The organism is Cupriavidus sp. D39, assembly GCF_026627925.1.
GTDB lineage: Bacteria > Pseudomonadota > Gammaproteobacteria > Burkholderiales > Burkholderiaceae > Cupriavidus > Cupriavidus ulmosensis.
Map to the genome: position 1 here is coordinate 3,314,165 of NZ_JAPNLE010000009.1, position 57,671 is coordinate 3,371,835.

The following is a 57,671-nucleotide window of genomic DNA, read 5'->3' on the forward strand; positions in this document are numbered from 1 at the left end:
GACCGCGATGCGATCCACAAGCGCTTTACCTTTGCCGACTTCAACGCCGCCTTCGCCTTCATGACGCGCGTGGCGCTGGCCGCGGAAAAGGCCGACCACCATCCGGAGTGGTTCAACGTCTACAACCGGGTCGACGTCACCCTGTCCACCCATGACGCCAACGGCCTGACCCGGCGCGATATCGACCTGGCCGCCTTCATGGAGCGCGCCGCCGCGTCGCTGTCCAAGGCCTGAGCGCGCGCCTGCGCCTACCCGGGAGACTGTAGGCAAACCGAAAGGACGCAAGCGGCCCTGCGCTGTACAATCGGTGGTTGACCGCTTGTTGCATTCGTCACTTTCCCGACCCCTTTCGAGCCTCCCAGCCTGCCACCATGCGTATCCTTCTGATCGAGGACGACCGTCAGATCGCCAGTGGCGTCGAAGCCGGCTTGTCCCAAGCCGGCCATCAGGTGCGTGTGGTGCATGACGGCGTCTACGCCACCGAGCACCTGCTGCGCGAACAACACGACCTGGTGATCCTCGACCTGGGCCTGCCCGGCATCGACGGCATGACCCTGCTGGCGCGCTACCGCGCCCGCAACCGCACCACGCCGGTCATCATCCTGACCGCGCGCGACGAGCTCGAAGACAAGCTCTCCGGCCTGAACGCCGGCGCCGACGACTACCTGGTCAAGCCCTTCGCCCTGCCCGAGCTGGAGGCGCGCGTGCGCGTCTTGCTGCGCCGCAGCCAGCACGGCGAGGCCGCGCCCGAGCGCGACGTGCGGCTCGGACGACTGCGCCTGTCGGGCAACGACCGCCGCATGTTCATCGACGGCAAGCCGCTGGAACTCTCGCCGCGCGAATTCGCCGTGCTGGAGCTGCTGCTGCAGCGCCAGGGCCGCGTGGTCAGCAAGGCACAGCTGCAGGACCATCTCGCCACTTTCGCGCATCCCGCGGGCGAAGGCGGGGACACGGTTGGCGATACCGCCATCGAAGTCTACGTGCACCGCGTACGCAAGAAGCTCGAAGAATGCGACGTGGAGATCGTGACCGTGCGCGGTTTCGGCTACCTGCTGCAGATCCGCGCCGGCACCTGACGCCGCGCCCAGGGAGAAGCCCGCCATGTGGCTGCGCCCACGTCCTCCCCAGCCTCCCAAGGCCCTGACCGACGCCGCCAGCGGTGCATCCGGCAAGGCCGTCGCAACCGCCGCGGCAACGCCATCCGCGCGCTCGGCCTCCACGCAAAGCCTGCGCGTGCACTTGCTGCGCGCGCTGGCCACGCCGCTGTTCGCGCTGGTGCTGACCAGCGGCTCGCTCTCCTACTGGCTGGCGGCGCACTACACCACACAGGTATTCGACCGCGCCCTGTACGGCGTGGCCAACAATATCGCGCAGCAGATCCGCATTGCGGGCCCCCGGCTGGAGCAAGACATCCCGATGATCGCGCAGACGCTGGTCGAGGCCGAAGGCACCGACCGCATCTACTGGCGCATCCACGGCCCCGACGGGCTGATCGGCGGCATGGACACCTGGCTGGGCTACGGCACCGGGCAGACTTCGCTGCACGATGCGCGGCTTTTCTATGCCTGGTTCAGCGGGCGCCAGGTGCGCGCCGTGCGCCTGCCGGTCAACCTGCCCAGCCCGGCCTCGGATGAACTGGCCACCAGCGAGGCCGGACGCGCCCCGCGCGGGCCCATCGTGGTGGAAGTGGCCGAGCTGCTGGACCGGCGCGAGACCGCCGCCAACGAGATCCTGCTGTCGGTCTCGGTGCCGCTGATCCTGCTGCTGGTGGTGGGCAGCCTGATCCTCTCGCACGTGCTCAAGGAAGAGCTGGTGCCGCTGCAGATCCTCACCGACAAGCTCAATCGCCAGACCGCGCGCTCGCTGGCGCCGCTCGATGAAACCCAGGTACCGGCCGAAGTGGAGCCGCTGATCCGCGCGCTCAACGCACTGCTGGCCAGGCTGCGCGATGCGCTCGACGCGCAGCGCAAGTTCATCGCCGACGCCGCGCACCAACTGCGCACGCCGCTCACTGCCGTCAAGCTGCATGCCGACCGTGCGGTGCAGTCGGTGGATCCCGCGGTGACGGACCACGCGCTGCGCGAGCTGCAATCGGCAGCCGACCGCGCGGTGCGCCTGTCCAACCAGTTGCTGTCGCTGGCCCGCGCGGAGCCCGGGCTATCGCTGGAGCGTCTGGGCCCGATCGAGCATTTCGACCTGGCCACGCTGGCCTTCGAGACCGGCGCCGAGTGGGTGCCGCAGGCGCTCGCGCGCCAAATCGACCTGGGCTTCGAGACCTTGCCCGGTCCCACCTTTACGGGCGCGGCGCCCTCCACGGTGCGCGGCAACCGCCTGCTGATACGCGAAGCGCTCAGCAACCTGATCGACAATGCCGTGAAATACGTGCCGCCCGGCGGGCGCATCACCGTGCGCGCTGGCGGCGAGGCGCTCGGCCATCGCGGCATGGCGGTGGTGATGGTGGAAGACAACGGGCCGGGCATTGCGCTGGCGCGCCGCGAGGAAGTCTTCAAGCGCTTCTTCCGCGGCGACCATACGCCGGGGCCCAATGCGCCGGCGCAACCGCCCGGCGGCGCCGGCCTCGGCCTCGCCATCGTGCATGAAATCATCGGCCTGCATCACGGCACCATCCGCATCGAAGATGTGCCCGCCTCCGGGGAGGAGGCCGAGGCGCGCGGCATGCGCTTTGTGATCCGCATCCCGTGCGAGGCCGCCGGGATCGTCTGAGGTGAGGCGGGACAAGCCGTGCAACTCGTCCCCTTGCAAGACGCCTACTTGGCTTTCTTGTCCTTCGGCGCCAGCATGGTGCCGCGGCACTTCGGGTTGCCGCAACGGCACTCGAACTCCTTCTTGAGCTTCTTGGTGTAGCGCGCGTCGATCACCAGCCCATAATCGTAGAACAGTTCCTCGCCGCCCGCGATGTCGCGCAGCGCGTGGATGAACACGCGCCCCTTCTTCTCGCGTGCCTCGCAATTGGGCGCGCAGGCGTGGTTGATCCAGCGCGCGCGGTTGCCGCCGAACTTGGCGTCGATCACGTTGCCGTCTTCCAGGCTGAAGTAGAAGGTGTGGTTGGGATCCGCCGGATCGTGCGGATGGCGCTTGAGCGCTTCCTTCCACGAAATATGCTCGCCCTTGTATTCGATGATGCGCTCGCCCTCGGCAATCGGCGCGTTCGCATAGACGCCCTTGCCATGCACGCCCGAGCGGCGCACTTCGACGCGGTCGGACGCGGTCTTGCGCTTGCCCTGCCTGGGGCTCTTGACGCGCTCGGCGTCTTTCGCGTCAGTCCCTTCCTGGTTCAATTCCTCTTGCTTTGCCTGTTCCGCCATGTGCCATCCCGTATTGGTCCGCCTTCCTGCCACCCTGCGCGGCTGCGCGCCGCCCGGGCGCGATGGCGATGATACCTGCCCATATTGGCTGCGGCATCCCCTTGCCGGCAAATAGGCGTATACTGGGCGGCCCACCTGAACCTGTAGTACGTCGATCCAGATATACAGCGCACCGGTTAACGGGAAGACCCATCATCGAAACAGCCTCAAGAAGCTCTTCTGTGGCTACCTGTGGCTACGTATACGACCACGAACCCGCCGACAGTTTGTGGATAACCCGGCAAAAATCTGGGGATAAAGACATGCAATTCATGTGGGCTGCCTGGGGTTGGCATGGGGACGCATCAGGCATAAGTCGGAGGGTTGCACCCGACCCCTCATCCAAAAGGCTAAGTCATCCACGTCCGCCAACACCGGGTCCCACCACTTCTGCTTCTTGCAACATCCTGATTTGAAAAGCGTTTACCGGGTTATCCACAGAAAAGGCAGCCGTTTACCTACTACTACTATCTGTATACATTAAAGAAAGAAGTAAACAGAAAGGACTACGTCCTGTTATCGGCGAGCAAAGAGAACCACGCAAAAAATAAAGGGCTGAAAAGCCGCTTCAGGCGTGGCTTCTTTTTTGAGCAAGAGGAATTTGCTGGTCGCTGCACGGTTTACCCCCGTACATCCAAGGATTTTTGACGAGGAAGAGCGCGTATGCAACCGCGTACTACGCGTGGTCTTCCTGCTGGGTCGCCGAGGTATACGCGCCGTTTCGCGGCGGTCGGCGGTATACGTCCGCACTGCCCGGTGACCGGGCTTGGCCGTAAACGCGCACCGTTAACGGCCAAGGCCGCGCATGCATGCCGCGAATAACCTCGAGATTTCGGCCGCGCTTGCTCAATGGGCGCCATGCACAATAGTTCATATCCCTCCCAGGCAGCCTCTCGGCCCTCGCTGCTGCGCTGCAATGGGTACGCGGTCCACGGACCCGGCTCCAGCGAAAGAAACGCCCACAGCGCCTGCAAGGCCCCTTGGCGGGCAGGGATAGTGCTGCGCGGCGGCCAGTTGCCTTTGGCATCTGCCGGAGGCCCCGGCATTTGAGGGATTTCGCCCTGCCCGCGCCGGGCTTCGCTATTGCAATGCAATGCCCCTGGAAGGGCCCACAAGGCCTCTGGAGCCGTTTTGCAGGTGTGGATGCCCTCTGGGACACCTGGGTGCGTTAACTCGCCTGAGGCCCATCCTGACGCTCGCGAAGGCTCGGCTTGCACCCCCGAATCCCCACAAAGCCCCAGCCAGCGCGGCCTGGAGCGGGATGCCCTGTAACAATCTGTTCCCAGTTGGCGTGGCCCGACACGGTATGATGTGGCCCGCGGCGCCTTTGCCGACGCCGGCGCGAAGTGCGCCGGCCCAGCCAGGCGTCCTTGTTTTATCAACTCGACACGGAGTGAAGCATGACGAAAACCGAACTGATCGACGCCATCGCGGCCGGCGTGGACGGCCTGACCAAGGCCAAGGCAGAACAAGCGCTGAACGTGACGCTTGGCGCCATCATGGAAGCCGTGGCCAAGGGCGACACCCTGAGCCTGATCGGCTTTGGCACCTTCAGCCAGGGCGAGCGCGGCGAACGCATGGCGCGCAACCCGCGCACCGGCGAAGAAATCAAGGTCGAAGCCGCCAAGACCGTCAAGTTCAAGGCTGGCCAGAAGTTCAAGGACGCAGTGAACCAGTGAGTCCCGCGGGCGGTCTCGTGCCAGCCCCGTTGGATCAACCCCGCCGTGCCGCCACCGGTTGCCTGATGGCATGGGTGAGCGCCAGGCGGGGCGCGTTATCCACAGTGTTTGACCCGCGGTTATCCTGCCGCTTCGCGGTATACGCCGCACCCTCCGCCAGCCCGGTAAGATAGTGCCCTATCGGCGCCTTCCCTCAGTAAATACAAGGGTCTAGGGTGTCCTGCTCAGTAGGCCTCTCATGCACCTTCCTTCGCCGCGCGGCAGATTTCCACAGCTTTATTCACAACGTTTCCCACAAAATTTTCCACAGGCACGGCGGCTTGGCCTGAGCCTGCTGATGACGCTCGCGCTGGTCTCGGGTTGCACCACGCCTACCCCACCCGCCCGGCCTCAGGCGACCCCCTGCCCGATACGGAAAGACCCGTGACAACGCCCGGCGCCACGCAGCGTCAGCGCATCGTTGAGATCGCCTGGCAGGAATGGCAGCGCTGGGGGGCCAGACCGTGCGCCTGGGGCGCGACGACACCGCGTGCGTGGCCGACAGCCCGCTGCCGGCGCCCGTATTGCCCGGCATGCCGGTGGCCGGACCCGAAGCGGATGGGACGGATGCCGCGGACCGGTCCGCCGACCGTGAGGACGAGGAGAGCAGCGAGGCGGCCTGCCTGCACTTTCCCGACGGCACCGGCATGGAGGCCACGCCCCAGGGCTGCAAACTCGCCCAGCGCTATTGGGCCATCGTGGGCAAGGCCGTCACGTGCCGCCAGGTCACCCAGGGCAACTGGGCCTGGTCTGCCGTGTTCATTTCCTGGGTAATGCGCAAGGCCGGCCTGGACGACCGCCAGTTCCTGACCGGCGATTCGCATTCGATGTACGTGGTGGACGCGCGCGACGGCATTCTGCCCGCGCCGGCGTTCCGCATCGAGCCGTTGCCCGCCATGCCCCGCCCGGGCGATGTGATCTGCGCCGCGCGCGGGCGCGACAGGTACCTCGACAGCGCCGCCGAGATCGGCTTTGGCACCACGCCCATGCATTGCGACATCGTGGTCGAGGTCGACCCGGCGGCACGCCTGGTCAAGGCCATTGGCGGCAATGTCCAGCAATCGGTGTCGATGGAGCTGATCGAGCTGGGTGACTCCGGCATGATCGACGGCGTCACCAACACGCACATGCCGTGGCTGCTGATCATGCGCAACACGCTGCCCTGAGCCTGAACCTGAGGCGTTGCTGGTTGCCCTGTGCCAAGCCGCCGAACGCGGGTAGCCCCCGCTTGACCCGCCTCGCAAAATCATTAACATGGTAATTAATCGGGCGTCGGCATGAGGTTTCTCCGTGTCGGCATCATGGTCCGACCCCACCTGAACCGCACACTGAAAGCGCCCGTACCGACGCGGCGAGCAACCCGAGAGGAGACCCTGCATGGCCATTGCCAACTGTCACCCGGCGGAATGGGAGGCGCGCGTCAAGCTCGCCGCCTGCTACCGCATCTTCGACCGGCTGAGCTGGACCGAGCTGATCTACAACCACATCACGCTGCGCCTGCCGCCCGAGGCGGGTGGCGATGGCGGTAGTCCTCACTTCCTGATCAATCCCTTCGGCCTGCGCTACGCGGAGGTGACCGCCTCCAACCTGGTGAAGATCGACCTGGCGGGGCAGGTCATCGGCGAGAGCCGCTGGCCGGTCAACCCGGCCGGCTTCACCGTGCACGCCGCCATCCACGCCGGTATCCCGGGCGCGCACTGCGTCATGCATACGCACACCACGGCCGGCATGGCGGTCGCCTGTTCGGCGCAGGGCCTGTCGATGAGCAATTTCTACGCGGCGCAATTGTTCGGCAAGGTGGCCTACCATCCGTTTGAAGGCATCACCGTGCACGACGACGAAGGGCCGCGCCTGGTGCGCAATATCGGCGACAAGCCCGCCGTGATCCTGCGCAACCATGGCTTGCTGGCCTGGGGCGACAGCATTGCGCGTACCTTTTCCACGCTCTGGCTGCTCAACCGCGCGTGCGAGATCCAGCTGGCCACGCTGGCCATGGGGGCGGCGCTGCCGGTGCCCGAGGAGATCCAGCGCAAGTGCACGCGCGACTCGTTGCAGTTCAATCCCAAGTTCGGCGCGGGCGAAGATGTGTTCGCGGCACTGACCCGGGAAATTGACGGTATCGATGAATCGTATCGTGAATAGCCAACATTGATTCATAGCGAGAATAAACGAGCAGGAGCAGGCAGTCATGACATCCCTATGCATCGTCGGCGCAGGTGCCGTCGGCGGCTTTATCGGCGCGCGGCTGGCCCGTTCCGGCCAGGCGCTGAACGTACTGGCGCGCGGCCAGACGCTGGAGGCGCTGCGCTCGCAAGGCCTGACCCTGATCGAGGGCGAGCGCAGCGAGACGTTCGCGGTTCACGCGCAGAGCGATCCCGCAGCGCTAGGTACGCAAGATGTGGTGATCCTGGCGGTGAAAGCGCCGGCGCTGCCGCAATTGGCGCAGACCATCGGACCGCTGATCGGCCCCGATACGGTGGTGGTGACGGCGATGAACGGCGTGCCCTGGTGGTTCTTCGAGCGGCCCGGCCCGCATGCCGGCTTGTCGCTGCGCGCCGTGGATCCGCAAGGCGCCATTGCGCGCGCCATCCCGGCGGCACACGTAATCGGCTGCGTGGTGCACCTGACCGCCTCCACGCCGGCTCCGGCCACGGTGCGCCACGGCTTCGGCGCGCGCCTGATCCTGGGCGCGGCGGGCGGCGCTACGGCCATGGCAGCCGGCAAGCTCGAGGCCGTGGCCAGCCTGCTCGCCAGCGGCGGCCTGGAGATCGAGCGCAGCGCCGCGATCCAGCAGGACATCTGGTTCAAGCTGTGGGGCAATATGACGATGAACCCGGTCTCCGTGCTGACAGGCGCCACCTGCGACCGCATCCTCGACGATCCGCTGGTCAATCGTTTCTGCCTGGCGGTGATGGAAGAGGCCAGCAAGATCGGCGCGGTCATCGGTTGCCCGATCGCGCAAAGCGGCGAGGAGCGCAGCCAGGTCACGCGCAAGCTGGGCGCCTTCAAGACTTCGATGCTGCAGGATGCCGAGGCCGGGCGGCCGGTGGAGATCGATGCACTGGTGGCATCGGTGCGGGAAATTGGCGAGCACGTCGGGATCGCGACCCCCAACATCGATGCGCTGCTGGGGTTGGTACGGCTACATGCCCAGGTACGCGGGCTTTACTGACCGGGTTTGGCGGGGTGAATCGGTTTTATTATTCTCCATATAAATCAACTAATCTTGTTGGTTTGTCTGTTGATAAATGGTAAGAATGATTTTGCCGCGCACCGCCAAGCATTGAGGCATTGCTCGCTTGGGTGGATGGCAGCAAAGAGGCAAAATTAATTCGCATGAAGAATGTTCATTTGCAATCAACAATACATTTCATTATTGGTGTAAATATCAAGGGGCCTCCATGAGGCCCCTCTTCATCCTTGCGTCGCCAGCTTCGCCCGCTGGCGCCCCGCCCATATCCCCTCGATCGCATAGACAGCCAGCGATATCCAGATCATCGCAAAGCCGACCTGCTTGCTGGCCGGGAACGGCTCGTTCCAGAGCCACACGCCGAGCAGCAGCTGCAGCGTCGGGCCGGTGTACTGCAGCAGCCCCAGCAAGGACAGCGGGATACGCCGCGCGCCGGCCGCGAACAGCAGCAAGGGGACGGCGGTGACCGGCCCGGCGAGCAGCGCCAGCAACTGCACCCCGCCGCCGACCTCGGGGAAGTCGGCTTGGCCCGTCGCGAACAGGTAAGCCAGCGCGCTTGCCGCCAGCGGGAACAGCAGCATGGTCTCCAGCGAGAGGCCTTCCAGCGCGCCCAGCGTGGCGGTCTTGCGCAGCAGCCCGTAGCCGCCGAAAGTGGCGGCCAGCGCCAGCGCAATCCAGGGCAGCTGGCCCGCGGCCACGGTCAGCCAGACCACGCCTGCCGCAGCCAGGGCAATGGAGGCCCACTGGCCGGGACGCAGCCGCTCATGCAGGAACAGCACGCCCAGCAGCACGTTGAACAGCGGATTGATGAAGTAGCCCAGGCTGGCGTCCACCACCCGACCGTTCGATACCGACCAGATGTAGAGAAACCAGTTGCCGCTCAGCAGCAGCGCACTGGCAACGAAGCCGGCCAGCAGGCGCGGATTGGTCCAGACTCCTCGCAGCCAGCCCCAGTGACGGCGCCAGGTGAGCACCAGCCCCAGGAACACCAGCGACCACACCATGCGGTGCAGCAGGATCTCCATTGGCGCGATGCCGTGGAGGGATTTGATATAGAGCGGCAGCAAGCCCCAGACGATGTAGGCGAGCAGCGCGTAGATGATGCCGGTTTGCATGAAGAGTCCCAAGGAATCGGGGGATTCTACCGGCGTAAAAAAGCCCGTGCTGGGCACGGGCTTATGGCTGGCTTGCGCCACCTCGCGGGAGGCGGCAATGCACTTACAGCTTGCGCGCGAAGCTGAACTGCGAAAATGCTTGCTCGGCCACGTTGAACCACGCTGCTTCGTTGTTGCGGAAGACGCGCCAGTCGTCGTAGATCTTCTTGAACGACGGGTTCTTGGCGGTTTCCTCTGCGTAGGCGTCCTGGGTGGCCTTGAAGCAGGCCTCCATGATTTCCTTGGAGAACGGACGCAGCTTCACGCCGTTTTCCAGCAGGCGGGCCAGCGCTTGCGGGTTGACCGCGTCGTACTTGGCCATCATGTTGGTGTGGACTTCGATGGTGGCCGTTTCCAGCGCGCGCTTGTACAGCGCGGGCAGCTTCTCGTACTCGGTTGCCGAGGAGTAGAAGGACAGCTGCGCGCTGCCTTCCCACCAGCCCGGGTAGTAGTAGTACGGGGCAACCTTGTAGAAGCCGAGCTTCTCGTCATCGTACGGGCCGACCCATTCCGCCGCATCGATGGTGCCTTTTTCCAGCGCGGGATAGATGTCGCCACCAGCGATCTGCTGCGGCACCACGCCCAGGCGCGACAGCACCACGCCGGCGAAACCGGCAATGCGGTACTTCAGGCCCTGCAGGTCGGCAACCGTCTTGATTTCCTTGCGGAACCAGCCACCCATCTGCGCGTTGGTGTTGCCGCCCAGGAAGTTGACGACGTTGTATTCCTTGAAGAACTCGCGCATCAGCTTCATGCCGTTGCCCTGCATCATCCATGCATTTTGCTGGCGCGAGGTCAGGCCGAACGGGACGGTGGTGTCGAAGCACAGCGTCGGGTTCTTGCCGAAGTAGTAGTAGCCGGCGGTGTGGCCGATCTGCACGGTATTGTTCTGCACCGCGTCCAGCACCTGCAGGCCCGGCACGAGTTCGCCGGCGGCGAAGACCTTGATGTTGAATTTGCCGTCGGTGAGTTCCTTGACCCGTTGCGACAGCAGCTCGGCGCCACCGTAGATGGTGTCGAGAGACTTGGGGAAGCTCGAAGCCAGGCGCCATTCCACGGCCGGATTGCTGCCGATCACGGCCGGTGCGCTGGCACCGGCGGCGGCCGGCGCAGCAGCCTTTTCTTCCTTGCCGCACGCGGCCAGCGCACCCGTGGCGGCCACGGCCGATGCCTTCAACAGAAAGGAACGACGTTCCATGACTTCTCCTCTTTTATAGATTTCTAGTGCGGCAGCAGGGGTGGGCACGCCCGCGTCATGCGTGGGCATCCCGCTCTGTACCGTGACGCGCAGGCAGCCGGGGTACGGCGGCCGCGCAACAATGAGCCTGTTACGGAGACATAGCAGGAACGTGGCGTATCCTGGCATGCCTTCGTAACAGGCTCGAGGGCCGATCCGTACCCGTTGGACAGGCCAGGTGATTATAGCGGTGGCCCTTTCGCCACGGGGGCCGTGCAAGTCCGGGTTTTCGCTAGGAAAGTGCAGATTCAGAGGGTGCTGCACATCGTCCTGTCATCCCGCTGCGCTCCCATTGGTACGGCTGCGCCGTGACGTGCCAGGTGACGCAAGCGATGTATTCCATATGGTGAGAACGACGCCCCCGCTGCGGATTTTGTAACCCCGCTTGCTGTCCAATTGGTCGACTGTTAAAAAATCACGCCTTACTGGTCTTGTCCTATGTTGTTTGCCGCCTCGCCCGCCTCCGGCCGCCTGCCGGCGTTCCGCTCGCGTTGCCTCGCCGTTGCCGTGCTGGCCGTCTGGGGACTGAACGCGTGCGCGCAGACCGGGACGGGGCCAAACCTGGCGGCAGCCGATGCGCAGGCCGCGCCCGCGGCGATGCAGAGTCCGGCAACCCCGCCCGAAGCAGACCCGCTGGCAGCCCTGATCGCGGGTGAACAAGCCGCCCCGGCCCCGGTGGCCCCCGACGCCCCTGCCGCGGCTGCCGCACAGGAAGCGCCCGAAGCGCCTGGAGCGCCTGGAGCCGCCGCTGCCGAGGGAGCTTCGCCCACGCCCGCCTCCGCCCTGCCGGAGCCGCCCGCGCCTGCCACCTGGGCCAATGCCGGCCTGGATGACGACGGCATGGAGCTCGCCGGCCCGCCCGATCCACCCCTGCCCCCGGAGCCGGTTGTCGCGCCTGCCCCGCCCGTAGTGTTCTTTCCCAAGCGCCTTGGCGAGTTCGTGGCGGACGCCCCGCCGAATGTCGCCAAGCCCGCCGAGGGCGAGGCTGCCGACACGCCGGCAGCGGCCGGTGAAAGCTATGCGCTGGTTTCCCAGTTGCCCGCCCACGATCCTGCCGGCGAGCAGGTCTGGCGGCTTGGCTACAGCGGGCGCGCCGCGTATGACGATCGCACCACCGCCACCCGTGCCTGCGCTGGCGGTGGCACCTTGTCCACCGGCATCGGCGGCGGGCTCGCGTGCCGCAGCACCGGAGAGGTCAAGGTCAAGGAGTCCCTGTTCTCGCTCGACGGCGGCGCGCAGGTGCAACTGGTGGCGCAGGCCAAGGGGACCGATGCCACTTCGATCAATGGCCGCCCGGCCGCGGTCGATCCCTATGCCCTGCTGCCGCAGATCTATACCTCGGTCAGTGGCCTGTCGGTGCTGGACGGCGCCACCATGTGGGCCGGCCGGCGCGAGAACTCGTCGTTCCTGATGTCGTCTGGGCTGCTGCCGCCCACGTCGCCGGCGATGCGTTTCGGGGTGGACAATGCACGCTTTGGCGACATCGCGCTCAACTACCAGTACACCGCGCGCAATGACCTGAATGGCGCCAACCTGCCAAGCTATCATTCGCTGCGCACCGCGCCCATCGCCACCAACGAGAAAGGCTCGGTGCAACTGGGCTATACGCGTGTGGAAGCGCAGCCGCTGATCCAGCAGACCGGCAGCGCGTGGTGGGTGTCGGCCATGCACGAGCAGCAAGGCGTGCTCGCCGGCACCAACCGCTTCGGCATGCAGTTTGGCGAGGGCAGCCGTAACGCGTTGACGGGCTACACCGGCATGGGGCCCGCCTTGTCGCGCGTACGCGTGGCCGAATCAATGGAGTGGAAGCAGCGCTCGGGGCTGGGCATGGCGGGCTCGGTCGAGTCCAGCATGCAGTTCGACCGCTCGCCGGTTGGCACGCTGCAATGGATGGCCACGCGCGTGCGCCCCGCCTATATCGCCAGTGACCAGTTCAAGCTGACCTTCGAGGTGGCGCACGACCAGATCTCTTCGGGCTTCGGCGCCAGCGGACAGCGCACGGCGGTGACCGTGGCGCCTACCTTCACGCTTGGCAAGGCGGCCGGCAATGCCAACCTGCGCGCCTTCTACACCTACAGCAAGGCCAACGACGTGGACGGCATCGCCTTTGCCTCGCCCACCGATACCTGGGCTTCGCAGACCTCAGGCTCTATCTTCGGCGTGCAGCTCAATCGCCGCTGGTAGGCGCTATAGCCGCTGTGGCCGCTGCTCGCCATGGCGTCTTTCGCGTAATCGGCGCACGGCCCGGCAGCACAGCCGGGGCTCGCAGCAGCCAGTGGAAGACCAGCGTGGCGCTCAGCCCGCCCGCTATCTGCGCCAGCACGAAGCCCGGCACATCGATGGCGCGAATGCCGGTGAAGGTTGCCGTCAGCGCGCACGCAAGGGTCAGCGCCGGGTTGGCGAATGACGTCGATGCCGTGAACCAGTACCCCGCCGTGATATAGCCCGCCACCGCGAACGGCACGAGAGCGGGCCGGCTGCGCCCGGTGCCGATCGCCACGCTGATGAGGCCAAAGGTGGCGACGAACTCGCTCCACCACATCGATGGTCCGGTCCGGCTTTGCGCCGACCAGGCCAGCATCGGCTCGCCAAACATCACATGCGCGCAGGCGACCCCTGCAATGGCGCCGCCCATCTGTACCAGCCCGTAGCGCCAGGCATCGCGCGCCGGCAGCGCGCCGCGCACCATCGCCGAGAGCGTGACGACCGGGTTGAAGTGCCCCCCGAGACCGGCCCCAGCGCGAGCAACAACGCAATCAGCCCGCCTCCCGTGGCCAGCGAGTTCGCCAGCAAGGCCAGCGCGACATTGCCGCCGGCCAACTGCTGCGCGCGAATGCCCGAGCCTACCACCACTGCCACCAGAAGCGCCGTGCCGAGTCCTTCCGCAACCAGGCGCTGACAGAGCGTGCTCGCAGGCGCAGGTACGCTTGCGCGGTGCTGTTCGGCAGCGTGGACGGGTTCGGCCATGGCATCGGGGGAAGGCGCGTGCATCGGGTTTGCAGTGATAGGCAGGACCGCGCAGTGTTTCGTTTTTCGCCTTTCAGCGTCAATGCATGTGCGGCTTGTTTTGAATGAACCGGGAGTATCGAATGCGCAGCGTGTTTTGCTGAATCGCTATCGGGATGGCATGGATGGTGACATGACATCGCGAAAATCGGAGGTCAGGACCAAATGCGAAAGGCGGATTTTCGGGGTAATTGGCGCAATGCCGATAATCGCGGGCGCGATGGCATTGGATGAAGAAATTCGTGCCTGAACATTAGGCGGTGGCAGGCGATATTGCAAGGTCCGGCCTGCGTGAGGCGTGCCCCTGCAAAGGAGGCGATAGACGCGTCCTGGCCGTGTTCTGAGCGGCTACATGCGTGTGGGATGAGGAAGTTGTTGCGCGCGCCAGGCTTCGTCTCTTGGACGCGCCTGAAAGGCCTGAAGGGCAGCGATGAAACCATGGGCACAATGAAAAAAGCCCAAGACCTTTTCAGATCTCGGGCTTTTTTCGTAATGCTGGTGGCCTGGGACGGAATCGAACCGCCGACACAAGGATTTTCAATCCTCTGCTCTACCGACTGAGCTACCGGGCCAAAGAAGCGAAATCATAGCAGCGCTTTTCGACCCGGTCAAGCGCTGCGTGCATCACCGCATCATTGTTCCGCAGGTTCCGGCTTGTTGCGGCCGAGTTCCACGCCAAGCTGCTTGAGCTTGCGATACAGGTGGGTGCGTTCGAGGCCGGTTTTTTCGGCGACGCGGGTCATGCTGCCGTGCTCGCGCAGCAAGTGGTATTCGAAGTAGGCGCGCTCGAACAGGTCGCGTGCTTCGCGCAATGGCATGTCGAAGGAGAAATGCATCTCGGCTTCGGGCAAGCGCTGCGGGCTGCCGTTGGCGGTCTCGGCGGCGCTTTCCGCCGCAATCGCCGCAGTGCCCTCGCCATTGCCGCTCGCGGGCAGCGCCGCGCCTGCGGCCACGCCCGAGCGCGGACGCTCGATGCCACGCGCCAGGCCCTGCTCGACCGCCGACAGCAGCTTTTGCAAGGCAATTGGCTTCTCGAGGAAATTGAGCGCGCCAATCTTGGTTGCTTCCACCGCGGTATCGATGGTTGCGTGCCCCGACATCATGATGACGGGCATGGAGAGCAAGCCTTGGGCCGACCACTCCTTGAGCAGCGTGACGCCGTCGGTATCGGGCATCCAGATGTCAAGCAGCACCAGGTCAGGCGTATTGCCGGCACGGTACTCGCGCGCTTTCTGCGCGTTTTCTGCCACTTCGACCACATGGCCTTCGTCGCTGAGGATTTCCGAGAGCAACTCCCGGATACCCATTTCGTCGTCGACTACGAGGATGGTTGCCATACTTCCCCTCTTGACCCCACCGCGGCTTGCCGGGTTCGGGGCCGCACATTGACTATGCCAGTTTAACGAACAGGATGGAGATCTGCGCCCCGATGATTTCGGAGCCCTCCATGCGATTGCGCAACTCGATGCGTGCGCCGTGTTCGTCAATGATCTTCTTCACCATCGCAAGACCCAGGCCTGTTCCTTTGGCCTTGGTGGTCACATACGGCTCGAACGCGCGACTAAGGATGCGCGGAGCGAAGCCGGGACCATTATCCGCAATGGTGAGCTTGACGGCCTGCCGGTCTTCGCCGGCAGAATCTTTGTATTCTACAGTCTCGGTGTGCAGAGCGATATGGGGCGCCGCCCTAGCCGCGCTTACGTTGTCCGCCACGGCATCCTGGGCGTTTTGCAGCAGGTTGTGGATCACCTGGCGCAGTTGCGTCGGATCGCCCTTGATTTCAGGCGGGCTGCCCGCCAGCGACGGATGGATCACGGCATGCTCGTGCGTGCCCGTGTCGTCGATGCCGTAGAGATGCAGCACTTCGGCGACCAGGCCGTTGAGCTGCAGCGACTGCAACAGCGCTGGCGGCGTGCGCGCGTAATCGCGGAAGTCGTCGACCATGCGCTTCATGGCCGCCACCTGGTTGACGATGGTGGTGGCGCCGCGCTTGAGCACATCGACGTCGGCGCCCTCCAGTTTGGGCGAGAGCTTCATCTGCAGGCGCTCGGCCGAGAGCTGGATCGGGGTCAGCGGGTTCTTGATCTCATGCGCGAGGCGCCGAGCCACTTCGCCCCACGCTACCGAGCGTTGAGCGGAAATCACATCGGAGATGTCGTCGAATACCACCACGTAGCCGGGTTCGTCGCGCTCGTCGCCGCGCCCGCCCGGCAGGCGCGCGCCGCGCACCAGCAGCGTGAGAGCCTGTTCCTCGTCGCCCTGCGGCAGCTCGATCTGCTTTTGCCAGTGCTGCGCGCCACCCAGCATTTCACTGGTGCTCTGCTCGGAGAAGGCCTGCCGCACGATGTCGCCGAACTCGCCCAGGGCCGGGATGCTGTCGATGGGCTGGCCCAGCGCGCCAGTAAACGGCTGGCGGAAAATGCGCTCGGCCCCGGGGTTGGCGGTGATCAGCACGAAGCGGCGATCGAACACGAACACGCCGGCGGTGAGGTTCTGCAGCACGCTCTCGAGATAGGCCGTCGATTTCTCGAGCGCGCTGCGGTTCTGCTCCACCGCGATGCGCGCTTCCGACAGCTGGCGCGTCATCATGTTGAATTGCTGGGTCAGCATGCCGAGCTCGTCGCGGCTCTTGAGCTCGCGCTTGGGCGAGAGGTCGCCCTCGGCCACTTCCTTGGTCCCTTGCAGCAGCATCAGCAACGGCCGCGCCAGCTGCCCGCCGAGCAACAGCGCCAGCATCACGGCAATGAACACCGCCAGGAACAACGTGAGCGTCAGTGTGCCGATATACATCTTGCGCAGGCCGGTGCGGCCGAGCGCCTTTTCCTGGTACTCCTGGTAGGCGCGCTGGACTTCGTCGGCATTGCGCGCCAACGCTGCCGGCACCGGATGCACGACCTGCAGGTAGCGCTCCTCGCGCACCGTGTCGCCCACCAGCCCGAAGCCGGACGATGCGGCGTCCTCGGGGCGGCGCTCGACAGACAGCCCCGAGCCGGCCCAGCGGCTGGCGGCATTGAGGGGCGGCTTGCCCGCGGGCCGGCTGGCGCTATCCGCGGCTGTGGCTGCGTCGGTTTGCGCGGTGGGCGCGGTGGGCGCGGGCCCCAGCGGCACGATGACGCGCAGCAGGTACAGGTGGCTGCCATCGGTACGCTCGGGCTGGTGATGGCTATCGACCGACGGATCGGTGCCCCCTTCCACCGCGGCATAGCCGCCGGCCAGCCGGGCCTGCTCGGCCAGCACGCCAGAGGGCAGGTCCGGCACCAGCGACGCATAGTTGCTCGACGCCGTGGCGATCACGCGGCCGCTGCCGGTGAAGATGGCGGCTTCCTGCACGCCGTATTGCTCGCGCAGCCGGTTGAGCTGCAGCGAAGTGGCGACATTGGGCGAGCTGGTGAGCTGGTCGGCCATCAGCCGCGCCTTGCCTTGCAGGTCCGACAGCGAGCTGTCGATGGTGGAGCGGCCAAGGTTGAGGCCGGCCTCGAGCGCGGTCTCGACCCGCACGTCGAACCAGGACTCGATGCTGCGCGAGACGAACTGCAGGGACACCAGGTAGATCAGCACGCCGGGCAGCACACCCACCACGCCGAAGAACACGGCGAGCTTGGTCATCAGCCGCGTGCCGAACTTGCCGCGGCGATAGCGCAGCCACAAGGTCAGCGCCAGCGCGCCGATGATCAGCACCAGCAGGATGCCGATCACCAGGTTGATCTTGAACAGCAGCGTGAAGTACCGATCGAAGAATTCGGTATTGGCCGAGGCGCCGGCAAGCAGCGCTACCAGCACCAGCGCCAGGAACACGATGATGCCCGCCACGACGCGGTAAAGCACGCGCCGGAACCGGCTGTCCCAAAGGCTGGGGGCGCGCTCATGGCTGGCCTGCGGCCGGCTGCACCAGGGTGGTGGGAGAGAGCACGGTCGATACGGTCTGCGCGAACGGCACCGCGCGCGTTTCGCCGGCCACCGGGGCGGATGCGGCGGACGCCGGCGCCGGCACGGGTGGCGGCACCGGTACGGGCACGAGTTGCGGCGCTGGCGTGGGCGCGGTCGGCGGCGGGAATTCAGTCGGCACGGTGAAGTTGAAGCGCCGCCATTCCGACGCCAGGTTCCACTCGCGCGTGTTGACGGCATTGATCTGGAACGGCTTGGGCAGTTGCGTCAGGTCCAGGCGCATGCGCGCTTCGGCCTGGTAGGTCTCGCCCGGCTTGACCATATTGCGCTCGAACACGCGCCAGCCACGCACGCGCTGGATGAACTGCAGCGCGCCCTTCAGGCGCATGAACGGCAATTGCAGGCCGCCGGTGGAAACGCGGTACTGGCGCGTGAGCGGATGGTAGGACAGCCGCACGCTGCGGCTGGCATTGACGGGCTTTTCGTCGAACCAGTACCAGCGTGGGCGGGTGAGCTGGAAATCGACGACGAAATACAGCGAGATGCCTTTGTTGAGCGCGTCTTCAAGCGGCGGCGGCAGATCGAAATCGAAACTCGCGGCCAGGTCGAAGCCGCCGTCCTGGTACTCGATGCGGGCCTCGTTGACTTCAATGCCGTCGGCCCGTGCCGCGCCCGGCAGCGCGATCAGCGTCATCAGCACGCCGAGCATGATCGTCGCCGCGAGCCACCACGACGCCAGCCGCGCGCGCGCGCTGCATGCCGGGCCGGGGCCGGCTATTGCACCAGCAGCACCAGTTGCACCAGCTGCCGCAAGGGGCACGCACGCACTGTCGTCTGGGACGCGAAGGACGAACAAGCGAAGCGGGTTCGGCATTGGGATCGATTGGGATCGGTCAGGGTCGTTTCTGGAAACGGGCGTAGAAGAAGCCATCGTGATCGGTGGGCAGGCCTTCCTGGCTGCCATTTCCGCCACCGGCCAACTGATCCTTGCTACCGGGCAGCATCTGGCCGGGCGCCTGCAATCGTATCGCATCTGGTAGCTGTGCACCAAACCAGCGCGCCTGCTCTTCGTTCTCCGTTGGGAAAATAGAACAGGTGACATAGACCAGGATGCCGCCCGGCTTGAGCAGGTTCCAGAGCTGCGACACGATGCGCCGCTGCTCGGTGACCAGGCGGGGGATATCCACCTCGCGGCGCAGCCAGCGGATGTCCGGGTGGCGGCGCACGATGCCCGAGGCGGAGCACGGCACGTCGGCCAGGATGCGGTCGTACTGGCGGTTGTCCCACCAGTCCTGCGGGCGGCTGGCGTCGCCTACCACCACGGTGGCTTGCTGGCCCAGGCGCGCGAGGTTCTCGTCGATGCGCGTGGCGCGCTGCGCGTCGCTCTCGAGCGCGGTGACTTCTACGTTAGCGAGTTCCAGGATATGGCCGGTCTTGCCGCCGGGCGCGGCGCACGCATCGAGCACGCGCTGGCCGTCGGCCAGGTCCAGTAGTGGCGCAGCCATTTGCGCGCCGGCGTCCTGCACCGAGACATCGCCCTCCGCAAACCCGGGGATCTGCGACACGGGGAACGCGCGTACCAGCCGCACGGCCTGCGGGCCGATGGCCACGCCCGCCATGCCGGCATTGAGCACGCGCTTGAGGTAGTCAGGCACCGAGACCCGCGCGGTGTTGACGCGCAGGGTCATGGGCGGGCGCACATTGGCGCTCTCGGCCAGTGCGGTCCACTGGTCCGGGTACGCCTTGCGCAGCGCGTCCAGCCACCATGCGGGCAGGTTCCAGCGCGCTTCGTCATCCTGGCGCACCTCGGCCAGGAGTGCCGTGCGTTCACGCAGGAAACGGCGCAGCACGGCGTTCACCAGCCCGCGCGCGTGCGCGGTCTTGGGCTCGGAGGCCGCCGCGCTGACGGCCTGGTCGACCACGGTGAACTCGGTATAGCCGCCCTCGCCCTGCTCGTCCTCGACCAGCAGCGCCAGGGCCACGGCCAGCAGCGAATCCACCAGCGCGCCGGGCGGCCGGGTCACCAGCTTGGTGACCAGCGCGCGCGCCGTGCCGAACTGGCGCATGGTGCGGTAGGCCAGGTCCTGCAGGGCGCCACGCGCGGCGGCGTCGCGCACGCGGTCCAGGCGGTACTGGGCGGCGGCGTTCTCGATGGCCAGCGGCAGCGCGCTGCCTTCATTGACGCCGCGTACGGCAGCCGCGGCGGCGAGCATCTGGAAGGCGAGGGATTCGTGTTGCAGGCGCATGACAGTGGGGCAGTGAGACGGTGAAACGGGGTGGCAGGGGGCAAGCCGCAAGCGGCGAGGACTGGCGGCAAGGCCGGGCGAGGCCAAAACACACTGCCCGCCGCTTCCGGGGAAGCACGGCGGGCAGTTTACCCTGTATGGGGCGGGGGCCGGCGTTTTTGCGCCGGGCTGGCCGCGGCGAGGGGCTAGCGCGGGGGCCTGGATCGCGCTTAGGCCGCGCTTGGACCGCGCTTACACCGGATAGACGCCGGTCTGGGCCATCTGCATCAGCCGCGCCACCCGTTCCTCGGTCGCCGGGTGGGTGGAGAACAGGTTGGCGATGCCGCCGCCAGAGAGCGGGTTCATGATCATCATCTGCGCCGTGGCCGGGTGCTGCTCCGCCGTCTGGAACGGAATCCCCTGCGCATAGCGGTGGATCTTGTCGAGCGCCATCGCCAGCGCCTGCGGGTCGCCGCTGATGGTGGCGCCGCCGCGGTCCGCCTCGAACTCCCGGGCGCGCGAGATCGCCATCTGGATCAGCGAGGCCGCCAGCGGGGCCAGGATTGCCACCGCGATGCTGGCGATGGGGTTGGAGCGGTTGCCGTTCTCGTCGCGCCCGCCAAAGAACATGGCGAAGTTGGCCAGCGCGGCGATGGCGCCGGCCATGGTGGCGGCGATGGTCGAGATCAGGATGTCGCGGTGCTGCACGTGGGCCAACTCATGGGCCATCACGCCGCGCAGCTCGCGCTCCGACAGCACCCGCAGGATGCCGGTGGTGGCCGCAACCGCGGCATGCTCCGGATTGCGGCCGGTGGCAAAGGCGTTGGGCGCATCCTCGTTGATCAGGTACACGCGCGGCATCGGCAGCTGGGCGCGCTGCGCCAGCTCCTGCACCATGCCGTAGAACTGCGGTGCGGTGCTCGCGTCGACTTCCTGCGCGTTGTACATGCGCAGGACCATCTTGTCCGAGAACCAGTAAGAGAAGAAGTTCATGCCCAGCGCCATGATCAGCGCGAACATCATGCCGCTGCGGCCGCCGATCATGCCGCCGATGACGATGAACAGCGCCGTGATGGCGGCCATCAGCATGAAGGTCTTGACCCAGTTGAACATTGTCTTGATCTCCGAAAAAATCATCCTCGCGCGCACACCGGGTGGCCGGGCTGGCCGTGCTACGGAAAGCGTGACGCGGTGCTGTTTAGATAGTACCCCGGCCCGGAAATTCAACCGCAGCCTGCCTAAAAAAGGGCAGCAGGCGCCGCGGCCGTTCGTTGCCCCGGCGTGTTCGGCAACCGTCCCTAGCGTTGGGCGAAGGCCAGGCGCGCGCCCAGCCCGATGAAGGCCACGCCCACAATGCGATCCAGCCAGCACTTGAGAAGCGGCACTTCGCTGGCGCGGCGGGTCAGGGTACCCGCCATCCATGCCACCAGGCTGTTCCATAGCGTCGACATCGCCACCATGACGCCGCCCAGGGCCAGGAATGCCAGGGCCTGGTGCTCGGCGTGGCGATCGACAAACTGCGGGAAAAAGGAAATGAAGAACAGGATCACCTTTGGATTCAGCACATTGGTGAGGAAGCCCTGCATGAACAAAGCGCGCAGGCCGCGCGTGCCCGGCTGCGCGGCCGGGGCCTCGTCTGCGCTGGGGGCGCGGATCGCTGCCAGACCAGGCGTAGCCCAAGCCACACCAGGTAGGCTGCGCCGGCAAACTTGATCAGGGTAAAGGCGGTGGCCGAGGCCGCCAGCAAGGCGGTCAGGCCAAAGGCGATGGCCAGCGAGTGCACGCAGCAGCCGGCACTGACGCCGAGCGCGGAGACCACGCCCGCCGCCCTGCCCTGCGCCACGCTGCGCCCGACGATATAGGCCGTATCCGGGCCAGGCGTCACATTGAGCAGGAATACCGCGCCGACGAACAAGGGAAGGTCAGTAATGCCGAGCATGGTTGGCTGCCGGTGAATGGGACGCAAAGCGCGCTGCCGGCAAGTCAGCCCTGGTGGCTTTGCCGCAAGCGCAGGGCGATTATGCCGTGCCTCCAGGCACGGCGCAGCGGGTACCCGGCGGCAGCGGCATGCTTTGCAGGAACTGCTGGGCCGGCACGCGGCGGCCGCCCGGCTTTTGCAGCTCGGTCACGCGCAGCGCGCCCTCGCCGCAGGCGATCACCACGCCGTCGGCATCCGCCGCGAGCACGGTGCCCGGCGCCTGCGGGTGGCTGGCCGTGGCCGCCAGCGGCTGGGCCTGCCAGCACTTGATGACGGTCTCGCCGACCTGCACGGTGGCGCCGGGGAACGGGTTGAAGGCGCGCACCTGGGCGGCCAGCACCGTAGCCTGGCGGCGCAGGTCCAGCGGCGCTTCTTCCTTGGCGATCTTCTCGGCATAGGTCACGCCCTCGGCCGGCTGCGGCGTGCCGGCGAGCGGCTGGCCCGCGCAGAGGCGGCGCAGCGCCTGCACCACCATGCGCCCGCCGAGCGCGGCCAGCGTGTCGTGCAGGGTGCCGGTGGTGTCATCGGGGCCGATCGGCACTGTTTCGCCCTGGATCATCGCGCCGGTGTCCAGCCCTTCGTCCATCTGCATCAGCGTGATGCCGGTGTGCGCGTCGCCGGCCTCGATGGCGCGGTGAATGGGCGCGGCGCCTCGCCAGCGCGGCAGCAGCGAGGCATGGATGTTCAGGCAGCCGTAGCGCGGCAGCGCCAGCACCTCGGCCGGCAGGATCAGGCCGTAGGCGGCCACCACCATGACATCCGGGGCGATCTGCGCCAGCGTGTCCACGGCGGCGCCGGCCTCTTCGGGATACTTGCCGTTACGGCGCAGCGAGCGCGGCTGCAGCACCGGGCCCAGGCCCTGCTCCAGCGCGTACTGCTTGACCGGGCTGGCCTGCAGCTGCAGGCCGCGGCCGGCCGGCCGGTCGGGCTGGCTGAGCACCGCCACCACCGGAAAACCAGCGGCGTGGATGGCTTCGAGCGCCACGCGGGCGAATTCGGGCGTGCCGGCAAAGGCAACGCGCAGCGCTTGGGATGGGCTTGCGGCTTGGGACATGGCGCGCTCCGGCATAAGCGGCACCGGCCGCATCAGCGGCCGGTAACTTGATTCATCGGGAAGGCAATACGATAGCAGACCGGTACCGGAGCGCGGCCGGCGCCGGCTGCCTTACATGCGGGTGCGCTCGCGCTTGTGCAGCTTGGCCAGCTTGGCCTTGATGCGCTGGAGCTTGAGCGGCGACAGGTACTCGACGAAGACCTTGCCCTTGAGGTGGTCCAGCTCGTGCTGGATGCACACGGCAAGCAGGTCGTCGGCTTCGATCTCGAAGGGCTCGCCCTTCTCGTTCAGGGCGCGCACGCGCACATGGTCCGGGCGCTCGACGCGGTCGTAGACCTCGGGCACCGACAGGCAACCCTCTTCCGCCACCTTGCGGGTGTCGCTGGACCAGACGATCTCCGCGTTGATGAACACCTGCAGCGCGTCGCGGGTCTCGGAGATATCGATCACCACCACCTGTTCGTGCACGTCCACCTGGGTCGCGGCCAGGCCGATGCCGGGGGCTTCGTACATGGTCTCGGCCATGTCCTGCACCAGGCGGCGAATGCGGTCGTCCACCACGGCAACCGGTTTTGCCACGGTATGCAGGCGGGGATCGGGGTAGGTCAGGATATCGAGTTTAGCCATGATGCTGGGGCGCAACGCCTGCGGCTCACACATGTGACCCGCGCGTTGCGGCTACGGGTGTTTACATGCAGAATCGGGGCGCAAGTACAAAAATTCAAGGCGCGCCGCAACAGGCACGCTCTCCAGGGTCAATCCGGCTGTTCTGCCAGCCGGTTCGAGAAAATGCGCGATCTTACCAAAGAATACCAGGCGGCGCCGGGCCGCAGGCCGTACGCGTTTGCCCGTTGGATAATCTGTGCGGCCGGAATCACTGCCCTCACAGGGGCACCAGTGCATGCCGCCGATCTTACCGTCACCCCGGCCCAGCGGGCCCAGGCAACCGTCACCGCGCAACAAGGCATTGCCGTCGCCGACCTGGCTTCGGACGCGCCCCAGCAGTATGTCGTGCGCGGGGGCGACACGCTTTGGGGGATCTCCGGGCGCTTCCTGCGCCAGCCCTGGCGCTGGCCCGAGCTGTGGGGCATGAACCAGCAGCAGATCCGCAATCCACACCTGATTTATCCCGGCCAGGTCCTGTACCTGATTCAGCGCGACGGCCGCGCCTGGCTCTCCACCAGCCCCGATGCCGGCGGCACGGTGCGGCTCACGCCGGGCGTGCGCAGCGAAGGCGCGCCCGATGGCGCCATCGCCAGCATTTCCGCCAAGGACGTCGAGCCATTCCTGATCCGCCCGCTGGTGGTGGACGAGGGCACGCTGGAGACCTCGGCGCGCATCATCGCCCTGCCCGAGTCGCGGGTCTACCTGGGCATGGGCGACACCGCCTACGCGCGCGGCGTCTCCCCGCCCGAGGCGGTGGTCGGCAGCGACTGGCAGGCCTTCAAGCCGGTCAAGCCGATCAAGGATCCCGTCACCGGCGTCGTGCTGGGCTACGAGGCCGAGTACCAGGGCAATGTCCGCGTGTCGCGCCTGCCGGAAGGCTTCGACGCGGTAACCACCGTCAAGGTCACCCAGGCCCAGCAGGAAATGGGCTCCGGCACCTTGCTGATGCCCCAGCCGGCGCGCGAGCCGGTGCGCTATGTGCCGCGTGCGCCGGATGTCATGCTCGATGGCCGCATCGCGGCGGTCTACGGCGGCGTGCAGTTCGGCGGCGCCAAGCAGGTGGTCGTGCTCAATATCGGCACCGCCGCGGGCCTCGAGCCCGGCCACGTGCTCGCGCTGTCGCGCGCCGGCCAGGTGGTGCGCGATCGCACGGACGGCAACCGCGCCATCCTGTTGCCCGACGAGCGCTATGGCTTGGCCTTCGTGTTCCGCGTGTTTCCCGGCGTGGCCTATGCCCTGGTCACCGATGCCTCGAACGCGATCGAGGTGGGCGACCGCGTGACATCGCCGCGTTGACCGGGCTGACCGGTGCCCGCGGCCTGGGCACCGGCGCCTTGCGCCAGTTGCTGGCCATCTTCGGCCTGCCGCACCAACTGCTGGCGCAAACCGTCAGCGCACTGGCGGGTGTCATTCCCGAGAAGCATGCCCGGGCACTGCTGGCACCGCCCGATGCCGTCACCATGGCGCTGGTCGAGCGCACCGTGGCCTGGGCCGCCGAGCCCGGCAACCATGTGGTGACGCTGGCCGACGCCGCCTATCCCCGCCCCTTGCTGGATCTGTCCGACCCGCCGCTGGTGCTGTACGTCAAAGGCCGGCTGGAAGCGCTTGGCGGCCCGGCCATTGCCATGGTCGGCGCGCGCAGCGCCACCGTGCAGGGCGTGGAGGACGCGCGGCGCTTCGCCCGCGTGTTGTCCGGCGCCGGGCTGGCCGTGGTGTCGGGGCTCGCGCTGGGCATCGATGGCGCGGCCCATGAGGGGGCGCTGGAGGGCACTGGCGGCACCGTGGCGGTGATCGGCACCGGCGCCGACCTGGTCTACCCTGCCCGCCACCGCGACCTGGCCCACCGCATCGCGTCCCATGGCGCCATCGTCAGCGAGTTCGCGCTCGGCATGCCCGGGCGCAGCCACCACTTCCCCCAACGCAACCGCATCATCGCAGCGCTCGCGCGCGGCGTGCTGGTGGTGGAGGCGGCGGCGCGCTCGGGGTCGCTCATCACGGCGCGGCTGGCGGCCGAGATGGGGCGCGAGGTCTACGCCATTCCCGGCTCGATCCATGCGCCACTGTCCAAGGGTTGCCACCTGCTGATCCGCCAGGGCGCCAAGCTGGTGGAAACCGCGCAGGACGTGCTCGAGGAACTTGGCATGGCCGGGGATGCCGCCCGGCCGGTGGCGCCGGCACCTATGCCGGCGCTCGACGATGTCCTCGGCCTGACGCTCACCCACGACCCCGTCACGCTGGACGCGCTGTGCGCGCGCACCGCCCTGCCGCCCGAGCAAGTGGTGGCCAGCCTGCTGGCCCTGGAACTGGCGGGCGCGGTGGAGCGCCTGCCGGGCAATGTCTATCGGCGTGTAAGCTAGTGGGCGATCCCAGGACCGCGGGCCAAAATACGGATTTCCTGGCGGCCGCTACAATCAAACGATTTCCCGTGCCTGAAAAGGCTCATGTTTCCTCCGCCATGACCGTTTACTTTCCGGAGCAGGACCAGGGCGCGATCGCCCAGGCGCTGGCAGCGCGTCCGCAAGGCCGCCTGGTAGCCTGCCTGTGCGCAGCCTGGTGCGGCACCTGCGGCACCTACCAGGAGGCGTTCACGGCGCTTGCCGCCCGGTTTCCTGGCGATTGCTTCGTGTGGATCGATATCGAAACCCATGCCGACCAGCTGGGAGACCTGGATATCGACAACTTCCCGACGCTGCTGGTGCAGCCGGCGGCGGGTGGAGCCCCGCAGTTCTACGGGACACTTTTGCCGCACATCGAAGTGCTCGAGCGCATGCTGGCGCGCGGTGCGGCCATGCCGGCGACAGCGGGTGCGGAGGTCCCGGACGTGCTCGAGTGGCTGGCGCCGCACGCTAACGACGTCTAACTCCGGTCATCGGCGCCAGGGGCCGGCCGGGAGCACCGCCGGAAAATGCAGTCAAAAAACGAAGCGGGCAGCGGCTGTTCAGGGCCGGCCCGCATGCCAGCAGCGCCCGTTTGACGGCGACGGCGGAGGCAGCTTGCTTGCACCGCCGTCGGAACCGCGCTTATTATTGGCGCCTCAAAGCCCCAAGCTCGCTGTTTACATATAGTGCAGAGCCCTTAGTGGCAACAATTCGCAGGTCGCCAGAGTGCGGCCAGCAAGGATCCGATCCATGTCAAAAGCCCTCATCATCGCGGAAAAGCCATCGGTTGCGGCCGATATCGCCCGTGCCCTCGGGGGCTTTACCAAGCATGACGAATACTTCGAAAGTGACGATTACGTTCTTTCGTCGGCCGTCGGCCACCTGGTTGAAATCGCCGCCCCGGACGAATACGAAGTCAAGCGAGGCAAGTGGAGCTTCGCCAACCTGCCGGTGATTCCCCCCACTTCGACCTGCGCCCCATCCCCAAGACCGAGTCGCGGCTGAAGGTGCTCAACCGCCTGATCAAGCGCAAGGACGTCACCGGCCTGGTGAACGCCTGCGACGCGGGGCGCGAAGGGGAGCTGATCTTCCGCCTGATCCAGCAGCAGGCCAAGGCCAAGCAGCCGGTGCAGCGCCTGTGGCTGCAGTCCATGACGCCGCAGGCAATCCGCGACGGCTTTGCCCGCCTGCGCGACGATGCCGACATGCTGCCGCTGGCGGACGCCGCGCGCTGCCGCTCGGAAGCCGACTGGCTGGTGGGCATTAACGGCACGCGCGCCATGACTGCGTTCAACAGCAAGGGCGGCGGCTTCTTCCTGACCACGGTTGGCCGGGTGCAGACCCCCACGCTGTCGATCGTGGTGGAGCGCGAAGAGAAGATCAAGAAGTTCGTCCCGCGCGACTACTGGGAAGTGCGCGCCGAGTTCATCGCCGCCGCCGGCCTCTACGAAGGCCGCTGGTTCGACCCCAAGTTCAAGAAGAGCGAGTTCGATCCCGAGACGCGCGAGTCGCGCCTGTGGAGCGAGGCCGAGGCCAAGAGCATCGTGGCGGCCTGCCGTGACAAGACCGGCACCGTCACCGAAGAGTCCAAGCCGTCCTCGCAGCAGTCGCCGGCGCTGTTCGACCTGACCACGCTGCAGCGCGAGGCCAACTCGCGCTTTGGCTTTTCGGCCAAGAACACCCTCGGCCTGGCCCAGGCGCTGTACGAAAAGCACAAGGTGCTGACCTACCCGCGTACCGATGCGCGCGCGCTGCCCGAGGACTACCTGGACACGGTCAAGCAGACCATGGACATGCTGGCCGAGAGCTCGCCGAACTACCTGCCGCACGCCAAGAAGGTGCTGGCCAGCGGGTGGATCAAGCCCAACAAGAAGATCTTCGACAACAGCAAGATCAGCGATCACTTCGCTATCATCCCGACGCTGCAAGCCCCGAAGAACCTCTCGGAGCCGGAACAGAAACTGTATGACCTGGTGGTGCGCCGCTTCCTGGCGGTGTTCTTCCCGGCGGCCGAGTTCCAGGTCACCACCCGCATTACCGAGGTGGCCGGCCATCATTTCAAGACCGAGGGCAAGGTCCTGGTCAATCCTGGCTGGCTGGTGGTCTATGGCCGTGAAGCCCAGGGCGACGAGGCCAACCTGGTGGCGGTGGCCAAGGACGAGCGCGTCAAGGTCGACAAGGTCGACGGCGTGATGCTGACCACCAAGCCGCCCGCGCGCTACAACGAAGCCACGCTGCTGTCCGCCATGGAAGGCGCCGGCAAGCTGGTGGACGACGACGCGCTGCGCGAGGCCATGGCCGGCAAGGGCCTGGGCACGCCGGCCACGCGCGCGGCCATCATCGAAGGCCTGCTCGCCGAGAAATACCTGGTGCGCGAAGGCCGCGAGCTGATTCCCACCGCCAAGGCCTTCCAGCTGATGACGCTGCTGCGCGGCCTGGGCGTGCAGGAACTGACCCAGGCCGAGCTGACCGGCGAATGGGAGCACAAGCTGTCGCAGATCGAGCGCGGCGGCCTCAAGCGCGACGAGTTCATGCGCGAGATCGCGCAGATGACGCAGCAAATCGTCAAGCGCGCCAAGGAATACGACAGCGACACCATTCCGGGCGACTACGCCACGCTGGCCACGCCGTGCCCGCAGTGCGGCAGCCAGGTCAAGGAGAACTACCGCCGCTTTGCCTGCACCGCGTGCGAATTCTCGATCAGCAAGATCCCGGGTGGGCGCCAGTTCGAGATCGACGAAGTCGAAGAGCTGCTGCTGAAGAAGGAAATCGGTCCGCTGCAAGGCTTCCGCAGCAAGATGGGCCGGCCGTTCGCCGCCATCCTCAAGCTGGGCAAGGACGACGAAGGCCATTACAAGATGGAATTCGACTTCGGCCAGAACGACGACGACAACGACGGCGAGCCGGTCGACTTCAGCGAGCAGGAAGCGGTTGGTGCCTGTCCCAAGTGCGGCGGCTCGGTGTACGAGCACGGCATGAAGTACGTGTGCGAGAACAGCGTGGCCGTGCCCAAGACCTGCGACTTCACCACGGGCAAGATCATCCTGCAGCAGGAGATCTCGCGCGAGCAGATCGGCAAGCTGCTGGGCGTGGGCCGCACGGACCTGCTGACCGGCTTCAAGTCATCGCGCACCGGGCGCAACTTCAAGGCCTTCCTGGCCAAGCAGCCGGACGGCAAGATCGGCTTCGAGTTCGAGGCGCGCGAGCCCAAGGCGGGCGCCAAGACCGCGGCCAAGGGCGCAGCGGCCAAGACCACGTCCGCCAAGGCTGGCGGCGAGGATCAGGCTGCCGAAACGGTGAGCAAGGCCAAGGCGCCGGCCAAGAAGGTGGCGGCCAAGAAGGCCCCCGCCGCCAAGAAGGCACCCGCAGCGAAGAAAGCCGCGGCCAAGACGCCGGCCGCCAAGCGCGCTACCGGCAAGTCCCGCGCCGACGACGAAGCCACGGCCGACGCCGAGGAGGAGTGAGCCGCGCGCGGAGCCGGCGTCCTGCCGGCTCCGCGCTTGCCTTTTATCCCTCTATCCCTTTATCCCTCGATCCTGCGATTCCCCTACTGGTTGTCGCTGCGGATCTTGCCCTCTTCGAGCAGGAAATCGATAAAGGCGCGGACCTTGGTCGGCAGGAACTTGCGGCTCGGGTAGACCACGCTGATATCGCGTTTCGGCAACTGGTACTGCGGCAGGATGTGCGTCAGCCGCCCCGCCTCGATATTGGGGCGCGCCAGGTAGGATGACAGCATCGCCACGCCCATGTCGGCCAGCGCCGCCTGGTGTGCCAGCTCGGCATTGCTGCACAGCAGGCCCGGGCGGATCGGCACCGTCACCTCGCCCTCCGGGCCCGACAGCGTCCACTCATGCTCAGCGGTGGGAAGGCGCATTGCGATACAGCGGTGGTTGGTCAGCTCATGCGCGTGGCGCAGCGGCGGGTGCTTGCGCAGGTAGCCCGGCGAGGCGCACAGGATGATCTCGGCGGAGATCAGCGGGCGCGCCACCAGGTGCGAGCCCAGCCCCAGGTCCGACAGCACCACGCCCACGTCGCGGCCCTCCTCCACGATATCGACGATACGGTCCGACAGCTGCACGTCGAATACCACTTCCGGGTACAGGGCCTGGAAGCGCGCCAGCGTGTCCGGCAGCAGGTGCAGGCCGAACATCACCGGCGTCACCAGCCGTAGCGTGCCGGAGAGCGACTGGCTGCGCGCCGTCACCACGGCCTCGGCCTCCTCTACATCCTCCAGGATCTGCTGGCAACGCTGCAGGTAGGTTTCCCCGGCATCGGTCAGCGACAGGCTGCGGGTGGTGCGATTGAGCAAGCGCGTGCCAAGGTGGCTCTCCAGGTCGGCGACGTAGCGCGTCACTACCGCATTGGACATTTCCAATTGTTGCGCCGCACGAGCAAAGCTGCCGAGCTCGACCACTTTGGAAAAGACGCGCATCGATTGCAGCCGGTCCATGACATAGTCTCCAGTCTTGCCCGCGAACTTTTACGGAAAGTGGGTTGTTTATTGTTAAAACTACAACTAATCATTGTCTGGGGCAATATTTATTCATATCAGGGAAATGCCTAATATGAAGCCATCGGATGCCGCATTGCAGCGAAGGCTGCTGAGAAGACTAGGTGTCCTGCCTGTGGAAAGGATTCAATCATGAAAAGCCAACGTTTCGCCCTGATCGCCGCTGCCACCACGCTTGCAGCCGCCCTGACCGCCGCCCCCGCATTTGCCAAGGCCGGTAAGTTCGACCCCTACACCGATGGCGCCCGCGCCACCCAGGCTTCGGTCTACAGCAACGGCGGCAAGGCAGGCAAGTTCGACAGCTTTACCGACGGCGCTCGTGCCGGCAAGTTCGACCCGTTCACGGATGGCGCCCGCGTTGGCAAGTTCGACCCGTACACCGACGGCGCCAAGGCCGGCAAGTTCGACGTCTTCACCGACGGCGCCGCTGCCCTGTAATTCAGGCGCCCTGTCGGCGGGAACCGCTTCTGATGGCGGTTCCATCCCTTTCGGCTGATCTCCACAGGCCGACGGGGAGGGAGCGAAAGCTCTCTCTCCGTACTACATGGAGGACACGCCCGTACCACGCCGGTACGGGCGTGTTTGTTTTTGGGCCGCCCGCTTGTGTTGCTTGTGCCGCGTTCGCTCGCGCGTATCGGGTGATGCATGATACCCCCGGCCAGGTTTTCGGACCGGCGTCGGGGCATAAAAAACGGGCCAGTCATGGCCCGTTTTTGTTGCCGGCGTCGTAGGCCGGCTGCCTGCGGGCGGGAGATGATCCCGCCTGCGCCATGCAGATCAGTCGTCGTGATCGTGATGGTTGTGGCCACGGCCGTGCTTGCGCTTGTAGCCGCTGCGGTAGTAGCGGTCATCGCGGTAGCCGCGGCCGCGTTCGTCCGCGTAGGAGTTGCTGCGCGAGACGTTGCCGCCCAGTGCGGCGCCTGCACCGCCGCCAACCGCCGCGCCCAGCAGGCCGCCGGTGCGCCCGCCCATGGCGTTGCCCGCTGCCGTGCCTGCGCCGCCGCCCAGCGCGCCGCCGATGATGGCGCCAGTGCGCTCGCGGCGATTGGACGTGACCGCCCCGCCTGCGCCGCCGCCAACCGCGCCGCCGATCACCGCACCGGTCGAGCCGCCTAGCGCGCCACCGACCGCCGCGCCGGCGACACCGCCGAGTGCGCCGCCGAGGGCATTATTCATATCGCCCGCAAACACCGGCAGGGCGGATGCCGCCAGGGCGATGGCCAGGGTGAAACTGCGAACGGGGTGCCGAGACATGTTCTTCTTCCTTGGGTTGAGCAACTGTGACGCAAGTGTAGAGATGTAGCCGCGACCTTGCTGTAACCACGTGTAAGGCGCTGTAACCGCTGCAGAAACGTCAAACGGTCCGCCAGTATTGGCGGACCGTTCTTTAACAGCGTGAAGCGCGGAGTTACTGCGGGGTTAGGATGGTTGTGCGGCTATGCGCACTCACATTCCTGTGTGCGTGCCGCATGCCACGTGCAGATCAGCAACATTTTCCCTGCCCCCCGCCGTAGCGGGCCTCCTGCCGTTCGCGAAAGAATGCCTCGTAGGTCATGGGTTCGCGGTCGGGGTGGGTGGCCTCCATGTGCGCCACATAGGTCTGGTAATCCGGCAAACCCACCATCAGGCGCAGGGACTGGCCCAGGTAGCGTCCCATGGTTCCAAGTTGCTCAAGCATGATGGATCTCCTGTCTACAAATCCAAGCCCGATATCGGGTTAGCGCTGGCCGGTGGCCAGCGCACGCACTCAATGCTGCGCCGAAGCCGAAGCCGAAGCCGGCATCGGTTCGAACGGCGTTTCGCGGTCGCTCGGGCGGCTCTGCGTGCGGGCCTTCATCGCGGTCTTGAAACCGTAGAACACGATCGACAGCACCACGAACATGAACAGCGCGCACAGCCCGGCATCCAGGTAGTCGTTGAAGACGATGCGATGCATCTGCTCCATCGACTTGGCCGGAGCCAGCACCTTGCCTTGGGCGATGGCGTCGCTGAACTTGGCCGCGTGGGTCAGGAAGCTGACCTTGGGATCGGCGTCGAACAGCTTTTGCCAGCCGGCGGTCAGCGTGCAGATCAGCAGCCAGATGGTGGGCACCAGGGTGACCCAGGCGTACTGGCCGCGCTTCATCTTGACCAGCACGCAGGTGCCGAGCACCAGCGCCACCGCAGCCAGCATCTGGTTGGAGATGCCGAACAGCGGCCACAGCGTGTTGATGCCGCCAAGCGGGTCAACCACGCCCTGGTACAGGAAATAGCCCCAGAACGATACGGTCAGCGCGGTGGCGATCAGGTTGGCCGGCAGCGAGTCGGTGCGGCGAAACGACGGCACGAAGCTGCCCAGCAGGTCCTGCAGCATGAAGCGGCCCGCGCGGGTGCCCGCATCTACCGCGGTCAGGATGAACAGGGCCTCGAACAGGATGGCGAAGTGGTACCAGAAGGCCATCATGGCCTGGCCGCCCACCACCTGGTGCAGGATGTGGGCAATGCCCACGGCCAGCGTCGGTGCGCCGCCGGCGCGCGAGATGATGGAGTTCTCGCCAACGTCCTTGGCGGTCTGGATCAGCACGTCGGGCGTGATCACGAAGCCCCAGCCCGAAACCACCTGGGCTACCGTTTCCGGCGAGGTGCCGATCACGGCTGCCGGGCTGTTCATGGCGAAGTAGACGCCCGGCTCGATCACCGAGGCAGCCACCAGCGCCATGATGGCGACGAAGGACTCGGCCAGCATCGCGCCATAGCCGATAAAGCGCATATGCGCTTCGCTCTCGAGCAGCTTGGGCGTGGTGCCCGAGGAGATCAGCGCGTGGAAGCCCGACACCGCGCCGCAGGCGATGGTGATGAAGAGGAACGGGAACAGGTTGCCCGACCACACCGGCCCGCCGCCCTTGGCGAACTGCGTGAACGCCGGCATCTTCAGCTCCGGCGCCACGATCAGGATGCCGATGGCCAGCGCGATGATGGTGCCGATCTTCAGGAATGTGGAGAGATAGTCGCGCGGGGCCAGCAGCAGCCACACCGGCAGCACGGCGGCGATAAAGCCGTAGATGATCAGCATCCACGTCAGCGCCTTGCCGTCGTAGGTGAACAGCGGCGCCAGCACGGCGCTCTCATGCACATACTGGCCGCCGATGATGGCGAGCATCAGCAGCACGAAACCGATCACCGACACCTCGCCGATGCGGCCCGGGCGGATGTAGCGCGTGTAGATGCCCATGAAGATGGCGATAGGAATCGTCACCCCCACCGTGAAGGTGCCCCAGGGCGAGTCCGCCAGCGCCTTCACCACGATCAGCGCCAGCACTGCCAGGATGATGATCATGATCATGAAGCAGCCGAACAGCGCGATCATGCCGGGCACCGTGCCCATCTCGGACTTGATCAGGTCGCCCAGCGAGCGGCCGTCGCGGCGCGTGGAGATGAACAGCACCATGAAGTCCTGCACCGCGCCGGCAAACACCACGCCCGCCAGGATCCACAGCATGCCGGGCATATAGCCCATCTGCGCGGCCAGCACCGGGCCCACCAGCGGGCCGGCGCCGGCAATGGCGGCGAAGTGGTGGCCGAACAGCACGGCCTTGTTGGTCGGCACGTAGTCCAGCCCGTCGTTATGGCGCCAGGCCGGCGTCATGCGTTTGGGATCGAGCTGCATCACCTTCTCGGCGATGAACTTGCTGTAGTAGCGGTAGGCGATCAGATAGATGCAGATCGCGGCGACCACGATCCACAAGGCACTGACGGCTTCGCCGCGAGACAGTGCAACGGTGGCAAAGGCAAAGGCGCCAAGGACGGCGACGGCCAGCCACACCAGGTGTTGCCCGATGCGATTCATGATGAGGGTCTCCTCAGACCATTTTTAGGAATGCCGGCGGCGGCAGGTGCCGGAAGCAAGGGGCGCGCGGGTGGCGTCCCCTGGTGGCGGCGGGCGGAGGGTGGGCGGCGGGTTGATTCCTGCCCAGTCTCCGTCGACGCCCGGTATGTCTCGCAAGATCCGGATCTGGTCGTCGCAGGCGGGCGATGCAAACAGCTCAGACGCTAGCCGCACCCACTGCGCAGGACGCATGCATTGCGCCGCCTGTGCGGCACTCGCGCGTCCGGCGTGTAGTATTGACACCCGTCCCTGGCGGCACAAGCGCGGAACTACGCAGCGATGCTGCGTGTTACTACGTAGATCGACGCTCGCATGCCGCTTGCGCGTCATCCGTGTTTACCCCGGTCCCGATGAAACTCCGTCAGAAAATCCTGTTACTGGCCGTCGCGCCGCTCGCCGTGGCCATGTTCGGCATCGCGCTGGCCGTGCGTTACCAGGCCACCCAGCTGGCAAGCCACGAGCGCGCGCTGGTCGAGGCGGCCTACCTGCAGAGCAAGGAAGTCGAGCTGCGCCACTACGTAGAACTGGCGCAAAGCGCGATCGCGCCGATGGTGCGCTCGGGCCACAACGATGCGGCCACCCGCGACGCCGCCATGCAGGCCCTGGCGCGCCTGGACTACGGCCCCGACGGCTACTTCTTTCTCTACGACCTGCAGGGCCGCAACCTGATGCACCCGCGCCAGCCCGAGCTGGTCGGGCAGGATTTGTGGAGCTTGCGTGACCCACAGGGCGCGCTCACCATCCAGAAGCTGATCGCCGCGGCCCGCGCCGGCGGTGGGTCGGTGCGTTATATGTGGAGAAAGCCCTCCTCGCAGCAACTGGCCCCCAAGCTGGGTTACGTGGTCGCCGTGCCGGAGTGGAACTGGATGCTGGGCACAGGCATCTATCTCGACGACGTGGAGCGCACCCTGCGCCAGCTCGATGCGCGGGCGGAGACCGATATCCGCGAGACCATGGCCTGGATCGGCGTGATTGCCGCGATCAGCATCCTGCTGGTGGCCGCCAGCGGCCTGGCGCTCAATGTGAGCGAGCACCGCGAGGCCGACGCCAAGCTGCGGCAGCTGGCGCAGCGCGTGGTGCAGTCGCAGGAAGAAGAACGCGCGCGGCTGTCGCGCGAGCTGCACGACGGCATCAGCCAGCTGCTGGTGTCGGTCAAGCTGCTGCTGGAGACGGCCGCCAACCGTCTGCGCATGGCCCCGGCCGAGGGCGCCTCGGTTGCGCCCGTGCTTGGCACTGCGCTGGTCCGGCTGGATACGGTCTTCAATGAGGTGCGCCGGGTGGCGCGCAACCTGCGCCCCGCCCTGCTTGACGACCTTGGCCTGTTCGCGGCGCTGCAGCACCTGGCACGCGAGATGCAGGAAGGCAGCGGGCTGCAGATTGCGGTGTTGCACACGGGCAAGCCGCGCGAACTCGCCGACGAGCAGGCCACGGCCCTCTACCGCATCGCCCAGGAGGCGCTGACCAATGTGGAGCGGCATGCGCATGCGCGCCATGTCACGCTGGTGCTGGCGTTCGACGCCAACGCTACCCGCCTGACCGTGCAGGACGACGGCGCCGGCTTCGACGTGGCCCGCATGCAGCTCGATCCGAAGCGCGGCATCGGCCTGCGCAACCTGCGCGAGCGCGTCGCCGCGCTGGGCGGCGAGTTCGATATCGTCTCCGGGCCGGGCGCGACCCGGCTGAGCGCCGCGGTTCCGGTAGTGCCGGTGCAGTCGAGCATACGCCACAACCCAAATTTGCCAGATTCACCAGGAAACACCCACTCATGACCCCCGCCCCCGCCCGCGTCCTGCTGATCGACGACCACGCGCTGGTGCGCGACGGCATGCGCATGCGTCTTAGCCTGCAGCCCGAGCTCACGGTGGTGGGCGAAGCCGACGACGGCGAGGCCGCGCTGGCCTGGCTGGCGCGGGCCAGCGCCGAGCACATGCCTGAGCTGGTCATCACCGATATCGGCATGCGGGGCATGGGCGGCATCGCACTGGCCGCCGCGCTGCACGAGGACTATCCCGAACTGGCCGTGCTGATCGTGTCGATGCACGACAACCTCGAATACGTGCGCCAGGCGATCCGCGCCGGCGCGCGCGGCTATGTGCTCAAGGATGCGCCCGCCGACGAACTGATGGCCGCCATCGCCGCGGTGCTGGCCGGCCGCGTGTTCTACAGCGCCCGCATCGCCCGCAGCATGGCCGAGCAAAGCCCGGCCGCCGGGCCGCTCGATGCGCTCACTCCGCGCGAGCGCGACATCTTCAACTGCATCGGCCGCGGCCAGGCCAACAAGGACATTGCCGCCGCGCTGGGCGTGTCGGTGCGCACCATCGAGACCCACCGGCTCAACCTGCGGCGCAAGCTGGGCATCGAAGGCCGCGCCGAACTGGTGAAGTTCGCCGTGGAACATGCCGGCGCCGAGGGCGGACCGGGCGGGCCCAAATGAAAAAGCCCGCCCCGTTTCCGGGGTGGGCTTTCGAGCATCAGGTTTGTCAGCGAGGCCGGGCCTGCCTGCTATTTAGGCAGCCAGACGCTTGGCCAGCGCGGCCTTGGCATCCACCAGGGCTTGCGGCAGGTTGTGCTTGAGTTGCGTGAACAGCTCCTCATGCAGCGCCAGCTCCTGTTGCCAGGCGGCGTGGTCGATCGAGGTGACTTGCTCGAATTGCTGCTTGGTGAAGTCCAGGCCTTCCCAGTTCAGGTCCTCGAAGCGGGGCGAGGTGCCGAACACGTGGTCGGTGCCCTTGCCGCGGCCTTCTACGCGGTCGATCATCCACGACAGCACGCGCATGTTCTCGCCAAAGCCCGGCCACACGAAGTTGCCGTCCGCGTCCTTGCGGAACCAGTTGACGCAGTAGATGCCCGGCAGCTTGGCGCCGGCAGCTTCCAGCTTCTTGCCCAGCGCCAGCCAGTGGCCGAAGTAGTCGCTCATGTTGTAGCCGCAGAACGGCAGCATGGCGAACGGGTCGCGGCGCACCACGCCTTGCTGGCCAGCAGCGGCGGCGGTGGTTTCCGAGCCCATGGTGGCGGCCATGTAGACGCCTTCGGTCCAGTTGCGGGCTTCCGTCACCAGCGGCACCGTGGTGGAGCGGCGGCCGCCGAAGATGAACGCATCGATGGCGACGCCGGCCGGGTTGTCCCAGTTATCGTCGATCGACGGGCACTGCACGGCCGGGGCGGTGAAGCGGGCGTTCGGGTGGGCAGCCTTGGCGCCGGTTTCCTTGGCGATGGCCGGGGTCCAGTCCTTGCCTTGCCAGTCGGTCAGGTGCGCCGGGGCTTCCTTGGTCATGCCTTCCCACCACACGTCGCCGTCGTCGGTCAGCGCCACGTTGGTGAAGATGACGTTTTCCTTGAGCGTGGCCATCGCGTTGAAGTTGGTCTTCTCGCTGGTGCCCGGGGCCACGCCGAAGTAGCCGGCTTCCGGGTTGATGGCGTACAGGCGGCCGTCCTGGCCCGGCTTGATCCAGGCGATGTCGTCGCCGATGGTGGTGACCTTCCAGCCTTCGAAGCCCTTGGGCGGGATCAGCATGGCGAAGTTGGTCTTGCCGCAGGCCGACGGGAACGCAGCGGCCACGTGGTACTTCTTGCCTTCCGGCGACGTCACGCCCAGGATCAGCATGTGCTCGGCCAGCCAGCCTTCGTCGCGGCCCATGGTGGACGCAATGCGCAGCGCGAAGCACTTCTTGCCCAGCAGCGCGTTGCCGCCGTAACCCGAGCCGTACGACCAGATTTCGCGCGTTTCCGGGAAATGGACGATGTACTTGGTCGGGTTGCACGGCCACGCCACGTCTTTCTCGCCGGCAGCCAGCGGCTTGCCCACGGTGTGCACGCACGGCACGAACTCGCCGTCGGTGCCCAGCACGTCGAACACGGCGCGGCCCATGCGCGTCATGATGCGCATGTTGACGGCAACATACGGCGAATCCGACAGTTCCACGCCAATGTGGGCGATCGGCGAGCCCAGCGGGCCCATCGAGAACGGCACCACGTACAGCGTACGGCCGCGCATGCAGCCGTCGAACAGGCCGGACAGCGTCTGGCGCATTTCAGCCGGGGCGGTCCAGTTGTTGGTGGCGCCGGCGTCTTCCTTCTTCTGCGAGCAGATGAAGGTGCGGTCTTCCACACGTGCCACGTCGGACGGATCGGACAGCGCCAGGAACGAGTTCTTGCGCTTGGCCGGGTTCAGGCGCTTCATGGTGCCGGCGGCGACCATCTGTTCGCACAGGCGGTCGTATTCTTCCTGCGAGCCGTCGCACCAGTAGATATTGTCGGGTTTGGCAAGGGCGGCGAACTCGGCGACCCAGGCGACCAGCTTCTGGTGCTTGACCCAGGCTGGAACGTTGAGTGCGGGCGTGCCCTGCATGGCGGGGTGGTTCATACTGCAACTCCAAAGCGTAAAGGAAAATCTTGCAAAGCCTGGCGGTTGCCGCGTCGGGAGACGGCTGGCGGCGGCCCCACGACCAGGGCAGACCGCGGCAATTCGCCGCTGGGTTCCGCACCGGGCCGGGTAGGATGGCTCAGGCCAGGATCGTCACATCCCGTTACAACTCCGCAGCGACCGGAACTGCGCAAAAGGTCGCGACAGGCCCCGCGGCTGCGCTACGGTGGCGCTTCGCCTGTGACAGGGCCGGGCAGGCTTTGTCCGACGTGGCCCGGGTGACGGGAGCAAGGCTCGACCGACAATCTGGGGCGGCATCGGAACCGGCAAGGATACCACCGCCGCACGCCGCTGTTTTTGCTCCGCAGCAATGTTCGTGCGCGATTCCGGGCCATGCCGTATTGTCTGGTTTGCCTGTCCGTCGGCTCACTTTCGCGTCGCGCGGGATTGTTCCCGCGGCGTGCTGCATCCGGTGCGGTGTTGGGCGACAGATGCTAAAACTATAACGTTGATGGGTGCGCCGCAATGTGGGTGTGCGCACCTTGCGATAGCCAAACTAGAGTTTCCCATGAGTTTCCGATGAAGATTGCCGTACTCGACGATTATCAGGATGCCGTTCGCAAGCTGTCATGCTTCAGCCTGCTCGATAGCCATGACGTCAAGGTGTTCAACAACACCGTCAAGGGCGTAGGCCAGCTGGCGGCACGCCTGTCCGACGTGGAAGCCGTGGTGCTTATCCGCGAACGGTCGCGCATCACCCGGCAACTGCTGGAAAAACTCCCCAAGCTCAAGATCATCAGCCAGACCGGGCGCATTGGCGGCCATGTGGATGTCGAGGCCTGTACCGAGCGCGGCGTGGCGGTGCTGGAAGGCGCGGGCTCGCCCGTGGCCCCGGCCGAGCTCACCTGGGCCCTGATCATGGCGGCCCAGCGGCGCATTCCCCAGTACGTGGCCAGCCTCAAGCATGGCGCCTGGCAGCAGTCCGGGCTCAAGTCCACCACCATGCCACCCAACTTCGGCCTGGGCCAGGTGCTGCGCGGGCAGACGCTCGGGATCTGGGGCTACGGCAAGATTGGCAAGCTGCTGGCGGGCTACGGCCGCGCCTTCGGCATGAACGTGCTGGTATGGGGACGCGAGAACTCGCAAAAAGCGCGCGCGAGGACGGCCTGGCCGTGGCCGAGTCGCAAGAGCAATTGTTTACCGACAGCGATGTCCTGTCGCTGCACCTGCGCCTGAATGACGAGACCCGCGGGCTGGTCAAGCTGGCCGACTTCTCCCGCATGAAGCCCACCGCGCTGTTCGTCAACACCAGCCGCGCCGAGCTGGTCGAGGAAAACGCCCTGCTGGCCGCGCTCAACCGCGGGCGCCCCGGCATGGCGGCGGTCGACGTGTTCGAGTCCGAGCCCATCCTGCAGGGCCACGCCCTGCTACGCATGGAAAACTGCATCTGCACGCCGCACCTGGGCTATGTCGAGCGCGAAAGCTATGAGATGTACTTCCGCATTGCCTTCCAGAACATCCTCGATGTGCTGAGCGGCAAGCATGACAGCATCGCCAATCCCAAGGCGCTGACCCCGGCGCTGTCGCGATAAGCGCCAGGCCGTAGACGCTAGCCCCGCCGGCCCCTCGGCCGGCGAGTGCGCTACGCTCAACGCGAACAAGGCAAAACCGCTACACTCGTCCTTCCCGCGCGGCCTCTGGCCGCGCTTTCGTCCTTCCCACCTCCTTTTCCCTGCCCCGGTCGCCATGGATCCCAGGCTCGTGATGCTGTGCCTTGGCAATTTTGTCATCGGTACCGGCGCGATGATCGTCACCGGCATGCTCAATGACATTGCCGGCGATTTCCAGCTCGGCGCCGGCACCGCCGGCCAGCTGATCTCCGTGTTTGCGCTGGCGACCTGCGTCGGCGCGCCCTTGTTCGCCACGCTTGGCTCGCGCATCGACCGCCGGCTGCTGCTGGCGGGCGCGCTGCTGGTCTATGCCGCGATGCACCTGGCCGCGGCCTTCGCGCCGAGCTTTGCCAGCCTGATGGCCATTCGCTTCCTGAGCGCGATCGGCGCGGCCATCTACACCCCGCAAGCCGCTGCCACCTTGCCGTTGCTGGTCAACGCGCAGACGCGCGGGCGCGCCATCAGCTTTGTCTTCCTGGGCTGGAGCGTGGCCAGCGTGGTGGGCGTGCCGATGGGGACGTGGATCGCCAGCACGCTGGGCTGGCGCTTCAGCATGGGGCTGGTGGGTTTGCTGGCGCTGGGCGCATCGGTGGGCGTGTGGCGGGCCTTGCCGCCGCGGCTGTATGTGGAGCCGGTGGGGCGGGCGGCCTGGGGCGCGGTGCTGCGGCACACGCCGATGGTGCTGGTGGTGGCCACCACCATGATCCAGTCGGCCGGGATGTTTACGCTGTTTACTTATATCGCCCTGCTGCTGCGCGACGTGCATGGCATCAGCGGCGGCACGCTCAGCCTGATGTTCCTGGCTTATGGCGCCTGCGGCGTCAGCGGCAATGTGCTGGCGGCTTCGCGCATGGACCGGGCCACGCCCGCGCGCATCGTCCAGTTCGCCATGCTGACGTCGCTGGCGGCCATGCTGCTGTGGCCGCTGGCCATGCTGGGGCCGGTGGCGCTGGTGCTGATCTTCATGTTGTGGGGCGTGGGCGGCTTTGCCACCAACAGCGCGCAGCAGGCGCGGCTGGTGGCGCTGGCGCCGGAGCGCGCGGCGGTTTCGATCTCGCTCAACTCGTCTTCCATCTACCTCGGCCAGGCCCTGGGCGCGATGGGCGGCGCGGCGATCTACGCTACAGCCGGCGCCGACTCCCTGCACTGGGGCGCGGCGGCACTGATGCTGCTGGCGCTGGTGGTATCGCAGCAGGCGCGGGTGCTGGGACGGCGCTGGAGCCTGCACGAGGCAGCGCGGCAGCAGGCCTGACCCAACCTGCCCGGACAAAGCGGCCAGCCGTGCGGCACCGCACACGCGGCAGCCGCTTGATACCGCTGTTCGGAAAATCCCGGGGCTAAGATAAAGGACACAGGATCAAGGAGACGGCATGAGCACATCCAATGGCATGCGCCTGCTCGCCATCAGCGTCGGCAAGGCGGTCCCGCTTTTCGTGGCGGCGGTGGGCACCGAGGCGGTGGTGATGTCGGGCATCCGCAAGCATCCGCTCAGCACCTTGCTGCATCCGCTGTCGGTGGCCGTGCGCCCGCTGGGGCTGGCGGGCGACGAACAGGCCGACCTGAGCGTGCACGGCGGCCTGGACAAGGCGGTCTACGCTTACCCGGCCGAACACTACGCCTGGTGGAACGAGCGCCGCCGGGAAGCGCGCCTGCCCGAGGCCGGGAAGCCGCTCGTCCCCGGCGCCATGGGCGAAAACCTGACCCTGGAGGGTGTGCTCGAGACCGATCTGTGGGTGGGGGATCTGCTGCGCATCGGCGACGTGGTGCTCAAGGTGGAGTCGCCGCGCCAGCCCTGCTACAAGCTCAACGCCGTGATGGGCTACCGCCATGCGATCAAGCATATGGTGCAAAGTGGTTATTCGGGCATTTACCTGAGCGTGGTCATCCCGGGCGATCTCCAGGCCGGCGCCGCGGTGGCCATCGAGCCCGGACCGCGCGATGTGTCGATAGAAAGCATCAACACCCGGCAACGCGATGGCCGCCAGAGCCAGCTTTTCTGATAATGTTTGGCTCTCGATACAAGCAGGTATCCGCTCGCGCTGTAATAGTTTGTAATGGCGCGGATTGCGTGGGTACTGGCCTTCAGCGCCCCTGATCCTGTACTACTAGCGGTTTTCCGCAGCGCGGCACCGGCTTCCCAGAAGGCCGGGCTACCGGGGAGCGGGCGCATTTTGCGCGCACTGTAAGAGAGTCCTCACATGAAAACGAACGGGATCGACCAGGCCAAGGGCTTTGTCGACGCTAAGTGGAGTCCGGCCATGGGTACCGGCAAGGGGGTTTCGCCCTGGTTGCTCGGCGCGGTCTTGATCGCGCTGGCCGCGGGCGGATGGTTCGGCTGGCGTGCCTGGACGGCACCCAAGCCGGCGGCCAAGGCGCCGCCCGTGGTGGTGGTGGCCACCGCCTTGGTGCAGCAGGGGGACGTGCCGCTGCGGGTGACGGCCAACGGCACGGTGAGCGCGCTCGCCACGGTGGAGATCCGCCCGCAAGTGTCGAGCACCGTGCGCACCGTGCATATCAAGGAAGGCCAGACCGTCAAGCCGGGCGACCTGCTCTTCACGCTGGACACCCGCATGGACGAGGCCAACCTCGCCAAGGCGCAGGCCCAGCTGATGCGCGACCAGGCTGACCTGTCCGATGCGCGCCGCACCCTGGCGCGCAGCAAGGAGCTGCTGGAGCGCAATTTCATCTCCAAGAGCGCGGTGGATACTGCCCAGGCCAAGGTCGACGGCTTCGAGGCCACCATCCGCGCCGACCAGGCCGCCATCGAGGCCAGCCGCGTGGCGGTCAGCTATGGCGCCATCCGTGCCACCATCGGCGGGCGCACCGGCGTGATCAATATGTTCCCCGGCTCGCTGGTGATGCCCAACAGCGCGCTGCCGATGGTCACCATCGCCCAGGTGCAGCCGATTGCCGTCACCTTCACGCTGCCCGAGCGCCAGCTCGCCGCGCTGCGCGAGGCCCTGCACGCCGGCCCGGTCGCCGTGACCGCGCTGCCCAACGACGGCAGCAAGGCCCCGGTCACCGGCGAGATCAGCTTTGTCGACAACACGGTTGACCCGCAGTACGGCAGCATCCGCATCAAGGCGCAGTTCGGCAACGACGAGCAGCGCCTGTGGCCGGGTACCTACGCCAACGTGGACGCGGTGGTGCAGACGCTAAAGGGTGCGCTGTCCGTGCCGCCGCAGGCGGTGGTGACGGGACCCGAGGGGCGCTTTGTCTACGCCGTGCAGCCTGACAACCGCGTCAAGCCGATGCCGGTCAAGGTGCAGGTCTCGACCGCCAGCGCCGCCGTGATCGAGGGCGTGCCGCCCGGCACGCGCGTGGTGGTGGAAGGCGCGCAGAACCTGCGCGCCGGCAGCCTGGTGCGCGAAGCGACGCCGGCGGCCAAGGCAGGCGCCGCCAGCGCCGCCGTGGCGCACGCCAAGCCTTGAGCCCAGAGCACTAACACCATGACCCTGTCCGAGCTCTGTATTCGCCGTCCGGTGATGACGATACTGCTGTGTCTTGCAGTGATCGTCACCGGCATCGCGCTCTACCCCACCATCCCGATCGCGGCGCTGCCGTCGTTCAACTCGCCGGTGATCCAGGTCACGGCCACCTTGCCCGGGGCCAGCCCCGAGACCATGGCGGCGTCGGTGGCGACCCAGCTGGAAAAGCAGTTTGCCACCATCCCCGGCGTGTCGGTGATCAGCTCATCCAACACGCTCGGCAACTCCAGCATCACCATCGAGTTCAACAACGACCGCGACATCGACGCCGCGGCCGTCGACGTGCAGGCGGCGCTGTTCCGCGCCCAGCGCGCGCTGCCGATCGAGATGACGGTGCCGCCGTCGTACCGCAAGGTCAACCCGGCCGATGCGCCGGTGCTGCTGCTGGCGATCAACTCGCCGGCCATGAGCCTGGCCGAGTTGAATGCGTTCGGCGACAACCTGATCTCGCCCAGCCTGGCCACCCTGCCGGGCGTGGCGCAGGTGCAGGTGTTCGGGCAGAAGCGTTTTGCCGTGCGCGTGCGCGCCCACCCGGACGCCCTCGCCGCGCGCGGCCTCACGCTGGATGAGCTGGCCACGGCGCTCAACCGCGCCAACGCCAATACGCCGGTGGGCACGCTGGACGGCGCGCGCCAGACGCTCACCATCCAGGCCAACCGCCAGCTCGCCAGCGCCGACGCCTTCCGCAACATCATCGTGGCCAGCCAGCCCAGCGGCGCGCTGGTGCGGCTCTCGGACGTGGCCGATGTGGAAGACAGCGTCGAGACCATCAAGACCGGCAGCTGGCTCAACAACGAGCGCTCCATCGTGCTGGCCGTGCTGCGCCAGCCGGATGCCAATACGGTGGCGGTGGTGGACGCCATCAAGAACGCGCTGCCCCGCCTGATCCAGCAGATGCCGGATTCGGTCAACGTGGCCGTGGTCAACGACCGCTCGCAATCGATCCGCGAATCCATCCACGACGTGCAGTTCACGCTGGCCCTGACCGTCGGGCTGGTGGTGATGGTGATTTTCCTGTTCCTGCGCCGTGCCGCCGCCACGCTGATTCCCACCGTGTCGCTGCCGATCTCGCTGATCGGCACGGTGGCGCTGATGAAGGCCTTCGGCTACAGCCTGGACAATGTGTCGCTGCTGGCCATCACGCTTGCCGTGGGTTTGGTGGTGGACGATGCCATCGTGATGCTGGAAAACATCGTGCGCCACATCGAGGAAGGTGTGCCGCCGCTCAAGGCCGCGCTGGTCGGCTCGCGCGAGATGGGCTTCACCATTCTGTCGATCTCGATCTCGCTGGTGGCCGTGTTCATCCCCATCTTCTTCATGCCGGGCGTGATCGGCCTGCTGTTCCACGAGTTCGCGGCGGTGGTGTCGCTGGCCATCCTGGTGTCGGCGCTGGTGTCGCTCACGCTGATCCCGATGCTGTGCGCGCGCTTCCTGTCGGCCGAGAACGTGCCGATCGACGAGTCACAGCACGCCTACGGCGACCACGCGGGTGCCAGCCACGCACCGGCCATCGTGCAGAAGCAGACCATCGGGCTGCGCTCCACCCAGTGGTTCGAGAACCTGTTCGAGTTCACCCTGCATCGCTACGCGCGCGGGCTCGACTGGTGCCTGGCGCACCGCAAGTCGGTGCTGGCGGTGGCCGGCCTGACCTTCGTGCTGACCGCGGTGCTGTTCGTGATCATCCCCAAGGGATTCTTCCCGGAAGAAGACATCGGGCAGATCCAGGTCAACGCCGAAGGCCCGCAGGATATCTCCTTCGACGCCATGGCCGACCGGCTGCGCGATGCGGCCGAGCGCATGCGCAAGAACCCCGCGGTGCGCAGCATCGTGATCTCGATCGGCGGCGGGCCCTCCCCTGCCATCAACACGGGCCGCATGTTCGTCGAGCTCAAGCCGCTGGGCGAGCGTCCCAAGATGGCCAAGGTGGTGGAGTCCTTGCGCAAGGACGTCTCGGGCATTGCCGGCCTGGCGGTTTACTTCTCGCCGGTGCAGAACCTGCGCTTGGGCGGGCGCCAGAGCAAGAGCCGCTACCAGTACACGCTGCAAAGCGTGAAGGCCGGCCAGCTGCAGGAGTACTCCGACAAGCTGATGGGCAAGATGCGCGCCGATCCGCTGTTCCGCGACGTCACCAGCGATTCGCAGCAATCGGGCCTGGAGGCCCAGCTATCGATCGACCGCGACAAGGCCAACGCGCTGGGCGTGCAGATCCAGGACGTGCGCCAGGCGCTGTACTCCGCCTTTGGCGAGCGGCAGGTGTCCACCATCTACACGCCGATCGACAACTACTACGTGATCCTGCAGGCGGCCGATATCGACCGCGCCGACGAGACCGCGTTCTCCAAGATCTACGTGCGCAGCAAGACCGGGCAGATGGTGCCGATCTCCGCCTTCGCCACCACCGAGCGCCGGGTTGGGCCGATTGCCGTGAACCACCAGGGCCAGCTGCCCTCGGTGACGGTGTCGTTCAACCTTGCGCCGGGCGCGGCGCTGGGCGCGGCCTCCACCAAGATCGATGCCTACAAGCAAGAGATCGCCATGCCCACCGCGATCTTCACGAGCTGGGGCGGCGACGCGGCGGTGTTCCAGTCGTCCCAGGCTACGCAGGTGCTGCTGCTGGTGGCGGCGCTCGCGGTGATCTACACGTTGCTGGGCGTGCTGTATGAGAGCTACATCCATCCGCTGACCATCCTGGCCGGCCTGCCTTCGGCGGCCGTCGGCGCGCTGCTCACGCTTTTCATCTTCAATGTGGAGCTGTCGCTGATCGCCACCATCGGCGTGCTGATGCTGATCGGCATCGTCAAGAAGAACGCCATCATGATGATCGACTTCGCGCTGGCGGCGCAGCGCGAGCAGGGCATGACCCCGGCGCACGCGATCCGGCAGGCCTGCCTGTTGCGCTTCCGCCCGATCATGATGACGACCTTCGCCGCCGTGATGGGCGCGCTGCCGCTGGCGCTCGGCCTGGGCGCGGGCGCCGAGCTGCGCCAGCCGCTGGGCCTGGCGGTGGTGGGCGGCCTGCTGTTCTCGCAGGTGATCACGCTGTTCATCACCCCGGTGATCTACCTCGCGCTGGATCGCTTCTCGGGCACCGGCCCGCTGCAGATCGATGAACAAGGCAATCGTCTGCCGGCCCTGGTGGGCGGCGAGGCTGTGCACTGAGCGTGCCGCCGTAGCAAATCGCGACGCCTCGGGGGCGGTGCCGGATCGGTCGGCACCGCCCTTTTTGTTTCTGCTTCGTTGCGGCATTGCCACCAAGCGCCGCGCTTCGTACGCAGGGGCATGGATTGTGGTGATTCATGCTTTACAAATCGTTACTAATTGATAATAATTCGCATTCTCAATAGTGCGTGGCCGGGTCCGCCGAGCAACGCCTGACCACGCGAGCCAGCCGCCGTTCTTCGCACCCGCCAGCCAGCGTTTCGTTTTTTGGGGAAAATCCATGAAACGCCGCTGTCTGGCGCGCTTGCGCGCCTCTGTCCGAGTCACGCCCGTTGCCGCCGTCTGCGCCGCCCTGGGCGGTCCCGCCCTGGCCGCCGAGCCGGCCGCCGATCCGGCCGGCCGCTTGAGCGAGGTAGTGGTCACCGCCACCCGCACCGAGGAGCGCGCCGACGCCGTTGCCTCCACCATCACCGCCATCGACGCCAGCCGGATCGAACGCGCCCAGCCGGTCGACGAGGCCGCCCTGTTCGCCGATGAACCCGATATCGACGTGCCCCGCGACCGCCGCCGCTTTGGCGCCGGCAGCATCAATGTTCGCGGCATCGAGGGCAACCGCGTGCTGCTGATGGTCGACGGCGTGCGCCTGCCCGACTACTACAACGGCGGCGGCCCTTCCAACCTGTCCAGCGCCACCCGCGACGCGCCCGAGTTCTCCTTCCTCAAGCGGATCGAGGTGCTGCGCGGGCCGGCTTCCAGCCTGTACGGCTCGGACGCCATCGGCGGCGTGGTGTCGTACGTCACCAAGGATCCCGAGGACCTGATGCGCGCTCGCGCGGTGGGTGGCGAGGCCGGCCTGTCGTGGAACGGCATCGACCGCAGCTTCGGCCAGACCGCGGGCGTGGCCGGTGGCAACGAGACCATCAAGGGCTTGTTCATGTACGCGCACCGCAAGGGGCACGAAGTGGAGAGCATGGGCGGCAACGACACCACCTCGACCGGCCGCACCAAGGCCAATCCACAGAACAGCGAGACCAACGCGTGGCTCGGCAAGATCGTGCTCGATCCCGCCGCCGGCCATCGCTTCAGGCTGACCTACGAGCATCGTGACAACGATACCTTCACCGATATCCGCCGGCTGTCCACCGCGCTGCCGCGCGTGACCTCCGCCAGCGGCACCGAGGACCTGTCGCGCAACCGTGTCAGCCTGGACTACGAATGGAAGCCGGCCAGCCGCGTCATCGACCGCCTGAGCGCGGCGGTGTTCTACCAGCAGAGCGAGTCCAACACCGTGACCAACCAGGTACGCAGCAACACCAGCGCCGGATGCTCGGGCTCCACCACGGGCAGCAGCCAGTGCGACGTGAACCTGCTGTTCGGCTTCCGCCAGCAGCAGACCGGCTTCAATGTGCAGGCCGACAAGTCGTTCAACACCGGCATCGTTGGCCACCGGCTGATCACGGGCGTGGACTTCCTGCGTACCCAGACCAGCGAGATGCGCGACGGCACCACCTACAACCGCACCACCGGCGTGGTGTCGAAATCGCTGGCCGGCGACAACTTCCCGATCCACGATTTTCCCAAGGGCGAAACGCGCCAGACCGGCATCTTCGTGCAGGATGAACTGCAGTTCGCCGGCGGCCGCTTCACGCTCACGCCCGGCCTGCGCTTTGACCACTACTCGCTCGGCCCGGACGACGACAAGCTCTACAACAGCGTGGCCTCCAAGCCCGCCATCAGCAAGAGCGATTCGGCCCTGTCGCCCAAGCTCTCCGCACTGTGGCAAGCCACCGACCGCATCAACCTGTGGGCGCAGTACGTGTTCGGCTACCGCGCGCCCAACTACCAGGAAATCAACGGCAGCTTCCGCAACACCATCCAGGGCTACGGCGCCGCGCCCAATGGCGACCTGAACCCGGAGAAGAGCCGCTCGTTCGAAATCGGCGCGCACTATACGGATGAGCGCGTGCAGACCAGCGTCGCGGTGTTCGACAACCGCTACAAGGACTTCATCGAGCAAGTCGCGCTGAGGTGCCCGTCGGACCCCGCCTGCCTCGCCGGCCTGCGCGCGACGTACCAGTACCGCAACCAGAGCAGCGTGCGCATCTACGGTGCCGAGTGGCGAGGCAGCTATCGCTTCCTGCCGCAATGGCGCGTGGACAGCGCCGTGGCCTACGCGCACGGCAACAACGAGCAAACCGGCCAGCCGCTCAACAGGGTCTCCCCGCTGCGCGCCAGCGCGGCGCTGACGTGGGAGCGCGGCAGCAACAGCCAGGGCCAGGGCGCAAGCCTGCGCTGGCGCGGCGCGCGCGCCGTGACGCGCACCGACGACACCTCATTTGCCTACTTCAAGCCGGGCGGCTATGGCGTGGCCGACCTCCAGGGCTGGTGGCGCTTCAACCGCTACGCCAGCCTGGTGCTGTCGGTGAATAACGTGTTCGACAAGAAGTACTGGCTGTGGGGCGATGTGCGCCAGGGCAGCGTGGCCGCCAGCGAGCCGGGCCTGGACTTCCACACGCAGCCTGGACGTACCTTTGCCGCCAGCGTGAAGCTGTCGTTCTGACCGGAAGCGATACGACCCGACATGTCCTCACAAAACAAGATCAAGATGCGATGGCTGCGCACACTCTGCCTGCTGTGGATAACCTGGCTGATGCTCGGCATGCAGCCTGCGTCGGCCGCGCCGCGCATCGCGGTGCTGACCACCTCGCCGGTGCCCGCCGGCAAGTTCGAGCCGCTGCAGGCCATGGCGCGCGCGCACGGCATGGCGCTGGACGCGCGCTATCTCGAGCGCATGAGCGCGCAGGACATCGCGCCGTTCATCGACGGCGCCGGCCTGCTGATCCTGGACGCGCCGCGCGACCATATCGTTACCGAGATGCTGGCCAAGCTCGGGCCGCTGTGGACCCATGCGCGCGTGCCGCGCCTGCTGATCGCCACCGACCGCTTCGAGGCGCACGGCGTGGATAACGCGCTGGGTGCAACGCTGCAGGCGTACTACGTCAACGGCGGCCGCGCCAACTTCGACGCGATGATGCGCACGCTGGCCGCGCAGCAGTTCAAGCTGCGCGCGGACAGCGGCATTCCCGCGCCGGTGGTCTTTCCCAAGGCCGCTTACTACCATCCGCGACTCGCCAGCGTGGTGACTGCCTCGCCGGAAGACGCGCTCAAGGTGTCCGGCCACGCCGGCGAGCCGGTGATCGGCGTCGCCATCCACCAGGCCTACGTGTCCGGTCTCGACAGCGCCTTCATCGACGACCTGATCGCGCGCATCGAAGCGCGCGGCGCGCGTGCCCTGGTCTTCTACAGCGGCGTGATGGATGCGCACGGCGTGCTGCGCATGGCCGCGCCCGGCGCAAAGCGCATCGTCGACGTGCTCATCAGCGGCCAGATCATGCTCAACGCGGCGGGCCGCAAAGCGGAGTTCGAAACACTCGGCATCCCGGTGCTGCAGGTCATGCCCTATCGCAAAGGCGACGCGCAAGACTGGGAGCGCGACCCCCACGGCATCAGTCTCACCGACACGCCCTTCTACCTCGTGCAGCCCGAGCTTGCCGGCGTGAGCGATCCCATGCTGGCCGCCGCCACCTCGGACAAGGACGGCAGCATCGTCAGCCTGCCGGCGCAGCTCGATGCCGTAGCCGACAAGGCGCTGGCGCTCACGCGCCTGCAGCGCACGCCGAATGCGGACAAGCGCGTGGCGATCCTGTTCTACAACTATCCGGCCGGTGAGAAGAACCTGTCGGCATCGTTCCTCAACCTGCCGCGCAGCCTGTCGTCCACGCTGGCTGCACTGCATGCGGCTGGCTACCGTACCGAGGCTGCGGATGCGCTCACGCTGCAGCGCGATCTGGGCGCATTGCTCGCTCCGTTCTACCGCGATGGACAGCTCGCCGCGCTGCTCGACGCGGATCGCGCGGTGTGGATGCCGATGGCGCAATACCGCCGCTGGTACGACGCGCAGCCCGCCGCGTTCCGCGCCGAGGTCAGCGCGCGCTGGGGCGAGCCCGAATCCTCGTCGATGGCGATCAGGCGCAATGGCGTGGCCGGCTTCGCCATCCCGCGCCTGCAGCTCGGCAACGTCGCGCTGATGCCGGTGCCGCCGCGCGGCGAGCGTGACGAAGCCGCCGAGAAAGCGCTCTACCACTCCACCAAGACGCCGCTCAACCACTTTTACATGGCGGCCTACCTGTGGGCGCGCGAAGACCGCGAGGCACTGGTGCACTACGGCACCCACGGCACGCAGGAATGGACGCCCGGCAAGGAGCGCGGCTTGTCCGTGACCGACCAGCCCTACCTGGTGCTGGGCAGCGTGCCGGTGATCTATCCCTACATCGTCGATGACGTAGGCGAAGCATTGCAGGCCAAGCGCCGCGGCCGCGCCACCATCATCAGCCACCAGACGCCGCCGTTCAAGCCGGCGGGCCTGCACACCGATCTGTCGGTGCTGCACGACCAGTTGCACAACTACCTGCGGCAGGACGACGGCGCGGTGAAGGACACGCTGCGCGAGGACATCCTCAAGCGCAGCGCGCGCATGCACCTGCTCGACGACATGGGCTGGCCGCAGGCCCGCGCGAGCGCGCGGTTCACCGAATACCTCGATGCGCTGCACACGCATCTGCACGAGCTAGCCGGCGCGTTGCAGCCCTATGGCCTGCACACCTTCGGCCAGTCGCAGGATCCCGAGCTGCGGCTCTACACGGTGATGGCCATGCTCGGGCAACCGTGGCTCAAGCGCGTGTTTCCCGATGAGCCGGAAGAACTGTTCGCGCTCGACTACAAGCAGCTCGCGCAATCGGCGCCGTATGCCATGCTGCGCAAGTACGTGATCGACGGCGCGCCGCTGACGAACCTGTCCGATCCCAGGCAGCGCGAAGACATGCAGCGCGCCCGCGCGCTTTACGCCAGCCTCGACGCCGCGCCGGAGAGCGAGTCCATCCTCATCGCGCTGGCCGGCCGCTATGTGCTGGCCGGCACCGGCGGCGATCCGGTGCGCAATCCCGATGCGCTGCCGACCGGACGCAACCTGTATGGGTTCGATCCTTCCAAGGTGCCCAGCCGCGAGGCCTGGACAGCAGGACAAGCTGCGGCCGAAGCGATGATCGCCGACTGGCGCAAGCGCCACGGCAAGTGGCCCACCAAGCTGGCCTTCTCGCTGTGGAGCGTGGAGACCATGCGCCATCAAGGCATGCTCGAAGCCCAGGCGATGGCCGCCATGGGGATCCGCCCGAAGTGGGACGGCGGTGGCCGCGTGGTCGGCGTGGAAGCGATTCCAGCCGCCGAGCTCGAGCGGCCGCGCTTGGATGTGGTGCTGTCTGCTACCGGCCTCTATCGCGATCACTTCCCCAACCTGATCAAGTGGCTGGCCGAAGCGGTGAAGCTCGCCGCCGCGCAGCCCGAGCCCGACAACGCGGTTGCCGCCAGCACGCACGCAATCAGCGCGCGGCTGGCACAACGCAAGGCGGCGGACATGACCCCGGAACGCATCGAGTCGCTGGCGCTCACGCGCATCTTTGCCAGCGAGACCGGCAACTATGGCACGGGGCTGAACGACGCTACGCTGGCCAGCGACAGCTTCGGCAGCGGCAAGGAAGCGGACGCCAAGCTGGCCAATCTCTATCTCGCGCGCATGCAATACGGCTACGGGCCCGACGAGAAGACGTGGGGCGAGAAGCTGCCGCAATTCAACCTCTACGCGGAGAACCTCAAGGGCGTGGAAGGCGCGCTGCTGGCGCGCAGCTCCAACCTGTACGGCATGCTGACCACCGACGATCCCTTCCAGTATCTCGGCGGCATCGGCCTGGCCGTGCGCCACCTGACGGGCAAGGCGCCGGAGCTGCTGATCTCCAACCTGCGCGACGCGGGCAATGCGCGCACGCAGACGGCCGCATCGTTCCTCGCCACCGAGCTGCGCACGCGCTATTTCCATCCCGGCTGGATCGAAGGCATGAAGGCCGAAGGCTATAGCGGCGCGCTCAACGTGCTCGACACGGTGAACAACTTCTGGGGCTGGACCGCGGTCGCGCCGGAGATCGTGCGCGACGACCAGTGGACCGAGTTCGCCGAAGTCTATGTCAAGGACAAGCACCAGCTCGGCCTGGACGAATGGTTCGAGAAGAACGCGCCGCAGGCGCAGGCACAGGTGATCGAGCGCATGCTGGAAGCCGCGCGCAAGGGCTACTGGAAAACAGATCGGGAGATGTTGAAGACGCTGGCGGATCGCTGGCAGACGCTGTCGCAGCGGCACGATATCCGCAGCGACAACCGCAGCTTCAATCGCTACCTGCAGCAGCAGGCGACCGCGCCCGGCGCCGCAGGCTATGGCATGCAGGCACCGGCGGCACCGCCCGCCGGCGCGCCCAGGGCAGCAGCCCCGCAGGCGACGCCACGGCCCGCGCCGCAGCAGGCGCAGCCCAAGCCGCAACCAGAGCCGCAACCAGAGCCCCAGCCCGAACCCAAGGCACTGCCGCAAACCGTACCGGTGCAAGGCATGCAACTGGTGGAGAAAAAGCCGCCCACTGCCGTGCTCGTGCCCGTGCTGTCGTGGCTTGCCGCCGGCATCGCACTGGCCGGCGCCATGCTGGGGGCACCATCAGCGCGCGCCGCCGCGCCGCCGATCCGGTTCGGCGCCCTTCTTCCAGACACAATCCAGAACCCACTGAGGCATCATGACTCCCACCCTGCTTGAAACCCTGATGTACGACGTCGGCCAGTTGTTCCTGTTGCCGACGCTGGCCCTGATCGGGATGCTGTTCCTCTACGCCTTCTGGGCGCTCGGCGAGTTCGTCATGCAAGGCTGGCAACGCCGCCGCCACGGCATCGAGACCGGCCGCGGCTATGTGCTGGTGGCGTTCGCGCTGCGCCACCGCATCCAGGACCCGGACACGCTCGACGTGACCGCGCACCGCCTGCTGGAGTGGCCGCGCATTGCCACGCGCGTCGCGCCGATGCTGGGGCTGGTGGCCACCATGATCCCGATGGGCCCGGCGTTGAAGGGCTTGTCCGGCGGCAACCTCGCCAACGTGGGCGAAAACCTCACCATCGCGTTTTCCGCGGTGATTCTTGCGCTGATCGCTGCCAGCATTACCTTCTGGGTGGTCAACGTGCGCCGCCGCTGGCTCGCCGAGGAACTGGTGTGGCTGGGCAAGCATCAACCGCGGTGGGAGGTGGACGCATGAAGTTCCTGGAAGAGAGCGAGGCCGACGACCCCATCCTGTCCGTGGTCAACCTGATCGACGTGTTCCTGGTGGTGATCGCCGCGCTGCTGGTGGCCATCGCGCAGAATCCGATGAACCCGTTTACCCACGCGGACGTCACCGTCATCACCAATCCCGGCAAGCCCGATATGGAGATCGTCTCCAAGCAGGGCGAGAAGGTCGTGCGCTACCAGGCCAGCGGCCAGGTCGGCAGCGGCGATGGCACCAAGGCCGGCGTGGCGTACCGGCTGCAGGACGGATCGATGGTATATGTGCCGGAAGCGGCGGCTGCGCAGTAAAACTGCGCAATAATGAGCACGAGCGAGCCATCGCAACCAGGATTACCTAGCCATGCAGATTCGTCACAGCTTTGCCCGCCTAGCCAGCTTTGTTCCTGCCCGCGCCGCCGGACTGGCGCTCGCGGCCGCCATGTTCGCCGCGCTCGCCGGCTGTGCAGGCACGCCGCCGGCCGCCGTGGCCGGCGATGTCGCGCATCAGTTCACCGGCAAGACCTACGTGTTGCTGGGCGAGGTCCACGACAACGCCGATGGGCAAAAGCGGCGCCTGCTGGCGTTGTCCGACGCACTGGAAGCCGGTTGGCGCCCGGCCATCGCGATGGAGCAGTTCGACCGCGAACGCCAGGCCGATATCGATCGCGCCCGCCGTGAGCGGCCCGGCGATGCGGCGTATGTCGTGGCGCAGGCGGGTGGCAAGAACTGGCAATGGGAGCTTTACACGCCGGTGGTGGCGCTGGCCTTGCGCTACGACCTGCCGCTGGTGGCGGCCAACCTGTCACGCGCGGATGCGAGCAAGATCGTGCGCGGCGGGCTGGATGGCGTGTTCGATGCGGCAGAGCGTAAGCGCCTCGGCCTCGCCGCGCCCTTGCCCACGGACGTGGTGACCGAGCAGACCGCGGTGCTCGACCGTGGCCACTGCGGCAATTTCCCCAAGGCCATGCTGCCCGGCATGCTCGACGCGCAGGCCGCGCGCGATGCGGTGATGGCCGCGGCGATGCGCACGTACGCCGAACGCGGCGCCGTGCTGATCGCCGGCAACGGCCATGTGCGACGCGACGTGGGCGCGCCGCGCTGGCTCGCCGCCCCGCCGGGCGAAATCTACAGCGTGGGTTACCTGGAGCAGGCCAGCGGCCACGAAATCGGTGCCTATGATCGCGTGGTGCTGGTGCCCGTGCACAAGCGGCCCGATCCGTGCGAAGGCGCCAAGCCGGCGGCGATGGCCGAGCCGGCCTGAATCCAGCGCGCGCTTAGCCGAACAGCTCCTCGGCCACGGTCGGATGCAACTGCACCGTGGTCTGCAGGTGCGCCAGCTTCACCCCGAGCCGCACCGCCACGGCAAATGCCTGCACGATCTCAGGGGCGGCGTTGTCCATCATGTGCGCGCCCAGCACGCGGCCGCTGCGCGCATTTACCACCAGCTTCACCATCGAGGCCTGCTCGCTGCCGGCGAAGCGATTCTCCAGCGAGACGAAGCGGCGTACCACGGTGTGGATGCGCTCCGCCTTGCCGGCTTCCTCGATGGCCGCATGCTCCGTCAGTCCCACGCTGCCGATGGCTGGCTCGCAGAACACCGCCGTTGGCACCAGCTCAAAATCCGCGCGGTCGCCGCGGCGGCCGAACAGGCGGTCGGCCAGCCAGCGGCCCTGCGCCCCGGCGACCGGCGTGAGGTGCTGGCCGTCGATGACATCGCCAATGGCATGGATCGAACGCACCTTGGTGCGAAACGAGCGGTCCACCTGGATGCCGCCCTTCTCCGTGCTTGCGATGCCCAGCGATTCCAGGCCCAGCCCGCCCCAATGCGGATCGCGCCCGATGGCGGCCAGCGCCGCCTGCGCGCGCACGGTCTGGATGCGGTCGTTGCCATTGCCACCATTGCCACCATTCGCGCCATTCGCGTGATTGCCATGCTGCCGGTAGCACACATCGATGGCTCCGTTGGCCTGGTTCAGCAGCGTCACCTCGGTATTGAAATGCAGGCGCACGCCCTTGGCGGCGAGCGCCTCGGCCAGGGCGTCGGCCACCTCGTGGTCGAAGCGCGCCAACAGGCGCGCCTCGCGCACCAGCATCTCCACCTTGACGCCGTAGCGCGACAGGATCGAGGCTTGCTCCACCGCCACGTAGCCGCCGCCGATGACCACCAGCGAGGCCGGCAGGCTTTGCCAGGTGAAGATGTCGTCGGAAGTGCAGGCAAGATCAAAGCCGGGCACGGGCAACGCGCGCGGCCGCGCGCCGGTGGCAATCAGGATGCGTTTGGCGCGGATGGTCTCGGCGCCGACCTGTACCTGGTCGGCGGCGCTCACCGTGGCGTCGCCGCGCAGCAGCTCCACGCCGGCTTGCTGCAGCCGGTGCGTGTAGGCCACGTGCAGCCGCGCCATCTCGGCGTTGACGCGCACGATGGCATCGCTCCAGTCCTCCTTGCCGCCGGTATGCGACAGGCAGCCTGACAGGACGGCCGCGAGGCTGGCGCCATACGAGAGCATTTTCTTGGGAACGCAGCCGCGGTTGACGCAGGTGCCGCCGATCGCGTCGCGCTCCACCAGCACCACGCGCGCGCCTAGCGTGGCCGCGCGCCGCGCTGCCGCCACGCCGCCTGAGCCGGCACCGATCACCACGAAATCCGCTTCGCGCTGCGCGCCGGGCTTGCGCTTGCCACGACGGGGGACATGCTCGACCGCTTGCTCGGTGCTAGCCCTGCGGGCGCTCTGACGCTCGGTCGTGGATCTTGCCTGGCGTTTCGACATCAATGCCTCCTGTAGCGGCGCGAAGGCCGCATTGCACATCGTGATGACGGAGCCGCGAGCACGGCCGACGCGCTGGAGCGCTATCCGGCGGTGCCAAGCTCCGTCTTCATGACAGACGGCCAATCACGCAAAAAGGTTTCCCCGTCGCGCCGGCCGAGTTCGTAGGCACCGATCATCGCGCCGGGCTGAGTGTAGTCCCAGCTCGAGATCGGAACCCGTTGCGAAGGTTGCAGGTAGAGCCGGCGCTGCGCGCCGTGTTGCAGTACAAAGCGGCGCGGGCGCGGATAGAGCCGCGTCACCAGCACCAGCACGTTGCCGGGCGTGGGGTCGAGCGCGTCGACCGGCACATTGTCGACCATGCCGCCATCCAGCACGGGCCGGCCATCGCGCCGCAGCACCGGCGTGAAGGGCGGGGTCGAGGACGATTGCAGCAGCAGGTCCGCCAGTTGCTCGGGCGAGCCGCAGTCCTGCGCACGCACGAACTCGGGATGAAAGCCGAGCTTGCGGCCCAGGCGCGGGTGCAAGGTCTTGAGCCAGTGCTTCTCGATGTTGTAGGCGACCAGCCCGGCCATCACCGCCAGCCGCGGGCCGCTCCAGCGCGGGATGTGGGCCACGCCGATGCGGATCTCCGGCGCCGTCTGCAGGTTTGCCAGGCGGCCCTCGCCGAAGATGTTCAACAAGGCGGTGCGGTAGATGCCGTAATGCGGAAACACCCGCTGCTTGCTCAGCAGGTTGCCCCAGTACGCATTGCGCCGGTTGCCGGCGAGCACCTCGCCGTAGTACTCCATCACCTGGCGGGAGTCGTG

At 66.8% G+C, this 57,671-nt stretch carries 40 protein-coding genes, 1 tRNA gene and 5 pseudogenes (2 of these 46 running past the window's edge); 26 read left to right on the forward strand and 20 right to left on the reverse strand.

All coding sequences use genetic code 11. The annotated features are described in order from the left end of the window. The 3 genes from OMK73_RS27615 to OMK73_RS27625 all read left to right on the forward strand — a co-directional run. Positions 1–234, forward strand: the 3' portion of a protein-coding gene (locus OMK73_RS27615; protein ID WP_267604827.1) for a 4a-hydroxytetrahydrobiopterin dehydratase. Its footprint begins 84 nt before the window's first position; the window shows 234 of its 318 coding nt (coding positions 85–318); its start codon lies beyond the left edge, outside the window; its stop codon occupies positions 232–234. Positions 235–371: 137 nt separating this feature from the next. Further along, entirely contained in the window at positions 372–1,076 is a 705-nt protein-coding gene (locus OMK73_RS27620) for a response regulator transcription factor (protein WP_267604828.1), read from the forward strand. A gap of 25 nt (positions 1,077–1,101) precedes the next feature. Next, entirely contained in the window at positions 1,102–2,724 is a 1,623-nt protein-coding gene (locus OMK73_RS27625) for a sensor histidine kinase (RefSeq protein ID WP_267604829.1), read from the forward strand. Positions 2,725–2,768: 44 nt separating this feature from the next. On the opposite strand, the gene OMK73_RS27630 is transcribed toward OMK73_RS27625, so the two are convergent. Further along, positions 2,769–3,326, reverse strand: a complete 558-nt coding sequence (locus OMK73_RS27630; protein ID WP_267604830.1) for an SET domain-containing protein — start codon at positions 3,324–3,326, stop codon at positions 2,769–2,771. Positions 3,327–4,765: 1,439 nt separating this feature from the next. Here OMK73_RS27630 and OMK73_RS27635 point away from each other — a divergent pair. The 4 genes and pseudogenes from OMK73_RS27635 to OMK73_RS27650 all read left to right on the forward strand — a co-directional run bounded on the left by OMK73_RS27635 (position 4,766) and on the right by OMK73_RS27650 (position 8,255). Beyond that, entirely contained in the window at positions 4,766–5,044 is a 279-nt protein-coding gene (locus tag OMK73_RS27635; RefSeq protein WP_006162250.1) for an HU family DNA-binding protein, read from the forward strand. A 238-nt stretch (positions 5,045–5,282) separates the two neighbouring features. Continuing rightward, positions 5,283–6,249: pseudogene (locus OMK73_RS27640) on the forward strand (DUF2272 domain-containing protein). A 211-nt stretch (positions 6,250–6,460) separates the two neighbouring features. After that, positions 6,461–7,225, forward strand: a complete 765-nt coding sequence (locus OMK73_RS27645) for a class II aldolase/adducin family protein (protein WP_267604831.1) — start codon at positions 6,461–6,463, stop codon at positions 7,223–7,225. A gap of 46 nt (positions 7,226–7,271) precedes the next feature. After that, positions 7,272–8,255, forward strand: a complete 984-nt coding sequence (locus tag OMK73_RS27650; protein ID WP_267604833.1) for a 2-dehydropantoate 2-reductase — start codon at positions 7,272–7,274, stop codon at positions 8,253–8,255. Positions 8,256–8,497: 242 nt separating this feature from the next. Here OMK73_RS27650 and rarD read toward each other — a convergent pair whose 3' ends face one another. Continuing rightward, positions 8,498–9,388 (reverse strand): EamA family transporter RarD, encoded by an 891-nt coding sequence (gene rarD, locus OMK73_RS27655; RefSeq protein ID WP_267604834.1) that lies wholly within the window; start codon positions 9,386–9,388, stop codon positions 8,498–8,500. 103 nt (positions 9,389–9,491) lie between these two features. Continuing rightward, entirely contained in the window at positions 9,492–10,625 is a 1,134-nt protein-coding gene (locus OMK73_RS27660; protein WP_174424353.1) for a TRAP transporter substrate-binding protein, read from the reverse strand. Positions 10,626–11,102: 477 nt separating this feature from the next. Between OMK73_RS27660 and OMK73_RS27665 the strand changes: the two genes are divergently transcribed. Then, positions 11,103–12,848, forward strand: coding sequence for a carbohydrate porin (locus OMK73_RS27665; RefSeq protein ID WP_267604835.1), 1,746 nt, complete (start codon positions 11,103–11,105; stop codon positions 12,846–12,848). Here OMK73_RS27665 and OMK73_RS27670 read toward each other — a convergent pair. Continuing rightward, positions 12,832–13,631 (reverse strand): annotated as a pseudogene (locus OMK73_RS27670) (aquaporin). The gene OMK73_RS27665 and the pseudogene OMK73_RS27670 overlap by 17 nt on opposite strands. Between OMK73_RS27670 and OMK73_RS27675 the strand changes: the two are divergent. Next, positions 13,630–13,920: a hypothetical protein gene (locus OMK73_RS27675; RefSeq protein ID WP_267606658.1), complete on the forward strand. Its 291-nt coding sequence runs from the start codon at positions 13,630–13,632 to the stop codon at positions 13,918–13,920. The pseudogene OMK73_RS27670 and the gene OMK73_RS27675 overlap by 2 nt on opposite strands. A 246-nt stretch (positions 13,921–14,166) precedes the next feature. Here OMK73_RS27675 and OMK73_RS27680 read toward each other — a convergent pair. The 9 genes and pseudogenes from OMK73_RS27680 to def form a co-directional block, all read right to left on the reverse strand. Continuing rightward, a tRNA-Phe gene (locus OMK73_RS27680) sits at positions 14,167–14,242 on the reverse strand. Positions 14,243–14,302: 60 nt separating this feature from the next. Then, positions 14,303–15,007 (reverse strand): response regulator, encoded by a 705-nt coding sequence (locus OMK73_RS27685; protein ID WP_267604836.1) that lies wholly within the window; start codon positions 15,005–15,007, stop codon positions 14,303–14,305. 52 nt (positions 15,008–15,059) lie between these two features. Then, positions 15,060–17,495, reverse strand: a complete 2,436-nt coding sequence (locus tag OMK73_RS27690; protein WP_267604837.1) for a sensor histidine kinase — start codon at positions 17,493–17,495, stop codon at positions 15,060–15,062. A gap of 37 nt (positions 17,496–17,532) precedes the next feature. Then, a complete protein-coding gene (locus OMK73_RS27695) occupies positions 17,533–18,264 on the reverse strand; it encodes a DUF4390 domain-containing protein (protein ID WP_267604839.1) in 732 nt (243 codons plus the stop codon). Between the two features lie 184 nt (positions 18,265–18,448). Beyond that, entirely contained in the window at positions 18,449–19,801 is a 1,353-nt protein-coding gene (gene rsmB / locus OMK73_RS27700; RefSeq protein ID WP_267604840.1) for a 16S rRNA (cytosine(967)-C(5))-methyltransferase RsmB, read from the reverse strand. A gap of 231 nt (positions 19,802–20,032) precedes the next feature. Further along, the gene (gene htpX, locus OMK73_RS27705) at positions 20,033–20,893 is read right to left on the reverse strand and encodes a zinc metalloprotease HtpX (protein WP_267604841.1); all 861 of its coding nucleotides are present in this window, start codon (positions 20,891–20,893) and stop codon (positions 20,033–20,035) included. Positions 20,894–21,078: 185 nt separating this feature from the next. Further along, positions 21,079–21,719 (reverse strand): annotated as a pseudogene (locus OMK73_RS27710) (LysE family translocator). 79 nt (positions 21,720–21,798) lie between these two features. Continuing rightward, complete coding sequence (gene fmt, locus OMK73_RS27715; protein ID WP_267604842.1) at positions 21,799–22,812, reverse strand: methionyl-tRNA formyltransferase; 1,014 nt, start codon at positions 22,810–22,812, stop codon at positions 21,799–21,801. Between the two features lie 111 nt (positions 22,813–22,923). Then, positions 22,924–23,439, reverse strand: a complete 516-nt coding sequence (gene def / locus OMK73_RS27720) for a peptide deformylase (RefSeq protein ID WP_267604843.1) — start codon at positions 23,437–23,439, stop codon at positions 22,924–22,926. A gap of 162 nt (positions 23,440–23,601) precedes the next feature. Here def and OMK73_RS27725 point away from each other — a divergent pair, with 162 nt between their 5' ends. The 4 genes and pseudogenes from OMK73_RS27725 to OMK73_RS27740 all read left to right on the forward strand — a co-directional run bounded on the left by OMK73_RS27725 (position 23,602) and on the right by OMK73_RS27740 (position 29,320). After that, a complete protein-coding gene (locus tag OMK73_RS27725; RefSeq protein ID WP_267604844.1) occupies positions 23,602–24,774 on the forward strand; it encodes a LysM peptidoglycan-binding domain-containing protein in 1,173 nt (390 codons plus the stop codon). Continuing rightward, the gene (gene dprA, locus OMK73_RS27730; protein ID WP_267606537.1) at positions 24,762–25,835 is read left to right on the forward strand and encodes a DNA-processing protein DprA; all 1,074 of its coding nucleotides are present in this window, start codon (positions 24,762–24,764) and stop codon (positions 25,833–25,835) included. The genes OMK73_RS27725 and dprA overlap by 13 nt, the downstream gene beginning before the upstream one ends. 98 nt (positions 25,836–25,933) lie before the next feature. Then, positions 25,934–26,338, forward strand: coding sequence for a thioredoxin family protein (locus OMK73_RS27735; protein WP_267604845.1), 405 nt, complete (start codon positions 25,934–25,936; stop codon positions 26,336–26,338). Positions 26,339–26,606: 268 nt separating this feature from the next. Then, positions 26,607–29,320: pseudogene (locus OMK73_RS27740) on the forward strand (DNA topoisomerase III). Between the two features lie 83 nt (positions 29,321–29,403). Here the strand turns inward: OMK73_RS27740 and OMK73_RS27745 are convergent. After that, the gene (locus tag OMK73_RS27745) at positions 29,404–30,306 is read right to left on the reverse strand and encodes a LysR family transcriptional regulator (RefSeq protein ID WP_267604846.1); all 903 of its coding nucleotides are present in this window, start codon (positions 30,304–30,306) and stop codon (positions 29,404–29,406) included. A 192-nt stretch (positions 30,307–30,498) separates the two neighbouring features. Here OMK73_RS27745 and OMK73_RS27750 point away from each other — a divergent pair, with 192 nt between their 5' ends. Then, the gene (locus OMK73_RS27750) at positions 30,499–30,804 is read left to right on the forward strand and encodes a hypothetical protein (protein WP_267604847.1); all 306 of its coding nucleotides are present in this window, start codon (positions 30,499–30,501) and stop codon (positions 30,802–30,804) included. A gap of 339 nt (positions 30,805–31,143) precedes the next feature. Here the strand turns inward: OMK73_RS27750 and OMK73_RS27755 are convergent, their stop codons facing one another. From OMK73_RS27755 to OMK73_RS27765, 3 genes are all read right to left on the reverse strand, one after another. Further along, entirely contained in the window at positions 31,144–31,620 is a 477-nt protein-coding gene (locus OMK73_RS27755) for a hypothetical protein (RefSeq protein ID WP_267604848.1), read from the reverse strand. 229 nt (positions 31,621–31,849) lie between these two features. Continuing rightward, positions 31,850–32,044: a YbdD/YjiX family protein gene (locus tag OMK73_RS27760; protein ID WP_006162283.1), complete on the reverse strand. Its 195-nt coding sequence runs from the start codon at positions 32,042–32,044 to the stop codon at positions 31,850–31,852. Positions 32,045–32,113: 69 nt separating this feature from the next. Beyond that, positions 32,114–34,192, reverse strand: a complete 2,079-nt coding sequence (locus OMK73_RS27765; protein ID WP_267604849.1) for a carbon starvation CstA family protein — start codon at positions 34,190–34,192, stop codon at positions 32,114–32,116. A gap of 389 nt (positions 34,193–34,581) precedes the next feature. Between OMK73_RS27765 and OMK73_RS27770 the strand changes: the two genes are divergently transcribed. Together OMK73_RS27770 and OMK73_RS27775 are read left to right on the forward strand one after the other, a co-directional pair. Next, positions 34,582–36,000, forward strand: coding sequence for a cache domain-containing protein (locus OMK73_RS27770; protein WP_267604850.1), 1,419 nt, complete (start codon positions 34,582–34,584; stop codon positions 35,998–36,000). After that, positions 35,997–36,665, forward strand: coding sequence for a response regulator (locus OMK73_RS27775; protein ID WP_267604851.1), 669 nt, complete (start codon positions 35,997–35,999; stop codon positions 36,663–36,665). The genes OMK73_RS27770 and OMK73_RS27775 overlap by 4 nt, the downstream gene beginning before the upstream one ends. A 72-nt stretch (positions 36,666–36,737) precedes the next feature. Here the strand turns inward: OMK73_RS27775 and OMK73_RS27780 are convergent, their stop codons facing one another. Then, a complete protein-coding gene (locus tag OMK73_RS27780) occupies positions 36,738–38,594 on the reverse strand; it encodes a phosphoenolpyruvate carboxykinase (GTP) (RefSeq protein ID WP_267604852.1) in 1,857 nt (618 codons plus the stop codon). 579 nt (positions 38,595–39,173) lie between these two features. On the opposite strand from OMK73_RS27780, the pseudogene OMK73_RS27785 reads away from it, so the two are divergent. From OMK73_RS27785 to OMK73_RS27830, 10 genes and pseudogenes are all read left to right on the forward strand, one after another. Continuing rightward, a pseudogene (locus OMK73_RS27785) lies at positions 39,174–40,186 on the forward strand (D-2-hydroxyacid dehydrogenase family protein). A 154-nt stretch (positions 40,187–40,340) separates the two neighbouring features. After that, positions 40,341–41,516 (forward strand): MFS transporter, encoded by a 1,176-nt coding sequence (locus OMK73_RS27790; protein WP_267604853.1) that lies wholly within the window; start codon positions 40,341–40,343, stop codon positions 41,514–41,516. A gap of 118 nt (positions 41,517–41,634) precedes the next feature. Continuing rightward, a complete protein-coding gene (locus OMK73_RS27795; protein WP_267604854.1) occupies positions 41,635–42,264 on the forward strand; it encodes an MOSC domain-containing protein in 630 nt (209 codons plus the stop codon). 198 nt (positions 42,265–42,462) lie between these two features. After that, positions 42,463–43,695, forward strand: a complete 1,233-nt coding sequence (locus tag OMK73_RS27800) for an efflux RND transporter periplasmic adaptor subunit (RefSeq protein WP_267604855.1) — start codon at positions 42,463–42,465, stop codon at positions 43,693–43,695. A gap of 18 nt (positions 43,696–43,713) precedes the next feature. Next, positions 43,714–46,911: an efflux RND transporter permease subunit gene (locus OMK73_RS27805; protein WP_267604856.1), complete on the forward strand. Its 3,198-nt coding sequence runs from the start codon at positions 43,714–43,716 to the stop codon at positions 46,909–46,911. Between the two features lie 280 nt (positions 46,912–47,191). Next, positions 47,192–49,471 (forward strand): TonB-dependent hemoglobin/transferrin/lactoferrin family receptor, encoded by a 2,280-nt coding sequence (locus OMK73_RS27810; RefSeq protein ID WP_267604857.1) that lies wholly within the window; start codon positions 47,192–47,194, stop codon positions 49,469–49,471. 21 nt (positions 49,472–49,492) lie between these two features. Further along, positions 49,493–53,599, forward strand: coding sequence for a cobaltochelatase subunit CobN (gene cobN / locus OMK73_RS27815; RefSeq protein ID WP_267604858.1), 4,107 nt, complete (start codon positions 49,493–49,495; stop codon positions 53,597–53,599). After that, complete coding sequence (locus OMK73_RS27820) at positions 53,580–54,089, forward strand: MotA/TolQ/ExbB proton channel family protein (protein ID WP_267604859.1); 510 nt, start codon at positions 53,580–53,582, stop codon at positions 54,087–54,089. Before cobN ends, OMK73_RS27820 begins: the two co-directional genes overlap by 20 nt. Next, positions 54,086–54,406 carry a DUF2149 domain-containing protein gene (locus OMK73_RS27825; protein ID WP_267604860.1) on the forward strand — a complete coding sequence of 107 codons (321 nt, stop codon included), beginning with the start codon at positions 54,086–54,088 and terminating at the stop codon, positions 54,404–54,406. The genes OMK73_RS27820 and OMK73_RS27825 overlap by 4 nt, the downstream gene beginning before the upstream one ends. Before the next feature lie 52 nt (positions 54,407–54,458). Then, positions 54,459–55,358, forward strand: coding sequence for a ChaN family lipoprotein (locus OMK73_RS27830; RefSeq protein ID WP_267604861.1), 900 nt, complete (start codon positions 54,459–54,461; stop codon positions 55,356–55,358). Positions 55,359–55,371: 13 nt separating this feature from the next. Here the strand turns inward: OMK73_RS27830 and OMK73_RS27835 are convergent, their stop codons facing one another. Together OMK73_RS27835 and OMK73_RS27840 are read right to left on the reverse strand one after the other, a co-directional pair. Next, on the reverse strand, positions 55,372–56,865 hold the full coding sequence (locus OMK73_RS27835) for a dihydrolipoyl dehydrogenase family protein (protein ID WP_267604862.1): 1,494 nt from the start codon (positions 56,863–56,865) through the stop codon (positions 55,372–55,374). An 80-nt stretch (positions 56,866–56,945) separates the two neighbouring features. Beyond that, on the reverse strand, positions 56,946–57,671 hold the 3' portion of the coding sequence (locus OMK73_RS27840) for a patatin-like phospholipase family protein (protein WP_267604863.1). Its footprint extends 207 nt past the window's final position; 726 of the gene's 933 nt are visible here — the last part of the coding sequence; the start codon falls outside the window, past its right edge; its stop codon occupies positions 56,946–56,948.

Excerpts from the sequence above, each read along its gene's own strand:
- OMK73_RS27790 (WP_267604853.1), top strand. The coding sequence starts at position 40,341 with ATGGATCCCAGGCTCGTGATGCTGTGCCTTGGCAATTTTGTCATCGGT.
- OMK73_RS27630 (WP_267604830.1), bottom strand. The coding sequence starts at position 3,326 with ATGGCGGAACAGGCAAAGCAAGAGGAATTGAACCAGGAAGGGACTGAC.
- OMK73_RS27755 (WP_267604848.1), bottom strand. The coding sequence starts at position 31,620 with ATGTCTCGGCACCCCGTTCGCAGTTTCACCCTGGCCATCGCCCTGGCG.
- OMK73_RS27825 (WP_267604860.1), top strand. The coding sequence starts at position 54,086 with ATGAAGTTCCTGGAAGAGAGCGAGGCCGACGACCCCATCCTGTCCGTG.
- OMK73_RS27645 (WP_267604831.1), top strand. The coding sequence starts at position 6,461 with ATGGCCATTGCCAACTGTCACCCGGCGGAATGGGAGGCGCGCGTCAAG.
- OMK73_RS27735 (WP_267604845.1), top strand. The coding sequence starts at position 25,934 with ATGACCGTTTACTTTCCGGAGCAGGACCAGGGCGCGATCGCCCAGGCG.
- htpX (WP_267604841.1), bottom strand. The coding sequence starts at position 20,893 with ATGTTCAACTGGGTCAAGACCTTCATGCTGATGGCCGCCATCACGGCG.
- OMK73_RS27665 (WP_267604835.1), top strand. The coding sequence starts at position 11,103 with ATGTTGTTTGCCGCCTCGCCCGCCTCCGGCCGCCTGCCGGCGTTCCGC.
- OMK73_RS27725 (WP_267604844.1), top strand. The coding sequence starts at position 23,602 with ATGCGCGATCTTACCAAAGAATACCAGGCGGCGCCGGGCCGCAGGCCG.
- OMK73_RS27685 (WP_267604836.1), bottom strand. The coding sequence starts at position 15,007 with ATGGCAACCATCCTCGTAGTCGACGACGAAATGGGTATCCGGGAGTTG.
- OMK73_RS27780 (WP_267604852.1), bottom strand. The coding sequence starts at position 38,594 with ATGAACCACCCCGCCATGCAGGGCACGCCCGCACTCAACGTTCCAGCC.
- OMK73_RS27775 (WP_267604851.1), top strand. The coding sequence starts at position 35,997 with ATGACCCCCGCCCCCGCCCGCGTCCTGCTGATCGACGACCACGCGCTG.
- OMK73_RS27625 (WP_267604829.1), top strand. The coding sequence starts at position 1,102 with ATGTGGCTGCGCCCACGTCCTCCCCAGCCTCCCAAGGCCCTGACCGAC.
- OMK73_RS27820 (WP_267604859.1), top strand. The coding sequence starts at position 53,580 with ATGACTCCCACCCTGCTTGAAACCCTGATGTACGACGTCGGCCAGTTG.
- OMK73_RS27835 (WP_267604862.1), bottom strand. The coding sequence starts at position 56,865 with ATGTCGAAACGCCAGGCAAGATCCACGACCGAGCGTCAGAGCGCCCGC.
- OMK73_RS27675 (WP_267606658.1), top strand. The coding sequence starts at position 13,630 with ATGGCATCGGGGGAAGGCGCGTGCATCGGGTTTGCAGTGATAGGCAGG.
- OMK73_RS27750 (WP_267604847.1), top strand. The coding sequence starts at position 30,499 with ATGAAAAGCCAACGTTTCGCCCTGATCGCCGCTGCCACCACGCTTGCA.
- def (WP_267604843.1), bottom strand. The coding sequence starts at position 23,439 with ATGGCTAAACTCGATATCCTGACCTACCCCGATCCCCGCCTGCATACC.
- OMK73_RS27795 (WP_267604854.1), top strand. The coding sequence starts at position 41,635 with ATGAGCACATCCAATGGCATGCGCCTGCTCGCCATCAGCGTCGGCAAG.
- OMK73_RS27765 (WP_267604849.1), bottom strand. The coding sequence starts at position 34,192 with ATGAATCGCATCGGGCAACACCTGGTGTGGCTGGCCGTCGCCGTCCTT.
- OMK73_RS27660 (WP_174424353.1), bottom strand. The coding sequence starts at position 10,625 with ATGGAACGTCGTTCCTTTCTGTTGAAGGCATCGGCCGTGGCCGCCACG.
- rsmB (WP_267604840.1), bottom strand. The coding sequence starts at position 19,801 with ATGCGCCTGCAACACGAATCCCTCGCCTTCCAGATGCTCGCCGCCGCG.
- OMK73_RS27745 (WP_267604846.1), bottom strand. The coding sequence starts at position 30,306 with ATGGACCGGCTGCAATCGATGCGCGTCTTTTCCAAAGTGGTCGAGCTC.
- OMK73_RS27695 (WP_267604839.1), bottom strand. The coding sequence starts at position 18,264 with ATGCTCGGCGTGCTGATGACGCTGATCGCGCTGCCGGGCGCGGCACGG.
- OMK73_RS27805 (WP_267604856.1), top strand. The coding sequence starts at position 43,714 with ATGACCCTGTCCGAGCTCTGTATTCGCCGTCCGGTGATGACGATACTG.
- OMK73_RS27635 (WP_006162250.1), top strand. The coding sequence starts at position 4,766 with ATGACGAAAACCGAACTGATCGACGCCATCGCGGCCGGCGTGGACGGC.
- OMK73_RS27810 (WP_267604857.1), top strand. The coding sequence starts at position 47,192 with ATGAAACGCCGCTGTCTGGCGCGCTTGCGCGCCTCTGTCCGAGTCACG.
- OMK73_RS27800 (WP_267604855.1), top strand. The coding sequence starts at position 42,463 with ATGAAAACGAACGGGATCGACCAGGCCAAGGGCTTTGTCGACGCTAAG.
- OMK73_RS27650 (WP_267604833.1), top strand. The coding sequence starts at position 7,272 with ATGACATCCCTATGCATCGTCGGCGCAGGTGCCGTCGGCGGCTTTATC.
- OMK73_RS27770 (WP_267604850.1), top strand. The coding sequence starts at position 34,582 with ATGAAACTCCGTCAGAAAATCCTGTTACTGGCCGTCGCGCCGCTCGCC.
- fmt (WP_267604842.1), bottom strand. The coding sequence starts at position 22,812 with ATGTCCCAAGCCGCAAGCCCATCCCAAGCGCTGCGCGTTGCCTTTGCC.
- OMK73_RS27760 (WP_006162283.1), bottom strand. The coding sequence starts at position 32,044 with ATGCTTGAGCAACTTGGAACCATGGGACGCTACCTGGGCCAGTCCCTG.
- rarD (WP_267604834.1), bottom strand. The coding sequence starts at position 9,388 with ATGCAAACCGGCATCATCTACGCGCTGCTCGCCTACATCGTCTGGGGC.
- OMK73_RS27620 (WP_267604828.1), top strand. The coding sequence starts at position 372 with ATGCGTATCCTTCTGATCGAGGACGACCGTCAGATCGCCAGTGGCGTC.
- cobN (WP_267604858.1), top strand. The coding sequence starts at position 49,493 with ATGTCCTCACAAAACAAGATCAAGATGCGATGGCTGCGCACACTCTGC.
- OMK73_RS27830 (WP_267604861.1), top strand. The coding sequence starts at position 54,459 with ATGCAGATTCGTCACAGCTTTGCCCGCCTAGCCAGCTTTGTTCCTGCC.